Here is a 56,187-nt window from a genome sequence, read left to right on the forward strand (position 1 = left end):
CTGCTGAGGAAACGCCGCCGCAAGGAAGCACGTTTCGCCGCCGACACCAACCACACCATCGCCAGACGCATCGTGACCGAGGCTGCACGCACCGGGCGAGGGATCGCCCTGGAGGATCTCCAGGGGATCCGCGACCGGGTACGGCTCCGCAAGCCCCAGCGGGTCACGCTGCATGCGTGGTCGTTTCACCAGCTCGGCCACTTCATCGCCTACAAGGCGGCCCGTGCCGGTGTCGCCGTGGTCTGGGTGGATCCGGCCTACACCTCGCAAGTCTGCTCGGCCTGCGGGCACGTGGCCAAGAAGAACCGGCCCGACCAGGAAACCTTCGCCTGTACGTCGTGCGGCTTCGCTGAGCACGCCGACGTCAACGCAGCCCGCAACATCGCCGCACGCGGTGAGACGGGCTGGGCAGTGAGTCACGCTGCCTGACGCGGACCAAACCGTCGAAACCACCGACGGCCAGGAGCTGCAAGCTCAGTCCCTTCAGGGCTGAGAAGCTGACTAGAGGCCCTGTCGTGTCCCGCGCGAAGCTCATCCGCGCGCTCTAAGCCGGACGCCGCAGGCCGAGAGTCCACCTCTGCTCGCCGACCTCGATCCCGTTCTCCGTCCCCCGCTCCTCCGACTCCAGCTCGAACCCGGCAGCCTCGTAGATGCGCCGGGCGCCGGCCAGGCAGTCGCGGGTCCACAGCGTGATCCGCTCGTAGCCGCGATCGCGGGCGTGGCGCACGCACTCCTCGACGAGCGCGCGCCCGAGACCGAGGCCCCGGGCGGACGGCTCGACGAGCAGCATCCGCAGCCGCGCGGTCGTGTCGTCCTCGTGCACGCAGAACACGCATCCCGCGCGCTCGCCGCCGATCTCGGCGATCCACCCCGCGTCGCGTGCGGGGTCGTAGTCGGCCACGATCCGGGCCACGAGCCGTTCGAACTCCATGCCCCAGCCCCACTCGGCGCTGTAGAGCTCGCCGTGCCGGTGGACCACCCAGCCCAGGTCGCCCGTCCGCGGCGGCCTGATCAGGTACGGCTCGCGCTCCGCCGGCCCGCCGAGCAGCTCCCGGATCGTCGCCATGCAGGCCACCAGTCGCCGCTGCCGCTCGTCGGGCAGCCCGGCCAGCAGCCGCTCGATCTGCTCGCTGGAGCGCGCGTCGAGCCCGTCGAACGTGGCCGCGCCCGCCTCGGTCAGGCTCACCACCTGCTTGCGCGCGTCGGCGGCCGAACGCTCCCGCGAGATCAGGCCGCCGGCCTCGAACCGGCCCAGGATCCTGCTGAGATAGCCCGCGTCGAGGTCGAGCAGGGCGCGCAGCTCGCCGGTCTCCAGCCGGCCGGCGTGCGCGAGCTCGAACAGCACCCGCACCTCGGTCAGCGAATAGGGCGAGTCGAGCATGCCCGCCTGGAGGATGCCCATCACCTTCGTATAGAACCGGTTGAAGGTTCTGACCTCAGAAACCCTTGCTTTTGTCAACGAAGTCATTGCCTCAGTCAAGCATGGAGGAGCCTTCCTGTGAAGTGCCTGTACATCGGCGGCTACGGCCCCGGCATCGAGACGATCGGCGGCGGGCTGACCCGTCTGGCCTCGCCGTCGTTCCTCGCCGCGCATCCCACGCTGCCGGTGCTGTACGCCGTCGGGGAGCTGGAGCAGGGCTGGATCACCGCGCTCACCACCGAAGGCGGCCTCGCACCGCTGGACGAACGCTCCAGCGACGGCCACAGCCCCTGCCATGTCGCCGTGCATCCCTCGGGCACGCTGCTCGCGGTCGCCAACTACGGTGACGGCACGGCCGGCCTGCACCACCTCGGCCCCGGAGGCGCGTTCACCGGGGAGCCGATCACGCTGCGCCACGAGGGGGCGGGCCCGGTGCCCGACCGGCAGGAGGGCGCGCACGCCCACCAGTGCGTCTTCCACGACGACCTCCTGTACGTCAGCGACCTGGGCACCGACGAGATCCGCCGCTACACGCTCGACGGCACGCCGCTGGAGTCGCTGAGACTCGACCCCGGCACCGGCCCGAGGCACCTGGCCTTCGCCGGCTCGCGCCTCTACGTGGTGGGCGAGCTCGACGGCATCGTCACCCTCATCGACGGCGAGAGCAGGCAGGGCACGCCCGCGTCCAGGCGCGAGGTGGTCAACCAGCCCTCGCACCTCGCCGTGGCGAACGGCCTCGTCTATGTGGCCAACCGCGGCCCTGACACGATCTCGGTGCTGCGGGCCGACGACCTCTCACCCGTCGCCGAGGTCCCGTCGGGCGGCGAGTGGCCGCGGCACTTCGCGATCGACGGCGACCGCCTGTACGTGGCCAACCAGCGATCCGACAGCGTCACGGTGTTCGCGCTGGAGGACGGCGTCCCCGAGCCGACCGGCCAGGCGTACGAGGTCAGGAGCCCGTCCTGCGTGCTCCCCGCCTAGCCGGGACACCGGCCCGGCCGGGCGCGCCCGGCCGCCGGGCCCGCGTCGGGCATGACGTACGCACGGGCCCGGCGGGTGCCCGCTCGTCAGGGGCCGGCACGTCTCCGGTAAGGACTTCGCCAAAGGGGAGGGACGTCCGGGGCCCCGCCCCGATCATGGGTGCTCGTGCGCCCTGTCCTCGCCGTCCTCGCCGCCCTCGTCCTGCTGGCCGCCGGTTGCGGCGCCGTCTCCGCGCCCGACGCCCCCGAGCCCGCCTCGGCGTCCGCGCCCGTGGCCGCCTCCGAGCGGGCCGCGCCCACACGCACGCCGCTCGCGGCGCCCGCCGCGAGCGTGCAGTGGCGCATCACCGAGCGCGGCGGGGAGCACGAGATCGAGGGCTACGCCGACCGGGTCAGCGTGCTGCCGGGGGAGAGGTTCCGGCTGCTCGTCTCCACGACCGCGCCGCGCTTCACCGCGTCGGCGTTCCGGATGGGCGCCCGGCCGGCCCTCGTCTGGCGCTCCGCCCGCACCGACGGCGTACGCCAGCCGTCTCCGAAGGTCGTCGAGGGCATGGTCACCGCAGCCCACTGGGAGCCCTCGCTCACCGTCGACACGACCGGCTGGGCCGAGGGCGCCTACCTGGTGCGCCTGGACGCGTCCACGGGCGGTCAGCGCTACGTCCCGATCACCGTGCGCTCGGCCTCGACCGAGGGCCGGGTAGTGATCGTCAACGCGGTCACCACCTGGCAGGCGTACAACCTGTGGGGCGGACGCAGCCTGTACACCGGGCCCGGCGGCTACCACGACCGGTCGCGCAAGGTCACCTTCGACCGTCCGTACGACGGCTCGGGCGCCCGGCTCTTCCTCGACTTCGAGCAGTCCGCCATCCAGCTGGCGGAGCGGAGCGGGGGGCCGCTGGCCTACCTGACGAGCCTGGACCTGCGCCCCGGCGTGCTGCGTGGCGCCCGGGCGGTGGTGTCGCTGGGCCATGACGAGTACTGGTCGCCGCAGATGCGGCAGGCCGTCACCCGGGCCCGTGACCGGGGCGTGAACCTGGCCTTTCTCGGGGCCAACGCCGTCTACTGGCGGATCGGGCTGTACGGCAGGATGATCATGTGTGACAAGGAGACCCAGTGCCCGCTCTGGCGGCAGTCGGAGCCGGAGAGCGGGCTGGTCGGTCAGATGTACGACTGCTTCCCGGCCGAGGCGACCTACCGGGTGAGCAGGCCGGGCCACTGGATCTTCAAGGGGACCAGGGGAAGGAGTTTCCCCGGGCTCGCGGGCGTCGAGACCGACAAGGTGTCGGCCGGCTCGCCAGACGGCGTCCAGGTGCTGGCCGAGTCGCCGGTCGACTGCGGCGGCCGGGCCACCGTCAGCAACAGCACCTACTACGTCGCCCCCAGCGGCGCCGGGGTGTTCGCCTCCGGCACCATGCGCTGGGTGTGCGGCATGAAGGGTGAGGCGTGCGGCCACGGCGTGACGCGGGCCGCCTCCGTCTTCACCCGCCGCGCGACGCTCAACCTGCTGACCAGGTTCGCCAAGGGCCCGGCCGGTCCGGCCTAGGACTGCTTTCCCCCGGCCCGCACGATGGCGTCGAGCAGTCGCACGACCTCCCGCTCGGCCGGCTCCCTGGTCACGCCGAGCCCGGCGAGGGCCGTGACCGCCGGGTCGTCCTCCATCGCGAGGGCGGCGAGCAGCAGGTGCTCGGTGCCCACGTAGTTGTGGCCGAGCCGCAGCGCCTCGCGGACGGTCAGCTCCAGCACCTTCCTGCCCTGTGCGCTGAACGCCGGCACTCCGGACGGCGGGTCGGCGGCGGGGCCGAGCGTGGGCGCCACCGCCTCCCTGACCTCGTCGAGCGTGACGCCGAGCGCCTCGATGGCCTTGGCGGCGAGCGCCTCGGGCTCGTGCAGCAGGCCGAGGACGAGGTGGCCGACGCCGATGTGGTCGTGCCCGGCCCCGCCGGCCTCCTCCTGGGCCCGCACGATGACGTTGCGCGCCCGCGCGGTGAAGCGGCTGTAGGTGTTGAGCTCCTCGGCCAGCGAGGTGCCCTCCCTGGGCACGAACCGCTTCTGCGCGGCCTGCTTGCTGACCCCCATGCTGCGGCCGATGTCGGTCCAGGAGGCCCCGGAGTGCCTGGCCCGGTCGACGAAATGGCCGATCAGGTGGTCGGCCACCTCGCCGAGGTGCTCGCCCAGCGTCACCGCGTCGGACAGCTCGCTCAGGGGATCGCCGTCGGGGTGGCGGCTCTTGATCGCGTTGATCAGGTCGTCAAGACGAACGGTCTGTTCCATGCGTCAACCATAGGTTGACGATATTGAGCCGTCAACCACTCGTTGACGGTCGGGACTCCCGGGCGCTGTCACCCGGACCGCGCCTCCAACCGGTAGTACACCGTGAGGCGGAACGGAGAGTCGCCCGGTCGGCTCAGTCGTGGGTGGACGCCAGCCGGACGGCCGCCCGCCAGCGCCGGTAACCGGCGTCGTCGCGCTCGCCGGGCTCGAACCGGCGGTCGAGTCGCCAGGTCTTGCGCAGCTCGTCGGCCGAGTCCCACACGCCGGCGCCCAGCCCCGCGAGGAACGCGGCGCCCAGCGCGGTGGTCTCCTGGATCATCGGCCGCTCGACCACCGCGCCGAGCTGGTCGGCCTGCAGTTGCATGAGCAGGTCGTTGGCGCTGGCTCCGCCGTCGGCCTTGAGCACCGGGGCCGATCCGCCGGTCATCACCTCGACCACGTCGCGCACCTCGAACGCGATCGCCTCCAGGGTGGCCCGGACCAGGTGGGCCCTGGTCGTGCCGCGGGTGATGCCGGTGATCAGGCCGCGCGCCTCCGGGTCCCAGTGCGGCGCGCCGAGACCGGTCAGCGCCGGGACGAACACCACGCCCCCGCTGTCGGGCACCGTGCGCGCCAGCGCCTCCGACTCGGGGGCGGTGCCGATCAGGCCCAGCCCGTCGCGCAGCCACTGCACGGCCGCGCCGGTGACGAAGATCGACCCCTCCAGCGCGTACGTCAGCTCGCCCGAGGGCGTCTGCCAGGCGACCGTGGTGAGCAGCCCGGCCGCCGACCGGACGATCTCGCCGCCCGTGTTGGTCAGGATGAACGACCCCGTGCCGTACGTGCACTTGACGTCGCCCACCGCGAAGCAGGTCTGCCCGAACAGCGCCGCCTGCTGGTCGCCGGCGACGCCCGAGATCGGCAGGTCGAGCCCGAGGAAGGCGCCGGGGTCGGTGCGGCCGAGCTCGCCGTAGTTGGGCACGATCTCCGGCAGGGCCGCCTCGGGCACCCCGAACAGCTCGCACAGCTCCGGCTCCCAGCCGCCCGAGGCCAGGCCGTACAGCAGGGTGCGGGAGGCGTTGGACGGGTCGGTCACGTGCCGCGCGCCGCCGGTGAGCCGGGCGATGAGGTAGGAGTCGACGGTGCCGATCACCACGTCGCCGCCGGTGACGCCCGCCCACGCGCGCGGATCGTGCTCGGCCAGCCAGGCCAGCTTGGAGGCGGTGAAGTAGGGGTCGAGCCGCAGCCCGGTCAGCTCCGAGACGCGCGGCTCGTGCCCCTGCTCCCGCAGCCGGCCGCAGATGCCCGCGGTGCGCCGGTCCTGCCAGACGATCGCCCGGCGCGGCGCCGCCAGGGTGCGCCGGTCCCACAGCACCGCGGTCTCCCGCTGGTTGGTGATCCCGACACAGACCGGCGCCGAGGTCGCCCCGCGCAGCGCCACGGCGCAGGCGCTCAGCGCGGCCTGCCAGATCTCCTCGGGGTTGTGCTCCACCCAACCCGGCTCTGGGAAATGCTGGGCGAACTCCTGGTAACCCCTTGACTCGATCCGGCCGTCATCGGTCACCACCAGTGCCGTGACCCCCGTCGTGCCCGCGTCTATCGCCAACACGCTCACGGATTCTCCTCCCGGAAGACGTTTCGCTCGGTACGCTCGCATTTGGTCTAGACCAATGCCCGCACAGGCGGGCACAATGCGATTCTGGTAGTGAAGCTCATCGGGAGGAACCCGTCATGCGTATTGGAGTGCTCACCGGGGGTGGCGACTGCCCCGGCCTCAACGCGGTCATCCGGGCCGTGGTCCGCAAGGGAGTGGGCGCCTACGGCCACGAGTTCGTCGGCTTTCGTGACGGCTGGCGTGGTCCCCTCGAAGGCGAGACCATGCCCCTGGACATCCAGGCCGTCCGTGGCATCCTGCCGCGAGGCGGCACGATCCTGGGCTCGTCGCGCACCAACCCCATGAAGATCGAGGGGGGTGTCGACCGGATCAAGGACAACCTGGCGGCGACGGGTGTCGACGCGCTCATCGCCATCGGCGGCGAGGACACCCTCGGAGTGGCCAAGCAGCTCTACGACCGCGACGTCAGGGTCGTCGGCGTGCCCAAGACGATCGACAACGACCTGTCCGGCACCGACTACACCTTCGGTTTCGACACCGCCGTCAACATCGCGACGGAGGCCATCGACCGCCTGCACACCACGGCCGAGTCCCACCACCGGGCCTTGATCTGTGAGGTGATGGGCCGGCACGCGGGCTGGATAGCGCTGCACGCCGGCATGGCGGGCGGCGCCAACGTCATCCTCATCCCGGAGAAGCCGTTCGACATCGACCGCGTCTGCGAGTACGTCGAGTCCCGCTTCCGCACCCGCTACTCGCCGATCCTCGTGGTCGCCGAGGGGGCGCACCCGATCGAGGGGCAGATGGAGCTGCAGGCCGGCGAGCTCGACGCGTTCGGCCACGTGCGGCTCGGCGGCATCGGCGAGGTGCTGGCCAGGGAGATCGAGAAGCGCACCGGCAAGGAGGCCCGCACCACCGTGCTCGGCCACATCCAGCGCGGCGGCACCCCGACCGCGTTCGACCGGGTGCTGGCCACCAGGTTCGGCCTGCAGGCGATCGACGCGGCCCACGAGGGTGACTTCGGGAAGATGGTCGCGCTGCGCGGCACCGACATCGTGCGAGTCGGCCTCGACGAGGCGACGGCCGAGCTCAAGACGGTGCCCGTGTCGCGCTACGAGGAGGCCGAGGTCTTCTTCGGCTGACTGTAAGCGGCTTGCAAGCGGCGGGCCGTACCTTCTGAGTCAGCGGGGTTACCGCTACAACCCCCCCTCAGGGTACGGCTTGCGCCGCGACGAGTCGGCGGCCCACTACGCGTCGCAAGCCGTACCCAGGAGATAGCTCAACCGCGGGGCGTGCCGAAGAGATTCGCCTGCGGCGCGCCCTCGTCGCCTTTCTCCGTCTCCGTACGGGACAGATACTCCTCCTCGCCGCGCAGTTCGCGTTCCGACGGCGACAGCATGACGGCGAGCAGCAGGCCCACGGTGATCAGGCTGATGCCGACGATCAGTGGCAGCAGGAAGTCGATCCCCTTGGACCCGGCCAGCGGGATCGTCGTCTCGTGCACGTCGACCGCCATGGCGAACATGCCGGTGTAGTGCATGCCCGTCACCGCGATGCCCATGATCAACGCCGCGCCGATCCGCTGGACGGCGCCCGTGACGCGGATGGTGAACCAGAGCGCCACGGTCGCGGCGGCGATCGCGATGAGCACGGAGAGCGTGACGATCAGCGGGTCGTAGCTGACGTGGCCGGACATGTTCATCGCGATCATGCCGAGGTAGTGCATGCCGGCCACGCCGACGCCCGTCAGCAGGCCGCCGCCGAGGAGGTAGGCGACGCGCTCGCCGTGGTAGGAGACGAGGAACAGCCCGGTGCCCACGACCACGACCGCGAGGAACGCCGAGGCGGCGGTGAGCGGCACGTCGTAGCGGATCACCGTGCCGCGTACCCCGAAGCCCATCATGGCGATGAAGTGCATCGTCCAGATGCCCGTGCCGCCGAGCGCGACGGCGGCTCCGACGAGCCAGAATGCTCGCTCCCTGCCCTGGACGAGACGGGCCCGCGAAGCCAGCAGCAGCCCGAGCATGGATCCCACGCTGGACATGGCGTAGGAGAGCACGGGCGTGATGAGCCCGTAGGAGAAATGGTCGATCGGTGACATGGGCCCCCCTCAGCAATTAAGGGAGTATGGGCGGTATGTCGCGGGGAGCGCAACTACCTGTGTCGGGATCGTGACCTAGAGGAAGATGGGACTCCAAGGGAGGGAGCGGGATACATGGGTGGTTCCGTGCCCCACTCCTGAACGGGCGCCGGGGCCGCCGGCAGAGGCCGCTGGACGGGCCCGGTGAGGTGCGCCGGCCGCTGGGTGACGAGCCTGCGCCGCTCCAGCCGGGCGTCCAGCTCGGCGTCCTCGTGCAGTTCCTTCGCCGACGGCGCCAGGATGACCATGAGCAGCATGGTCAGCGTGATGAGGGAGATCACGGTCATCAGGGGCACCAGGAAGTCGAGCGCGTCGGCGCCCGGCAGGACTCCCGGCTCCGCGTGGGGGGTGACGACCATCGCGTACATCCCCGTGTAGTGCATCCCGGCCACGGCCACACCCATGACGAGCGCCGCCCCGGTGATCCAGATCGGCTTCCTGACCCGCAGGGTGAACCAGAGCGCGACGGTCGCGGCCACCACGGCGATCGCCACGGAGGCGGCCACGATCCCGCGGTCGTAGGAGACGTGCGCGGACATGTTCATCGCGTACATGCCCAGGTAGTGCATGCTGGCCACGCCCAGGCCGGTGAGCGCGCCGCCGCCGAGCAGGGCGAGCGGCCGGCCCCCGCCGTAGGAGACGAGGAACAGGCCGGTGCCGACGACCACGATGGCCACGACCACGGAGGCGGCGGTCAGCGGCACGTCGTACCTGATCTGGGTGCCCTCGACCGCGAAGCCCATCATGGCGACGAAGTGCATGACCCAGATGCCCGTGCCGCCGATGGAGACGGCCGCGCCGAGCAGCCAGCGCACCCGCGCGCCGCCTCGGGAGGCGTGCGCCTGGGCGGTCAGCCGCAGGCCGAGCATGCACCCCAGGCATGACATCACGTAGGCGAGCACGGGCGTGAGCGGGCCATGGGTGAAGTGATTCACAACCGACATTCGTCAAAGCTTCCTTGCGATAGGGGTCTCCGTGATCTTGCCAGCCGCCCTGTCCGATTCATATGGATATCTCGACTATCTGTCAATTTTCTCTGTCGGGAAGGTGAAAAGTCCCCCAGCATGACAAAGCGAGTGCGGGGGCGGCGGCGGACTAAACTCCATAGGTCGCGCGTTGCTTCTAACGCCCGTATCCCCGTCTTCCCCCGGAGGTTCAGCCATGACGACGATGTCCGCCCTGGGCGAGCCGTGCGTTCTGCTCAAGCTGGGCGAGATCGTCCTCAAGGGCAAGAACCGTGAGCTGTTCGAGCGCCGCCTGATCAGCAACATCCGCGAAGCGCTCCAGGAGCTCGGACTCAAGGTCGACGTCCGCCGCCGCCACGGAGTCGTCGCGATCTTCCTGCCTCTGGGCGCCACCGTCGAGGAGTCCGAGGCCGTGGCCCAGCGGGTCGCCGACGTGCCCGGGCTGGTCTGGATCCACCCCGCCTGGCGGGTCGCCAAGGACCCCGACTCGGTGCTCAAGGCCGGCATCGAGCTCTTCCGCGACCGCGAGGAGGTCAAACGCGGCGCGGCGTTCGCGGTCCGCTCACGCCGCCGTGACAAGCGCTTCCCGATGCGCTCCAACGAGCTCGACCGGTTCGTCGGCGGGGCCATCAACGACGAGTACGGCCTGCCGGTCGACCTGCGCCACCCCGAGCTGACCCTCTCCATCGAGGTCGACCGCGACGAGGTGTTCGTCTTCACCGGGGGCATCCCCGGCCAGGGCGGGCTCCCCGTCGGCAGCAGCGGCCGGGCCCTGGTGCTCATGTCCGGCGGCATCGACTCGCCGGTGGCGGCCTACCGCATGATGCGGCGCGGCCTGCACGTCGACTTCCTGCACTTCTCGGGCATCCCCTTCACCACGTCCGAGTCGATCTACAAGGCCTACGCGCTGGTCAGGAAGCTCGACCGGTTCCAGGGCAGGTCGAGGCTCTGGGTGGTGCCGTTCGGCAAGGCCCAGCAGTCGATCCGCTCCTCGGGCCAGGACCGGCTCGCGGTGATCGCGCAGCGGCGGCTCATGCTCAAGACGGCCGAGGAGGTCGCCCACCGCATCCGCGCCTCGGCGCTGATCACCGGTGACGCGCTCGGCCAGGTCTCCTCGCAGACCCTGACCAACATCACCGCCCAGGACCACGCGGTCGAGCTGCCGATCCTGCGGCCGCTGATCGGCTGGGACAAGACCGAGATCATGGCCGAGGCGCGGCGCCTCGGCACGCTGGAGATCTCCGAGCTGCCCGACGAGGACTGCTGCAGCCTCCTGGCCCCCAAGCGGGCCGAGACCCGCGCCAAGATCGAGGACCTGAAGCAGATCGAGAAGCGGCTCGACGCCGAGGAGCTGGCCGTCCAGCTGGCCGACTCGATCCAGGAGTACACCCTCTGACACCAGGCCCCCTCCACCCGGCGCCGGATGGAGGGGGCGGACGGCCCGCCGTCAGGCGGGCTGCGCCACCGCGGCCGACTTGCCGAGGAGCGCCGGGAGGTCGCGCATGACCCCCGCCAGCTCCTCCAGGTCGCCGTCGATCAGCGCCTGCGGGCCGTCGCACAGCGCCAGCTCGGGCTGCGGATGCACGTCGATGATCACGCCGTCGGCGCCGACCGCGATGGCCGCCCGGGTCAGCGGCAGCACCAGGTCGCGCCGGCCGCCCGAGTGCGACGGGTCGACGATCACCGGCAGGTGCGACAGGCGCTGGGCGACCGGCACCGCCGAGACGTCGAGGGTGTTGCGGGTGGCGGTCTCGAACGTGCGGATGCCCCGCTCGCAGAGCACGATGTCGAGGTTGCCGCGCTGCGCGATGTACTCGGCGGCCATCAGCCACTCCTCGATGGTGGCGTTCATGCCGCGCTTGAGCATGACCGGCCGGCCCGCCGCGCCGACCGCCTGCAGCAGCGCGAAGTTCTGCGCGTTGCGGGTGCCGACCTGGAGCATGTCGGCGTAGGACGCGACCAGCTCCACGTCCTGCGCGTCGACGACCTCGGTGACGATCGGCAGCCCGGTCTCCTCGCGCACGTCGGCCAGGATGCGCAGCCCCCGCTCGCCCAGCCCCTGGAAGGCGTACGGCGACGTGCGCGGCTTGAACGCTCCGCCGCGCAGCAGCGTCGCCCCCGCAGCCCTGGCCATCAGCGCCGCGTCGAGCGTCTGCCCCGGCGTCTCCACCGCGCACGGCCCCGCGATCAGCGTCACGGTGTCGGGACCGATCGGCACCCCGCCCACGTGCACGGTCGAGCGCTCCGGATGGTTCTCGCGGCTCACCAGTTTGTACGGCGTCGACACGCGCATCACGTCGCGCACCCCGCCCATGCCCCGCAGGCCGGCCGCGTCCAGCTGGGTCACGTCACCCACCAGACCCACGATCGTGCGCCGCACGCCCCTGCTCACGAACGCCTCCACGCCGGCCGCCTGGACGACCGTGACGACCGACTCGATGTCGACCTGGGTGGCCTCCGGGCCCATCACGATAACCATCTGCTCTTTCTCCTCCGGAAACGCGAGAAGGCCCCGGGTCCTTAACGGACCCGGGGCCTTCTGTTCGCCTGTCTGCTGGTCAGCGCAGCGTCAGGTGGCGAACGGACTCGGGTCCGTCGCCATACCAAAACTGGAACGCCTTGCGCATAGCGCCCAAGAATAGCGCACCCAACCCGGGCGCGAACCGGGGGCGGTGCGATGGCAGGATGGCTCACGACCACGAGAGCGTGCGATTGGAGTGATCGTGCAGGAGCCGCGCCTGCCCCCAGGCCAGTACGTCCCGCGCGGCCGTCCCGTGATCCACTACGGCAGGGTCCCCCAGTTCAGGCCCGACAGCTGGGACTTCCGCGTCTTCGGTGCCACCGCCTCCGGCGAGGAGCACCGGTTCGCCTGGGACGACTTCGAACGGCTGCCCCGCGCCGACGTGGTGGCCGACTTCCACTGCGTGACCAAGTTCTCGCTCATGGGCGTCGAGTGGCGCGGGGTGAGCCCCGCCACCATCCTCGACCTCGCGCCACCCGACCCGGGTGTCCGGCACGTGATGATCTGGGCAGAGTACGGCTACAGCGCCAACCTCAGGATGTCCGATTTCACCGCACCCGGCACCCTGTTCGCCATGGAGGTCGACGACAAGCCGATCAGCCTCGACCGCGGCTTCCCGCTGCGGATCGTGGTGCCCCACCTCTACGCGTGGAAGAGCGTCAAGTGGGTGCGCGGCATCGAATATCTGCTGGAGGATCGGCGGGGCTTCTGGGAGGAGCGCGGCTACCACAACGTGGCCGACCCGTGGCGCGAGCAGCGTTACTCCTACCAGGAAGAACCCGGCGAGGGCCCTCCGTAGGGTTTCCGCCCGCACACGGTCCGTGGCCCGCTACGGTTGCCCGCATGCTGACCACCGCATGCGTGGTGCTCTCCTCCTTGACCTTCGTCCTCGGCTACGGCCTTGCCCGGGTTTCGCGGCGCGGCCCCCGGGCGTCCGGCCGCCGGTCCAAGGACGAGGCGACGTTCACCACGCTGCACCTCGCCGCGATGGCCGCCCCGGCACTGCGCACGGGGCTGCACCGCGACTCGGCCCGTCACGCCGTCCGCCACCTGCGCGCCCTGCTCGGCACCCACGCCGTCGCCATCACCTCGACCGACGCGGCGCTGGCCTGGGACGGGCCGTGCACCGACGAGGTGCTCACCTACGCGCGCACGGCACTGGCGGCCGGCCGGGCGCAGGTGTTCGCCGGCGAGCCGTACGGAGCGGTGGTGGCGCCGCTGACCGTGGACGGCACGATCGTCGGAGCGCTGGCCGCGTTCGACGACGAGCTGAGCGCGGGGCTGGTCCGCACCGTCACCGAGGTGGCCGGCTGGGTGTCGGGGCAGCTGGAGCTGGCCGAGCTCGACTCGTCGCGCCGCCGCGCGCTGGAGGCGGAGATGCGGGCGCTGCGGGCCCAGATCTCGCCGCACTTCGTCTACAACGCGCTGACCACGATCGCGTCGTTCATCCGCACCGACCCCGTGCGCGCCCGCGAGCTGCTGCTCGACTTCGCCGACTTCGCCCGCTACGCGCTGCGCCGGGCCCACGACTTCACCACCCTGGCCGACGAGCTCACCTGCGTCGACCGCTACCTGCTGCTGGAACGTGCCAGGTTCGGCGACCGGTTGCGGTTCAGCCTCCAGGTGGCGCCGGAGGTGCTGCCGGTGCCGGTGCCGTTCCTGTGCCTGCAGCCGCTGGTGGAGAACGCCATCAAGCACGGCATGGGCAGCCGGGGCGGCAGCGGCGAGGTGCGCGTCGTGGCGCGTGACGCGGGCCCGGAGGCGCACATCTCGGTCGAGGACGACGGCGCCGGCATGGACCCCGAGCAGGCCCGCCGGATGCTCGACGACGATCCCCGGCGGGAGGGCAACGGCATCGGGCTGGCCAATGTGGACGTGCGGATGCGGCAGATCTACGGCGAGGGCTACGGCCTCGTCGTGGAGACGTCGCTGGGCGCGGGCACGAAGGTGCGGCTGCGCGTACCCAAGACTCAATTTAGCTCTTTGTAGCCGAATCTTTACGCGACGTTGGCATGTCCCTTGTGACCTTGGTGTTCATGCGGCAGCGTAGGACCCATGCTGCGTCTGCTGGCCGTTGACGATGAAGTGCCCGCGCTGGAGGAGTTGGCATATCTCCTGCGCCAGGACGGCCGGGTCGAGCATGTCGCGACCGCCTACGACGGGGTCAAGGCGCTGCAGGACATGGTCCAGATGATCGGCACGGGCGAGCGGCTCGACGGAGTGTTCCTCGACATCCGGATGCCCGGGCTCGACGGGCTCGACCTGGCCAGGCTGGTGGGCGGCTTTCCCAGCCCGCCGCGGCTGGTGTTCGTGACCGCGCACGAGGAGTGCGCGGTGCAGGCGTTCGAGCTGGAGGCGGTCGACTACCTCCTCAAGCCGGTCCGGGCCGAGCGTCTGGCCGAGGCCGTGCGCAGGCTGGAGGCCGCCGCGGCTCCCTCGGCCGAGCCTGGCCGCGACGACGTCATCCCGGTCGAGCTGGGCGGCCGCACGAGGTTCGTGCCGCAGCAGTCCGTCCTGTTCGTCGAGGCCCAGGGCGACTACGTGCGGCTGCACACCGTCGACGGCAGCTATCTCCTGCGCATGTCGCTGGCGGCGCTGGAGCGTCGCTGGGCCGAGGCGGGCTTCATCAGGGTGCACCGCAGCACCCTGGTCTCCGTGCGGCACGTCAACGAGCTCAGGTTCGAGGGCGGGCGGGTGACCCTGACCGTGGGCACCGAGACGCTCCAGGTCAGCCGGAGGCACAGCCGCGAGGTGCGCGAGCTCCTGGTCCGCCAGCACCGCAGCGTCATCTCCTAGAGCCGATTCCGCGCCGCCCGGCGGGCGGGTGTGAAGCGGGTGGCGCCGGGTCCGCGCCCTCGATCCCGGGGCCTTTGCCGTGATGGTCGCGATGTCCCTGGTCACGCCGGGGCGGCCGGTGCGCTGAATCGGGTATCCCTCGTGATCTCCGTGCGTAAGGCGTGCGCGAGCCCCGTAATCGACCGTTCGTCGAATCGGAAGGACCGTTCATCGCGTACACACTCTCCGTATGCCGCTGACTACAGACCGTTCGACGCGCTGTGAGCCAACGGGGTTTCGCCTTCAAGATCGCGACCGTAGTGTTTCGGCATCGGAAGCCACCCGGGGCATCGGGGGACCGGGCCGAAAGGCCCGCGTGATGCTCCGGTTCCACGGTGACCACGCTGGTCACCACGGTTGTCGGGCCCTTGACCGGGGGGTAGGGCCCGCCTGCCGGTTACGTGAAGGGGCGCCCGCAGCGGCCGCGGAGACTCGGCGGCGATCCGGCCTTCCGGGGGCGGTCGGATCGCCGGCGCGGGCGCCCCGACACGACGGCGGATCAGCCGGGCGGGCAGCGGAGCACCCGGACACGACGGGGGATCAGCCCAGCGATCGGCGGAGCACTCCGGCACGACGGTGATCAGCGCCGCCGGGCGGCGGGTCAGCTGTCGCGCAGTGACTTGAGCAGCTCGATGTCGGCGCGGTGCTTCTCGGCCTTGCCCGGCGTCTCGATGCAGATCGGCACTCCCGCCACGGCCGGATGGCGCATCAGCGCGGCGAACGGCGCGGTGCCGATGTGGCCGGCGCCGATGTTCTCGTGGCGGTCCTTCTTGGACCCGCACACGTCCTTGGAGTCGTTGGCGTGGATCAGCTTCAGCCGGCCCGGCGCGATCCGGTGCAGGAGGTCGAAGGTCTCCCGCACGCCGCCCTCGGCCGCCAGATCGTGGCCCGCCGCGAAGGCGTGGCAGGTGTCGAGGCAGACCCCCGCGCGCGGGTGCCAGTCGAGCGCCGCGAGGTAGGGCTCGAGATCCTGGACCGTGGCGCAGAGCATCGCGCCCTGCCCCGCCATCGGCTCCAGCAGCAGGTCGGGACCACCCTCGGGGATCTCGTCGAGCAACGGCAGCAGGTGCTCGCGCACCTGGCGCATGGCGTCGTCACGTGACCCGGTGACCGCCGATCCGGTGTGGACCACCACCCCCTTGGCTCCCGTCTCGACGCCGCGGCGCAGCGTGTGGCGGACCAGCGCGACGGAGCCGGCCAGGGTCGCGGGGGTCGGCGAGCCGAAGTTGGCCAGATAGGGGACGTGGACGAAGGTGTCGACGCCCGACTCGGCCAGCTTGGCGTCCTCGTCGGGCCGGCCGGCGGTGAGGGCCCACGCGCGCGGGTTGGTGACGAACACCTGGATCATCTCGGCGCCGATCTCGGCCATGTACTTCAGGCCGCCCGTCGCGAGGCCGCCGGCGACGAGGACGTGCCCGCCGATGAGAGAGGTCAGGGTCATGGTGGGTGACAGTCTAGGCCGCTCGTGCCGGCGTCCGCGCAGGTGGTGGGCCTGCCCGGGGGCGGCGCTTGGAGCATGACACGAAAAGTCCTGGCCAACCGGTTGCGCAGTTCAGAGTTCTTACGGATGGACCGGGCACGACGGGCATGTGTGTACTTCTGGCATGCCCAACACGCTCACCGGTCTGGCCGCCTTCAACGCCCGCGAACCGGCCGAGGCCGAGCGGGAGCTGCTGACCTGCTGCGCCTCCCGCGTCTTCGCCCGGACGATCGCGGCCGGCCGTCCCTACCGCGACCCGGCCGGCCTGGCCGCCGCCGCGGACGCGGCCGTACACGATCTGACCTGGCCCGAGGTGCTGGAGGCGCTCGGCGCGCACCCGCGCATCGGAGAGCGCGCGGCCGGCGCGGACCGGGAGGCGGCGTGGTCGCGGCAGGAGCAGTCGGGCGTGCGGGACGACCTGCGGGAGGCGCTCGCCGAGGGGAACCGCGCCTACGAGGAGCGTTTCGGTCACGTCTACCTGATCTGCGCCACCGGCCTGTCCGGCGGCCAGATGCTGGACAGGCTGCGGGAGCGGCTGGAGCACGACGACGAGACCGAACGCCGCACGGTCCGCGACGAACTCGCCAAAATCACCCGGCTGCGGCTGGCCAAGCTGCTCGGGGAGGCGCCGTGAGCTTCTCGACCCATGTGCTGGACGCCGTCACCGGCCGCCCCGCCGCCGGCGTCGGCGTACGGCTGGAGCACGACGGGCGGGTCCTGGCCGAGGGCCGCACCGACGACGACGGACGGCTCAAGGGCTGGCAGCCGGGGGCCGGAGTCCACCGGGTCGTCTTCGACACCGGGGCCTACCTCGCCGAGACCTTCTACCCCGAGGTGGTCGTCACCTTCACCGTGACCGACCCGGACCTGCACTATCACGTGCCGTTGCTGCTCAGCCCGTACGCCTACTCCACCTACCGAGGGAGCTAGATGTCGATCATCCTGGGCCCGAACCGCTACGGCAAGGCGGAGACCAGGCTCGTCCGCGTCGTCAGGGACGGCGCGGTGCACCACCTCAAGGACGTCAACGTCAGCTCGTCGCTCTCCGGCGACATGGAGGCCGTCCACCTGACCGGCGACAACGCCGCCGTGCTGCCCACCGACACGCAGAAGAACACCGTGTACGCCTTCGCCGGCAAGCACGGCGTCGGTCAGATCGAGGAGTTCGCGCGGCTGCTGGCCGGGCACTTCGTGGACACGCAGCCGGCGATCCGGCACGCCCGGGTGGAGATCGAGGAGTACTTCTGGGACCGGATCCCCGTCTCCGGGCACTCGTTCGTGCGGGCCGGCGGCGAGGTGCGCACCTGCGTGGTCCACCACGACGGCGACGGCCGCACCACCGTGGTCTCCGGGCTCAGGGACCTCGTGCTGCTCAACACGACCGGGTCGGAGTTCCACGGCTTCGCGGTCGACGAGTACACCACGCTCCAGCCGACCTCCGACCGGGTCCTGGCCACCGCCGTGACCGCCCGGTGGCGGCACGCGAGCGCCCCGGACTCCTTCGGCGAGTCCTACACCGAGGTGCGGCGGTGCCTGCTGGAGGCGTTCGCCGGGACGCACAGCCTGTCACTCCAGCAGACGCTGTACGCCATGGGCAAGCGGGTACTGGACACCTGTGACGGGATCTGCGAGGTCCGGCTGGAGATGCCGAACAAACACCACTTCGCGGTGGACCTGTCGCCGTTCGGGCTGGACAACGCGGGCGAGGTGTTCCACGCGGCCGACCGGCCGTACGGCCTGATCGAGGGCGGCGTGCTGCGCGAGGACGCCCCCGACGCCGGATTCGCCTGGGAGTAGCGATGGACTTCTTGCGCCCCACGACGTGGGAGGAGGCGCTGGCCGCCAAGGCGGACCAGCCCGAGGCGGTGCCCATCCAGGGCGGCACCGACGTGATGGTCGAGATCAACTTCGATGTGCGCCGGCCCGTGGCGCTGCTGGACCTGGGCAACGTGGCCGAGCTGCGGACCTGGACCCTGGCCGACGGCGTCTGCCGGGTCGGCGCCGCGGTGCCGTACACCAGGATCATCGACGAGCTGGGCGAGGCGCTGCCGGGGCTCGCGCAGGCGTCGCGGACGGTGGGCTCGCCGCAGATCCGCAACCGCGGCTCGGTCGGCGGCAACCTGGGCGCGGCCTCGCCCGCGGGCGACAGCCACCCGCCGCTGCTCGCCGCCGGCGCCGTGGTGGAGGTCGCGTCACGCGACGGCGGCGTCAGGATGATCCCCGCCGGCGAGTTCTACCTGGGCGTCAAGCGGTCGGCGCTGCGGCCCGACGAGCTGATCCGGGCCTTCCACCTCAGGCCCGCCACCGGTCCGCAGTACTTCTCCAAGGTCGGCACCCGCAACGCCATGGTCATCGCGGTGTGCTCGTTCGCCGTCGCGCTGCACCCCGGGGAGCGGCGGGTCGGCACCGGTCTCGGCTCGGCCGCGCCCACGCCGCGCAGAGCGGTGGAGGCCGAGGAGTTCCTGGGCCGGGAGCTCGACTGGGACTCCCGGCTCGACCCGGCGCTGCTCGGCCGGTTCGGCGAGCTGTGCGCCGCGGCGGCCGCGCCGATCGACGACGTGCGCGGCACCGCCGCCTACCGCAGGCACGCCATCGCCGTGCTCGCCCGCCGCACGCTCACCTGGGCGTGGAACGACCACCGAGGAAGGAGGGCCGCCTGATGCGCGTCACGTTCACCGTCAACGGCCGCGAGCAGGTCGCCGACGACGTGTGGGAGGGCGAGAGCCTGCTGTACGTGCTCCGCGAGCGGCTTGGGCTGCCCGGCTCGAAGAACGCCTGCGAGCAGGGTGAGTGCGGATCGTGCACGGTCTACCTGGACGGCACGCCGGTCTGCGCCTGCCTGGTCGCCGCCGGGCAGGCCGAGGGCCGCCGGGTGCGCACCGTCGAGGGGCTCGCCGAGGGCGACCGGCTCGACCCGGTGCAGGAGGCGTTCGCCGAGTGCGGGGCCGTGCAGTGCGGCTTCTGCACCCCCGGCCTCGTCGTGCAGGCGCACGACCTCATCGAACGGGTCGGCAAGCCCTCCGACGCCGACATCCGCGAGGCCCTGGCGGGCAACCTGTGCCGCTGCACGGGATACGAGAAGATCCTCGACGCGGTGCGGCTGGCGGCGGCGCGGAAGGCGGCGGCCAGGTGACCGGCGTGGCGGCCGGGGCCGTACTGATCGAGAACGTGTACGTCGCGCCGGTCGCCGGCCCCGAGATCGAGTCCGGATATATCCGGATCGAGGGGGACCGGATCGCCGCCGTCGGCCCGATGACGGACCTGCCCGGCGCCACGGACGGCGCCACGGACGGCGCCACGGACGGCGCCACGGACGGCGCCACGGACGGCGCCACGGACGGCGCCACGGACGGCGCCATGGGCGGCGCCATGGGCGGTGCCACGGGCGGCGCCACGGACCTGACGCGGATCGACGGCACCGGGTGCCTGGCCACGCCCGGACTGGTCAACACCCATCACCATCTCTACCAGTGGGCCTCACAGGGCCTGGCGCAGGACGCGACCCTGTTCGAGTGGCTGGTGGCGTCGTACGAGGTGTGGGCCGCGATGGACGCCGAGGTTGTCAGGGACGCCGCGCTCGCCGGCCTCGGCCATCTGGCGCTGTCCGGCTGCACGACCTCCAGCGACCACCACTACCTGTTCCCCAAGGGCCGGGGCGACCTGTTCGCGGCCGGTGTGGAGGCCGCCCGCGAGCTGGGCATCCGCTTCCACCCGGCGCGCGGCTCGATGGACCGGGGCGCCTCGCGGGGCGGGCTGCCGCCCGATGTCGTGGTCGAGCGCCTCGACGAGATCCTCGCCGCCACGGCCGACGCGATCGACGCCCACCACGACCCGTCGTTCTCCTCGAAGCTGCGGGTGGCGGTCGCGCCCTGCTCGCCGTTCTCGGTCAGCGCCGACCTGATGACCAAGGCCGCCGAACTGGCCCGGGACAAGGGCGTCCGCCTGCACACGCACCTGGCCGAGACGCTGGACGAGGAGAGGCTCTGCCTGGAACAGGCGGGTGTGCGGCCGGTCGACTACATGGAGAAGCTCGGCTGGCTGGGGCCCGACGTGTGGTTCGCGCACACCGTGCACCTGAGCGACTCCGACATCGACCGGTTCGCCGCCACCGGCACCGGCTCGGCGCACTGCCCCAGCTCCAACGGGCGGCTCGGCGCGGGCATCGCCCGGGTGTCGGAGATGCTGCGGCGCGGCGCGAACGTCGGCCTCGGCGTCGACGGCGCCGCCTCCTCCGAGCTGACCACCTTGTCCGGCGAGATGCGGCAGGCGCTGCTCTTCCAGCGGGCGAGGTACGGGCCCACCGCGCTCACCGCCCGGCAGGCGCTGGAGCTGGCCACGCTCGGCGGCGCCCGCAACCTCGGCCGCCAGGACGAGCTCGGCACGCTCGAACCGGGCAAGCTGGCCGACATCGCGCTGTGGCGGGTCGACGAGCCCTTCGCGAGCGCGGTGACCGACCCCGTCTGCGCGCTGGTGTTCGCGACGCGTCAGCCGCCCCTGGCCCGCCTGCTGGCCGGCGGTGAGACGCTGGTCGAGGACGGCGAGCTGCGGACCGTCGCGCATGACGCCGCCGGACGGGCGGGCGCCCGGGCGCACCGCCGCCTGCTGCGCCTGGCCGAAGATCGAGGGGTCGCCACCACCGGGAGGTTCCGATCGTGACCCCGCCGGCCCTGCCGCCGGCTCCGGCGACGTACGGCGCGACCGGCCGGAGACGCCGCGGGCCGGGGTGTGATGATGAAGCGGCAACGGCACGCCCGCTCGCACCCGGGGCGCGCCCGCCCGCTGTCCGCCCGACGCGTGGGAGTACCTAGTGGTTGATCATGTGCTGGTCGCCCCGGACAAGTTCAAGGGGTCGCTGACGGCGGCCGAGGTGGCGGCCAGGGTGGCGGCCGGGCTCGGCGTCCCGGCGGTCGAGCTGCCGGTGGCCGACGGCGGCGACGGCACCGTGGACGCGGTCGTGGCCTGCGGTTTCACCCGGATCACCCGCGAGGTGACGGGGCCCACCGGCCGGCCGGTCCAGGCCGCCTACGCCTGGCACCCCACCGGCCACCCCGCCGGTGACCGGCCCGCCGGATCGGCACCGCCGCCCACGCGCGATGTCGGCCGGCCCTCGGGCGATGTCCGGCCGCCGGAGCGTGACATCCGGTCTCCCGCTCCTGACGTCCGGCCGTCCGCCCGGGATGCCCGGTCTCCTACTCCTGACGCCCGGCCGTCCGCGCGGGAGCCCTGGCCGTCCGCACGGGACGCCCGGCCGACCGCCGTCATCGAGCTCGCCGAGGCGTCCGGTCTGCGGCGGCTGCCGGGGGACCGGGAGCCGCTCACCGCCACCAGCTACGGCACCGGCGAGCTCATCGCCGACGCCGTCGAGCGGGGCGCGCGACGTGTCGTGCTCGGCCTCGGCGGCAGCGCGTGCACCGACGGGGGAGCGGGCATGGTCCAGGCTCTCGGGGCGCGGCTCCTGGACACGGAGGGCAGGGAACTCGGCCCGGGAGGGGCGGCCCTCCGCGAGCTGGACCGCATCGACCTGGCCGCTTTCCCGGACGTCTCCGGTGTGGAGTTCGTGGTGGCGAGCGACGTCGACAACCCGCTTCTGGGCCCCCACGGGGCGGCGGCCGTCTACGGTCCCCAGAAGGGGGCCACCGCGGACGACGTCAGGATCCTGGAGGCCGCCCTCGGCAGGCTGGCCGCCGTCGCCACCCGGACCCACGGCCTCGTCGGCGCGGTCGAGCACGACGGCGCGCCCCGGCCCATGGGCGTCGCCGGAGCCCCGGGAGCCGGGGCCGCCGGCGGGGTCGGCTTCGCCGCCCTCGCCTTCCTGCGTGCCGACATCCGTCCCGGCATCGACTACCTCCTCGACCTGCTGGGCTTCGGTGAGTTCGTCCAGGGCGCCCGGCTGGTGATCGTCGGAGAGGGGTCGCTGGACGAGCAGTCGCTGCGCGGCAAGGCCCCGGTCGGGGTCGCGCAGGCGGCGGCCAAGGCGGGGGTCCCCGTGGTCGCGGTCTGCGGGCGCCGCACCCTGTCCGACGCCGAGCTCCAGGTGGCCGGCATCAAGGCGGCGTACGCGCTCACCGACCTGGAGCCCGACCCGGTCCGCTGCATGGCCGAGGCCGGGCCTCTCCTGGAACGCCTGGCGGCCCGCCTGGCCGCCGACCGCCTGTGACCGGTCCTGACCGTCACCTCCGAGAGGAAGCCATGACCCCGTACGACCTGGTGGTCCGATCGCGGCGGGCCGTGCTGCCCGAGGGAGAGCGCGCCGCGGCGGTGGGCGTGCGGGAGGGGCGGATCGCGGGGCTGCACGAGTACTCCGCGGAGCTGGAGGCGGCCGAGGACGTCGACCTGCGCGGCATCGCGCTGCTGCCCGGCCTGGTCGACACGCACGTGCACGTGAACGAACCGGGCCGTACGCACTGGGAGGGGTTCGCGTCGGCCACCCGCGCGGCGGCGGCGGGCGGGGTCACCACGATCGTCGACATGCCGCTCAACTCGGTCCCGCCCACCGTGGACGTCGCGGCCCTGGAGGCCAAGCTGCGCACCGCCGAGGGACGGTGCCACGTCGACACCGCGTTCTGGGGCGGCGCGGTCCCCGGCAACCTCAAGGACCTCCGGCCGCTGCACGACCGGGGGGTCCGCGGCTTCAAGTGCTTCCTGTCGCCGTCGGGGGTGCCGGAGTTCCCGCCGCTGGACGAGGCGGGGACGAGGCGGGCGCTGGAGGAGGTCGCCGGGTTCGGCGGGCTCCTGGTGGTGCACGCCGAGGACCCGGCGCTGCTGACCGAACCCGGCGGCCCGACGTACCGGGAGTTCCTGGACTCGCGGCCCGGCGCTGCCGAGCGCGGCGCGGTCGAGCGGGTGATCCGGCTGGCCGGGGAGACCGGCGCCCGGGTGCACATCCTGCACGTGTCCAGTGCCGACTGCCTGGAGCCGCTGGCCGCCGCCCGCGCCGACGGGCTGGCGATCACCGCCGAGACCTGCCCCCACTATCTGACGCTGACCGCCGAGCAGGTGCCCGAGGGCGACACCAGCTTCAAGTGCTGCCCGCCGATCCGCTCGGCGGCCAACCGCGACCGGCTCTGGGACGGCCTGGTGAGCGGCGTGCTGAGCTGCGTCGTGTCCGATCACTCGCCCTCGCCCGCCGACCTCAAGGTGCCCGACTTCGCCGCCGCCTGGGGCGGCGTCTCCTCCCTGCAACTGGGCCTGTCCGCCGTCTGGACCGAGGCGTCCCGGCGGGGGTACGGGCTGGACGACGTGGTCCGCTGGATGTCCACGAATCCCGCCGCAATAGCCGAAATTTCGGGGAAAGGCGGGATAAAACCAGGCAATGACGCCGACCTGGTCGCCTTCGACCCCAGAGCCGTCACCCCGGTCGACGCCCACCGCCTGCACCACCGCAACCCCGTCACGCCCTACCACGGCCGCACCCTCAAGGGCGCCGTCCTGACCACCTGGCTGCGCGGCCGGCCCGTGGACGACGAGCCGCACGGAACCCTGCTGCTGGGAGAGCGCTAGATGGCCGGCTTCACCGCACTGCCCGACCTGGCCCTGCGTACGCTCGGCGGCTCGGTCGTGGCCGCCAGCGACGAGTCGTTCGCCGAGAAGGAGAGCCTGATCCGCCCCGGCCGGCCCGGCTTCCAGGCGGCCACGTTCGGCAGCAAGGGGCAGCTGTACGACGGGTGGGAGACCCGCCGCCGCCGCGAGCCGGGCCACGACTGGGCGATCGTCCGGCTCGGCGTGCCCGGCGTGATCCGCGGCGTGCTGATCGACACGGCCTGGTTCACGGGCAACTACCCGCCGTACGCCTCGGTGGAGGGCACGGCGGCCGGCGGCCACCCGTCACCCGCCGAACTCCAGGCCGCCGAGTGGACTGAGCTGGTGCCCAGGTCGGGCCTCAGGGGCGACGCCGAGCACGCCTTCGAGGTGGCCGACGAGCGCCGCTACACGCACGTACGGCTCACCATCCACCCCGACGGCGGCGTCGCCCGGCTGCGCGTGCACGGCGAGGCCCGCCCCGACCTGTCCGTCTACGACGGCCTCGGCCTCGACCTGGCCGCGCTCCAGAACGGCGCCCTGGTCACCGCCTGCTCCGACGACTTCTACTCCTCGCCGAACAACGCCATCGCCCCCGGCCTGGCCCGCCACCAGGCCGAAGGCTGGGAGACCGCGCGCCGGCGCGACGGCGGCAACGACTGGCTGGTCATCCGGCTGGCCGGGCGGGGCCGCGTCCGGCTGGCCGAGATCGACACCACCAACCTGCTGTTCAACGCCCCCGGCGCGGTGTCACTGACCGGCCTCGACGGCGACCGCGAGATCGGCCTGCTGCCGAGGACCCGGCTGCAACCCGACACCCCGCACCGCTTCCGGATCGAGCACACCGACCCGGTCACCCACGTGCGCGTCGACATCCACCCCGACGGCGGTTTGGCCCGGGTGCGGCTGCACGGCCACCTCGCCTGAACCCGCGCACCGGGCCGGGCTCACTGCCAGAGGTAGACCACCGAGCCCGGCGGCCGCTCGCTGTTGGGCATCGGCCGCTGGAACTGCACCACGCCGCCGTTGCCGAGCCTGCGCACCTTGACCTTGAAGCCGAGCTGCTCCAGCTCGGCCTTGGCGTCGCGGACGTTCTTGCCCATCACCTGGGGAACGAGCCGGAACTCCTGGTCGTCACGGCCCTCGTTGTCACCCCGGAACCAGTCCCAGAAGTCGGTCTGGCAGCGCGCCACCGTGATGGTGGCCGCCGAGCCCGGGTCGACCTCCGCGTTGACCTTGGGCGACTGCGCGATGACCGTGCACGGCTCGGCGTCGTCGTCCACCTCGTTGACCTGCACCTGGAACCCCTGCTGCTGCAGGTAGCCGGCGGCCTGGTCCTTGGGCATCCCGCCGACGTCGGGCATGACCAGGCCCGCGCTCACGTAGATGGCGACCTTCGAGTCCTCCTTGACCTTGTCGCCCACCTGCGGCGAGGTGCGGATCACCTTGTTGCGCTCGATCTGCTGGCTGGGCAGCCGCCTGACCGTGCCGACCTGCAGCCCGGCGCGGGCGATGGCGTCGCGGGCGTCGCTCTCGGACATGCCCTCGACCTTGGGCACCAGCACCCGCTTGGGACCGAGCGAGGGCACCAGCGTGATCGTCGCGCCCCCCTCGACCTCCTGCCCGGAGACCGGGGCGGTGCTCAGCACCAGGCCCTCGGCCATCTTCTCGTCGTGCTGGCCCGGCGCCTTGCGCACCTGGAAACCGCGCGCGATCAAGTTGCTCTCGGCCACCGAGACGTTCTTGCCCACCAGGTTGCCGGGCACGGCGACGAGCTTCGTCTGCGAGAAGTACCAGCCGGTCAGCCCGATCGCCACCACCATGACGGCGGCCAGCGCGACCAGGAACCAGTTGGGCCGGAACCCGGCCCGCCGGTGGCCGGTCGGCGGCGCCTGCGCGGGCACCTCGACGCGCGGCTGGATGAGCGTGTGGGCAGGCGCGACCTGCGGCATCGAGTGGGCCCGCGAGTGCGCCCCGGACTGCTGGGAGACGGGCGGGTGGGAGCCGGGCGGGTTGGTCAGGCGGGGCAGCATCCGGTGCGCGTCGACGGCCGCCACCAGCATGGCGGTGGCGTCGGCCGGGCGGTCGGCCGGCTCGCGCGCCGTGGCGTGCGCCACCAGCGTGTCGATCAGCGGCGGCACGTCGGCCACCAGCGACGACGGCGCCGGCACCCGGTCGTGAACGTGCCGGTAGGCCACCGACATCGGCGTCTCGCCGTCGTAGGGCTGCTGCCCGGTCACCAGCTCGAACAGCATGATGCCCGCCGCGTAGACGTCGCTGCGCACATCGGCGCCGCCGGTCATCACCTGCTCGGGCGACATGTAGCCGATCGTGCCGATCATCACGCCGGTGCGGGTCTGGTTGGTCGCCTCGATCGCCCTGGCCAGTCCGAAGTCGACGACCTTGATCCGGCCGTCGTCGGTCAGCAGGACGTTCTCGGGCTTGACGTCGCGGTGGACCATCCCGGCCTGGTGGGCCGCGCCCAGCGCCGCGAGCACCGGGATCATGATCTCCAGTGCCTCGCGGGCGGGCAGCCGCCCCCGGTCGCGCAGGGTGTCGCGGAGCGTCCGGCCCGGGACGTACTCCATCGACAGGTAGACCACGTCACCGTCGGTGCCCTGGTCGAAGACGTGCACCACGTTGGGGTGCGAGAGACTGGCCACCGATTTGGCCTCGCCGATGAACCGCCGCACGAACGCCGGGTCCTCGGCCAGCGAGCGGTGCATGACCTTGAGCGCGACAGTACGGTCCAGCCGGATGTCCAGCGCCAGGTAGACGGTGGCCATGCCGCCCCGCGCGATGCGGGACTCGATCCGATAGCGCCCGTCGAGCAGCCGCCCTACCAGGGGGTCAGCAGTCGTCGTGTCCACCCGGCTGAGTTTACGGGCGATTTGCCACCCGTAGGGCCTGACCACCCGAAACCGATGCCGAGACGTGGCCCTCCTTTACCCCTGTTTCACGGGCCCACCGGCGAGGACGCCTCCGCGTAGCGGCGGCGGGGGATGCGGCCCGCCAGCCGGGCGAGCCGGCCCGCCTCGACGGCGCCCTTCATGGCCGCCGCCATCAGGTCGGGCCGCTGCGCCCGGGTGACCGCGGTGGCGAGCAGCACGGCGTCGCAGCCGAGCTCCATCGCCAGCGCGGCGTCGCTCGCCGTGCCGATGCCCGCGTCGAGGATCACCGGCACCCCGGCCGCCTCGACGATGAGCTCGATGCTGTGCGGGTTGCGGATGCCCAGGCCCGAGCCGATGGGCGCGCCGAGCGGCATCACCGCCGCGCAGCCCGCCTGCTCCAGCCGCCGCGCCAGCGCGGGGTCGTCGCCGATGTACGGCAGCACCGTGAACCCGTCGGCCACCAGCCGCTCCGCCGCGTCGAACGTCTCGATCGGGTCGGGCAGCAGGGTCCGCTCGTCGGCGATGACCTCCAGCTTGACCCAGTCGGTGCCGAGCGCCTCCCTGGCCAGCCGGGCGGTCAGCACCGCGTCGCCCGCCGTGAAGCAGCCCGCCGTGTTGGGCAGCACCTTGATGTCGCGCCGGCGCAGCACGTCGAGCACCGAGCCGCGCGCGGCCGGATCGAGCCGCCGCATCGCGACCGTCGTCAGCCGCGTGCCGGAGGCGACGAGCGCCCGGTCGAGCACCTCGAGCGACGGGGCGCCGCCGGTGCCCATGATGAGCCGCGAGGAGAACTTCTCCCCGGCGATGATCAGGTCATCCACCTTGCACCGCCGTGAGCACCTCGACGCGGTCGCTGTCGCTCAGCGCGGTGGTCTCCCACGTGCCGCGCGTCACCACCTCGTCGTTGACGGCCACCGCCACGCCGGTGGTGGCGCTGGTCAGGATGCGTACGGCCTGCGCCACGGTCGTGCCGTGGGGCAGCTCGCGGGCGCTGCCGTTGATCGTCACCTTCATCGTTCCTCCGTGTGCGCGGTCGCGGCCCCGTCCGGCGTGGCCGGCCGCGGGGGCCGCGCGGCGTCGGTGCTCTCGGTCACTTCTGTGCTGTCGACACCGGTGTCGGCACCGGTGTCTGTGCCGTTGCCGGTGGTGCCGGCGTCGTCGAACCGCGCGGGGGAGCACAGCGCGGCCAGCTCGGTCTCCTCGCCCAGCAGGATGGCCGCCGTCAGCGGCGCCAGCAGCACCCCGCCCCGGTGGTGACCGGTGGCCAGCACGAGCCCCGGGACGGCGCTCGGGCCGATGATCGGGACGTTGTCCGGGGTGCCCGGCCGCAGCCCGGCCACGATGTCGGCCACCTCCAGCTCGGTGACGCCCGGCACCAGCTCCCGGGCGTCGCGCAGCAGCTCGTAGAGCCCGCCGGCGGTCACCCGCGTGTCGAACCCGAGCTCCTCCTGGGTGGCGCCGACCACCAGCTCGCCGTCGCCGCGCGGCACCAGGTAGACGGGGGTCCCGTGCACCGTGCCCCGCACGCACCGGCCGAGCAGCGGCTCGGCGGAGCGCAGCCGCATGATCTGCCCCTTCACCGGACGCACCGGGACGGCGGCCAGCTCGGCGCTCCACGCTCCGGCCGCCAGGACGACCCGCTCGGCCCGGATCTCCGCGGGCGCGCCCGGCGGCTCCAGCCGTACGCCCGCGACCGTGTCACCGTCGCGCAGGAGCTCGCTCACCCGGGCCCGCACCAGGGGGACGCCCCGCCGCTCCAGGGCGGCGAGCAGCGCCGCCGTGACGCGGCGCGGATCGACCCAGGCGTCGCCCGGCGCCAGCAGCCCGCCGCGCACCGACGGCGCCAGCATCGGCTCCAGGCGGCGGCATTCGCGCCCGGTCAGCCGCTCGACCGGCAGCCCCAGCTTCTCCATGTACGCGGCCAGCTCGTCCAGCGCGGCCAGGTCGTCGGCCCCGAACGCCACATCGAGGGTGCCGTCGGCGCGCAGGTCGAGCCCGATCCGGGCGGCCTCGGCCGGGTCGCCGGCCGGCTCGAACCCCGCGTCGGCCGCCAGCTCGGCGGCGAACGACGGCCAGCCGCGCAGCGAGGCCGCGCCCAGCCGGAGCAGCGGCTGCTCGGTGTAGGCGACCTCGCTGACCGGTGCCAGCATGCCCGCCGCCGCGTGCGAGGCGCCCGTGGCGGGGGCCGGATCGACCACGGTCACGTCCTGGCCGGCCCGGCTCAGCCGCCAGGCCACCGAAAGCCCGACGACGCCGCCACCCACGATCAGATCCATTCGCGCTCCCTTCGCCGGCATGATCCGGATCAGGTGTCTTGCGGTCGAAGGCCCGGTGCAGCCTTCCTCTCAGCCCGGTCACGGCCGGACTCCCGCGCGTCATGCGCCTTCCACCCTAAGGCCTCGGCGCGACGGGCCGGCACCGCCCCCGTTATGGTCTTGACCGTGAAGCGTGTCGTGGTGGTGGGAGCGGGCCTGGCGGGACTGCGCAGCGTCGAGGCACTGCGCGCCCGTGGTTTCGGCGGCGGGATCACGCTGGTCGGGCAGGAGCGGCACCGTCCGTACGACCGGCCGCCGCTGTCCAAGGCGGTGCTGCTCGGCGACGTCGACTCCAGCTTCGTCGACTCCGACCTCGCCGAGCTGGAGGTCGACTTCCGGCCCGGCGTGACGGCCACGTCCCTGCGGCCGGGCGTCGTGGTCACCAGCGAGGGCGAGCTCGGCTACGACGGCCTGGTCATCGCCACCGGCGCCGACCCCGTCCGGCTGCCCGGAGACGGGCCCCAGCACGTGCTGCGCACCCTCGACGACGCGCTGGAGCTGCGCGCCCTGCTGACGCCCGACGCCCGCGTGGTCGTCATCGGGGCCGGCTGGATCGGCGCCGAGGTGGCCGGCGCCGCGCGGCGGGCCGGCTGCGCGGTCACCGTGATCGAGGCGGGCGCCGCCCCGCTCGCGCAGGCCGTCGGCGCCGAGATCGGCGCCCGCACCCAGGGCTGGTACGACGGCATCGATCTGCGGCTCGGCACCCTGGTGGGCTCGGTCGACGAGGGCGGCGTACGGCTGGCCGGCGGCGAGTTCGTCCCGGCGGACGTGGTGGTCACCGGCGTCGGCGTCCGCCCGGCGGTCGAGTGGCTCGCCGACGCCGACCTCGACCTGCACAACGGCGTCGTCACCGACGAGCACCTGCGCACCTCGATGCCCGGCGTGGTGGCGGTGGGCGACTGCGCGGCCTGGTGGTCGCGCCGCTTCGGCGCCAGGCTCCGGGTCGAGCACTGGGACACCGCGCTGAGCGCCCCCGACGTCGCCGCGGCGACCCTGCTGGGGCAGGAGGCGGTGTACGACCCGGTGCCCTACTTCTGGTCGGAGCAGTTCGGCCACATGCTGCAGTACGCCGGTCACCACCAGGCCGGGTCCCGCCTGCTCTACCGGGGCGAACCTGGCGGAAAGTGGTCGGCCTGCTGGCTCACCGCCGACGACGCGCTGGCCGCCGTCCTGGCCGTCGACCGGCCCCGCGATCTCGTCCAAGGGCGCCGGATCATCGGCGACGGCCAGCGACTTGATACGGAACGCCTGGTAGATCCCGGTGTCTCTCTACGGGATTGTGTTGTTTGAGCAAGCACGGCATGTGGTAGTTGTGGTTTCGTGACGCTTTCTGTTGCACAGATCGACCGGGAGACCGACCAGCTCGTCGACGAGTGGCTCACTCTTCCTCAAGTGGCCGAGCGCCTCGACCTTTCGATCGGCCGTGCCAAGCAACTTCTCAAGGACCACAAAGTGCTCGGCGTACGCAGGGGAGGAGGCGGGCCACAGGTGCCCGCGGTGTTCCTCGACGGAAAGGACGTGATGAAGGGCCTGCCGGGCACGTTGACCGTGCTCCGCGACGCCGGCTACGACGACGTCGAGGCGCTGCGCTGGCTCTTCACTCCCGACGACTCCCTGCCCGGCTCGCCCGTCCAGGCGATCAAGGCGGGTCGTCATACCGAGGTCAAGCGGCGTGCCCAGGCTCTCGGTTTCTGACGCGCGGCTCTACCTCTGCACCGACGGCCGGCGTGACCGCGGTGACCTGGCCGAGTTCCTCGACGCGGTGCTCGCGGGCGGTGTCGACATCGTTCAGCTGCGCGAGAAGGGCCTGGAGGCGCGCGAGGAGCTCGCGCTGCTCGAGGTCTTCCGCGACGCCTGCGACCGGCACGGCAGGCTGCTGGCGGTCAACGACCGGGCCGACGTGGCCTACGCCGCCCGTGCCGACGTGCTCCACCTGGGGCAGGACGACCTGCCGGTGAGGGTCGCGCGAGAGATACTCGGCGACGACGTCCTCATCGGAAGGTCCACCCACTCCACCGCCGAGGCGTCCGCCGCCGCGGCGCAGGACGGCGTCGACTACTTCTGCTGCGGCCCGATCTGGCCCACGCCGACCAAGCCCGGCCGCCACGCGCCGGGGCCGCCCCTGCTCAGGCACGCGGCCTCACTCGGCACGGACCGGCCGTGGTTCGGCATCGGCGGCATCGACCTGGGCAACCTCGACGAGGTCAGGTCGTACGGGGTCACCCGCGTCGTGGTGGTGCGGGCCATCACCGAGGCCGACGATCCGGGCGCCGCGGCGGCTGAGTTCGCCAAGCGGCTGGCGGCCTGACCGCCCGCGGCGGCCACCCGGCGAAGGCCCCGCGCGACACCGGCCGTGCGCTGCCGCCGCGGACGCCGTTCGGCCGCTCAGGTGCGGCGGGAGGTGGCGGCGACGGCCAGCTCGGCGAGGGCCGCGCGCGCCTCGGCCGTGATCGGCGCCTTCTCCAGGGAGGCGAGCGCCTCGGCGAGGTAGTCGCCGATCAGGTCCTCGCACTCCCGCAGCGCGCCGGTGTCCTCGATGACGCCCCGCAGCGTCGCCACGCCCCGCGCGTCGAGGTCGGGGTCGCCGAGCAGGCGGCGCACCGTCTCGGCCTGCCCGGGGGAGGCGGCCGCCAGGGTGCGGGCCACCAGCATCGTCCGCTTGCCCTCGCGCAGGTCGTCGCCGGCCGGCTTGCCGGTGCGCGCCGGGTCGCCGAACACTCCGAGGATGTCGTCGCGCAGCTGGAACGCGATGCCCACCCGGGTGCCGTACGTCGTGCACAGCTCGTCCATCCAGGGCGCGGCCTCGCCGGCGGCGAGCACCAGGCCGAGCCGGAGCGGCTGCTCGACGGAGTACTTGCCGCTCTTGTAGAGGGCGACCCGCAGGGCCGACTCGAACGTGTTCTCGCCGCCCGCCTGCTCCAGCAGGTCGAGGTACTGGCCGCACATCAGCTCGGTGCGCATGTGGTCGTGCACCGGCTGGGCCGCCGCGAGCGACTCGGGCGGCAGGCCGCTGGTGCGCCACATCTCGCCCGACCAGATCAGCAGCAGGTTGCCCAGCAGGATCGCCGCGCCCTCGCCGAACTGCTCGGCCGAGCCGTGCCAGCCCGACTTCGCGTGCATCGACTGGAAGCGGCGATGGGCGGACGGCATGCCCCTGCGCAGGTCGCTCTTGTCCATCACGTCGTCGTGCACCAGCGCGCTGGCCTGCAGCAACTCCAGTGACGCCGCCGCCGTGAAGATCTCGGGCAGCTCGCCGCCGCCCGCGCCGCGCCAGCCCCAGTAGCAGAACGCGGGGCGCAGCCGCTTGCCGCCCGACAGCAGCTCCTCGGCGGCCAGTCGCAGGGGCTCGAACTCGGGGGCGCCGGTGGCGGGAAGCCGCCGTCCGACGAACTCGCGCAGGGAACGGTCAACCTGCTCACGCAGGACGTCCATGCTCGCGACCTCGGTGCTCATGCCCTTGAGACTAGTGGCCGGGCGGCCGGGCACGGATCTCCAGGCACCGCTGTGACCGCCCGTTCCAGGGTTGTCACGGTAACCTGGGGCCATGGCACTTGGCCGACCCTCCGTCCTGCCCGACCGGGTTCCCACCGTCCGCGAGCTGCTCGCCGCCGGCGGGCGGTCCTTCTCCTTCGAGTTCATGCCACCGAAGACCGACGATGGCGAGCGCCAGCTGTGGCGGGCCATCCGGGAGCTCGAGTCGCTCCGGCCGACCTTCGTCTCGGTGACCTACGGAGCCGGCGGCTCCAACCGTGACCGCACGGTCGAGATCGTGGAGCGGCTCGCCCACGACACCACGCTGACCCCTGTGGCCCATTTCACCGCGGTCAACCACTCGATCAAGGAGCTGCGCCACCTGGTGGGCCGGTTCGCCGACGCCGGGGTGCGCAACATCCTGGCCGTGCGCGGCGACCCGCCCGGCGATCCCACGGGCGAGTGGGTCCGCCACCCCGAGGGCGTGCGCTACGCCGAGGACCTGGTGCGGTTGATCCGCCAGTCCGGTGACTTCTGCGTCGGCGTGGCCGCGTTCCCGTTCAAGCACCCGCGCTCGCCGTCGATCGAGTCCGACACCCAGTACTTCGTGCGCAAGTGCGAGGCCGGGGCCGACTACGCCATCACCCAGATGTTCTTCCAGGCGGACGACTACCTGCGGCTGCGCGACCGGGTGGCGGCCCAGGGGTGTGACACGCCGATCATCCCGTGCATCATGCCCGTGACGCAGATGAGCACGATCGCGCGCTCGGAGCAGCTGTCGGGGGCGCCGTTCCCGCCCGACGTGGCCGCCCGCTTCGAGGCCGTGGCCGACGACCCGGCCGCCGTGCGCCGGCTCGGCATCGACCATGGGGTCGAGCTGTGCCAGCGGCTGCTCGACGAGGGGGCGCCGGGCATCCACTTCATCACGTTCAACCGGTCGAGCGCGTCCCGCGAGGTCTTCAGGCGGCTCTCGCCCGCCGCGGCGATGTCGGCCTGACGCGCGACACGAAGCGCCCGCTCCCGTGAAGGGGGCGGGCGCGCTGTGTGAGCGGGTGCGGGTTTCGGTGGGGGCCGCCACCCGCCCGCAGGGGGACCGGGCGGGTGGCGGTAGGGGACGGGTAGACGCGGGGTAAAGCGTCCATTACCTTGCGTAGCCAATGGTGCCCCCGGTAATGGCCGCCAAACTCACGGGTCAAGGTTTTACCAGCGGCGATGTCAGCGGAGGGGGAGAGGGGCGCCCGCGATCGCGTACTCTTCGTGACCGCCCGGGAAGACGAAACCGGTCAGCAGGTCGACGAACCCCATGCTCCGGTAGAGGTGGCGGGCCACGGTGGGCCGGTCGTGGGTGGAGAGCACGGCCGAGCGCTCCCTGCGTCCGGCGCACAGGGTCGTGACCATCGCGCGGCCGATGCCCTTGCCCTGGTAGTCGGGGTGCACATGGATCTCGGCCAGCTCGAACGCGCTGCCCAGCCAGGCCTCGGCCGCCTCGGGGCCCGACTTCTCCTCCACCGCCCGGTACACCACGTCGTGCCACCACTGGCCGGGGGCGCCGCGGAACCCGTAGGCGAAGCCGACGATGATCGCGGGCGGGGCGCTCCGTCCGCTGCCCGGGGCGCCGCGGGTTCCCGGGCCGCTCGTGGAGAATTCGTGCTCCGACTCTCGCAATTCTGCGAAATAGCACTGAAAATACGGATATGTCCCGTGGTTTCGCATAATGCTGGCGCGGCCGGAGATCTGGTCCGCGGGCGGGCGCATGGCGGCGGTGTAGATGTCGATCACCGTGTCCAGCCGTTCGCCGAACTCGTCAGGCCCCGCGCCGCGAAACTCGATCACTTGTCGCACCCTACTCGACGTCGACGGGGGCTCCGCCGGTGATGCGCAGCAGCTCGTCGTAGCTGGTGGGGAAGACCGTGAGCGGATGTCCGCCGGCCGCCCACACCACCTCGTGCTTGGCCAGCCAGTTGTCCACCAGGGTCCGCACGGGCGCCGGATGGCCGACGGGGGCCACGCCGCCGATCGGCTGGCCCGTCGCCTCGCGGACGAACTCGGGGGTCGCCCGCCGTACGCGCTGGACTCCGGCGGCGCGGGCGACGAGCTCGACGTCGACGCGGTGCGCGCCGCTCGTCAGCACGAGCAGCGGCGCGCCGTCGGCCTCGAAGATGAGGCTGTTGGCGATCGCCCCGACGTCACAACCGAGCTGGGCCGCGGCGGTGGCGGCGGTGGGCGCCTTCTCGGGCAGCACCACGATCTCGCCCGTGGCTGCGCGCTCTCGCAGAGCCGACCGGACCAGAAGACTGTTGGCGGGCAACTTCTCAGACATGCGGACACTCTAAAGCGAGTGATGGCGGCATTACCGCGCCATGGTGGTGGTGTAGTGTCCTTTGCTTTGATTAATACCGAATGAGGGGTGGTTTTGGTGGTGGCACGACGCCTGCCCGGCATGGCTGCCGTCGTTACGGCGAGCGCCCTCGTCCTGGCAGGGCTCGGCGCGTCCAGCGCGCACGCCCGGCCGCTCGCCGCCCCCGTCACGGCTTCCGCCGCTCTCCCGGCGCCCGTCGCGGCCGTGGCGGCGCTGGTCACGGCGCCGCGCAAGACGCTGAAGCTCGGCGCCAAGGGCGAGGAGGTCGTCTGGCTGCAGAAGCGCCTCACCGGGCTCGGCTACCGTCCGGGCAGGGCCGACGGACGCTACGGCGGCGCCACGCTGGCGGCCGTCTGGGCGTTCCAGAAGGTCAACGGCATCACGCCGAGCAGCACCGTGGCCCGGCGCACCTGGGCCGCGCTGGAGCGCCCGAGGGCGCCCAGGGTGCTGGTCGCGAGCGGCCGGCCGACCCGCGCCGAGGTCGACCTGACCAAGCAGATCATGGTCCTGTACGTCGGCGGCGCGCCCCGGCTGATCACCCACATCTCCTCGGGCAGCGGCGTCCCCTACTGCGAGACCGCGGTCTGGCAGGGCAGGAGCCAGCGCTTCTGCGGCTCGGCCCGCACGCCCACGGGCGACTACCGGACCACGTGGCGCGCCTCGGGATGGCACAAGTCCTATCTGGGCCAGCTCTACAACCCGATCTTCTTCAACGGCGGCATCGCGTTCCACGGGGCGCTGTCGGTGCCGCTCCACCCGGCTTCGCACGGGTGTGTCCGGATGCCGATGAACGTGGCCGAGGTGCTGCCCGGGATGCTCGGCAAGGGCGTGCCGGTGCACGTGCGGGGCGGCTTCCGCAGGGCCTAGCGGCCGGTCGGCCGGTCGAGGGAGGCGAGGCCGCGGACGGTGATCTCGGCGGCCTCCAGAGCGGCCTCGGCGGCCCGCTCCGTGGAGCCGTCGTGGTTGAGACTGACCACGGCGGCCAGTTTGGTGGCGCCCACCACCGCGCCCACCGCGGCGGCGGCCTCCATCAGGCCGAGCTGCCCGGGGTAGGCCTCGTGCAGCGCCCGCGTGAGCCGTAGCTGGCTGTCGAACAGCAGGTGCAGGGCACGGGCCTGGAGAGCCGGGACGGTCATGATGAGCCGCATCCGCAGCCGCACGTCCTCCGGCCGGAAGTCCTGGTCGTCGACCGTCCAGGTGACACTGGCGCGCACCATCCGCAGGAGCAGCTCCGACGGCGTCTCGTCCGGTCGTCTGGTCGCGACCAGGGCGAGCCTCTCGGCGAGGCTGCCGTCCGTGTCGTGGAAGAGCACGTCCTCCTTGCTGGCGAAGTAGCTGAAGAACGTGCGGGTCGACACGTCGGCCTCCGTCGCGATCTCCGCCAGGGTGGTGTCCTCGTACCCTTTCTCGCCGAACAGCCGGAGCGCGGCCTCGATCAGCGCGCGGCGCGTGCGCTGCTTCTTGCGCTCCCGAATTCCCACCATGTCGTGAACTGTACTGCACAGAATAATGATTTACATCCGTTGAAACTTTGCATTGGATGTTGTTTTGTGGATGGTGACCCGAAGGGAGCCACCACATGACCGACGTGACGCTGACCACCGCCCGCCAACGCCCGTTCGATCCGCCCGACGAGCTGGCCGAGCTGCGAAAACGGGGCCCGATCCACCGCATGACCTACGCCGACGGTCATCGGGGCTGGCTGGTCACCGGCTACGCGGCGGCCCGGGCGGTGCTCGCCGATCCGCGCTTCAGCAACCGGCCCGAGCACATGCACCCGCCGATCCCGGCCCGGCTGGAGCTCAGCAACGAGTTGCGCGAGCACGAGTTCCGGCTGCCGCCGGGGTTCTTCCTGCGCATGGACGCACCCGAGCACACGCGCTACCGCAGGCTGCTGACGGGGCAGTTCACCGTACGCAGGATGAAGCAGCTGGAGTCCAGGATCGAGGAGATCACCGAGGCGTGCCTGGACCGGATGGAGGCCGCGGGCCGGCCGGTCGACCTGGTCGAGCACTTCGCGCTGCCCATCCCGTCGCTGGTGATCTGCGAGCTGCTCGGGGTGCCGTACGACGAGCGCGGGCGGTTCCAGGACGACTCCAAGGTGCTCTTCGCGCTCGACAGCAGGGCCGAGGACGTCGTCGGCGCGATGACCAGGATCTCCGCCTACCTCTACGGCCTGGTCCAGCGCAAGCGCGCCGAGCCGGCCGACGATCTGCTCAGCGGGCTGGTCGCGGGCGGCGAGCTGAACGACGAGGAGCTGACCGGCGTCGCCTTCCTGCTGCTGGTGGCCGGCCACGAGACCACCGCCAACATGCTGGGCCTCGGCACCTACGCGCTGCTCGCCAACCCCGGCCAGCTCGCCGCCCTGCGCGACGATTCCGGCCTGGTCGACAACGCCGTCGAGGAGCTGCTGCGCTACCTCACGATCATCCACATCGGCCCGGTCAGGACCGCGCTGGAGGACGTCGAGATCGAGGGCACCCTGATCGGGCGGGGCGAGGCGGTCACGCTCAGCCTGCCCGTCGCCAACCGCGACCCGGAGCGCTTCCCCGACCCCGACCGGCTCGACGTCACCCGGCCGGCCGGCGGGCACCTGACGTTCGGCCACGGCATCCACCAGTGTCTCGGCCAGCAGCTGGCCCGGACCGAGATGCGCGTCGGCTACCCGGCGCTGCTGCGCCGCTTTCCCGATCTACGCTTGGCCGTATCACCGGAGGAGGTGCCGATGCGCTCCGACATGAGCATCTACGGCGTGCACCGCCTCCCTGTCACCTGGTAGGTCACCATGAAGATCAAGGCAGACACGACGGTGTGCATCGGCGCGGGCATGTGCGTGCTCACCGCCCCGGAGGTGTTCGACCAGAGCGAGGACGACGGCACGGTCGTGCTGCTCCAGCCGTCGCCTCCGGCCGACCAGGAGGCCGCCGCCCGCCGCGCGGTCGGTCTCTGCCCCTCGGGGGCCCTCTCCGTCGTCCCGTAGGCACGGGGACGCGCCGTTTCGGTATGAGCGCACGTGGGAACAGGTTCATCGAACCTGTGTTCGTGGAACAGGTTGACACAGAGCGTGATCGAAATTATGTTCGACCTAGTGACGTGAGGCTCGCGGCTCACGTCGAGGACCTGGGCGCGGGTCCCGCTTCCCCCAAGCGGGACCCGCGACCAGGCTCCACGGGCGAAGGGCGGGTCCTCGTCGTCGGCGGAGACGAGTGGGCGCGTCCTGGCCGGACGGGGAGAGGGGAAGCTCCTCGTCCGGCCGGCCCGGCGGAAATGTCGGTGGCGTCTGCGATCGTGGGCTTCACCGGCGGCAACGCCGGGCGCCGTCACGACCCCAAGGAGGCGTGCACATGGCACCACGGTCTAGAGACCCGCAGGGTCCCCGGCTGTCGCCCGCGGTCCGGGCGCACCTGACGGATTCACGTTCCTGCCTGGCGGAGGCGGCGGCCGCCCGCACCCCGGCATCCCGATATGTGGCGGCGCACCTGGCGGCCCTGCGCGCCGCGGCGGCGATCCTGGCCGCCCGGCCCCGGCCCATGGAGGGCCGCAGGCGCCGGCTGCGCAGCGCCTGGGAGCTCCTGCCCGAGGCGGAGCCACAGCTGGCCGAGTGGGCGGCCTACTTCTCGGTGACCGCTGCCAAGCGCGCGGCCGCCGAGGCGGGCATGGTGCGTGGCGTCTCGGGCGCCGACGCCGACGAGTTGCTGGCCGAGGCGGAGACCTTCGTCTGCACAGTGGAGGGCATTCTGGGCGTTCCCGCCCAGCCCCAACTTCCCGTCGACGTTCCCCTGGCCGGCTGATCCCGACCAGCGATAGCCCCCGATCGCCGGCCGGAGCGGGCGGTGGGCCCGGCTGAGGCGGCATGACGCCGGTGGAGAGTGGGCCAGGACGGCGCGAAGGGCGCGCCGTCGTCGTGGCGCGCCCCTCGTCCGAAGCTGTGTCAGAAGGACTCGACGGCCCTGCGGGCCTCGGCGTCGAGCACTCCCCAGCTGATGAGCTCCTCAGTCAGCTCGCTGGGCGACTTGTCATAGATCACGGCCAGCGAACGCAGGTCCTCCTGGCGGATCGACAGCACCTTGCCGTTGTAGTCGCCACGCTGACTCTGGATGGTGGCGGCATAGCGGGCGAGGGCGCCCGCCTTCTCCTTCGGCAGTGTGGCCAGTCGCTCCAGGTCGATCACAAGCTTGGGCGTCGGGCCGAGCGGGCTGGGGGCGGCGCCGCCGGGCAGCAGCTCGGAGACGGGCACCCCGTAGAAATCGGCAAGCTCGGCAAGTTTCTGCACCGTGACCGCGCGGTCGCCACGCTCGTACGAGCCCACGACAACGGCTTTCCACCTGCCACGCGACTTTTCCTCGACTCCGTGCAGGGACAGACCCTGCTGGGTGCGGATGGCGCGGAGTCGTGCACCCAGCGACTTTGCGTACTCAGACGGCATCGTGTGGCCCCCCGGCTCTCGTATGTAGCGCTCTCAGTAGATTGTGCTCCTCCGCGGCGTTTGCCGGAGCCACCGGGGGGTCTGGTGCCAGGCTCGGCACCATCGGTAGCCATGGCTCTGGGTTTTCGCCCAGAACGCCGCGCAGTATGGTTACGCACAGTGACGGTAAAGGGGTGGACGCCGAAGGTCAAGCTGATTGGAAAAAAGATGTCGAATCCGATCCGGTGGGATTCGCCTCAAACGCCCCTCTTATCCCGTGGGGGTAACAGTACTTCGTCCCTGTTTCCCGAGCGAACCAGTTGGTTCAAGTGGTTCAAGCCTGCCGGGTGAGCATCATCACCGGGCAGGTCGCGGCCCGGACGATCTTCAGCGAGGTGTCACCGAGGAAGACCCGCCGCAGCGGCCCGCTGCCGCTCGACGCGCAGATGAGCAGTTCCCCGGACGGCCACGACGTCTCCGCGAGGGCCCGGGCCACGGTCCGCCCCTCCAGCACCTCGACCTCCACTCCGACGCGCCGCCGGTGCCCCCGGGCCGCCGCCTCGAGGTCGGCCACCGCCTGGTCGCGCAGCCGCGCCAGCATCTCCTCCTCGATCCTGACTCGCCGGCCGCTCCGGACCACCAGCGTCACCAGCCGCAGCGGCACGCTCAGTGAGAGGGCCACCTTGGCGGCCGCCGTGACCGCCGCGTCCGCGCCCGCGCCGCGCCGGTAGGCGACGGTGAGCCGGTCGAAGGCGGCGGGCGGATCCTCGGCGTAGCCGCGCGGCGCCAGCAGCACCGGCACGGACGAGGAGTGCAGCAACTGGTCGGCGGTGCTGCCGAGCGAGATCCGGCCGCGGGCGCCCTGCGGCGCCGAGCCGATCACGACCACGTCGGCTCCCCGCCCGCGGGCCAGCTCCACCAGCCCGCGTCCGCTGCCCTTGTCGGTCCGCACGACGTAGTCCACGCCGTCACCGGCCAGTTTGCGGGCCTGCGTGAGCGCGGCGGCGGCCTGCTCCTCGAGGTAGGCGCGCCACACGGTCTCCTCGGCCTTGCCCGGCCCGGGGGCCGACCAGGCCGGCGGCTGCACGTACGCCACCGCCAGGCGCGCCCCGGTCTGGCGGGCCAGCAGCATGGCCAGGGTGAGCCCGTCACGTCCCCGCGGCTCGGGGATGAACCCGCTCAGCACGTACTCGAAGATCATCAGCGGACCTCGGTGTTCAGCCGCGAGTAGCGGAATCCGTACAGGAAGTAGCAGGCGAGGCCGAGCAGCATCCAGAGGCCGAACGCGAGCCAGGTGACGCCGGCGAGTCCGGCCATCACGAGCACGCAGAAGATCGCGCCGAGCACCGGCGTGAGAGGGAACAGCGGCGTGCGGAAACTGCGCGGCAGCTCCGGGCTGCGGTAGCGGAGCACGAGCACGCCGATGTTCACGATCGCGAACGCGAACAGCGTGCCGATGCTGGTGGCCTCGGCGAGCTGGCCGAGCGGCACCAGCCCGGCCAGCACGGAGATGAACACCGCGACGATGAGCGTGTTGGCGACCGGCACCTGGTGGCGCGGGTTCACCTTCTGGAACACGCGGGGGATCAGGCCGTCGCGGGACATGGCGAACAGGATCCGGGTCTGGCCGTAGATGACGGTCAGCACCACGCTGGCGATCGCGATGACCGCGCCGAACGAGACGATGAGGCCCGCCCACGTCGAGCCCGTGGCGGCGTCCACGATCTGCGAGAGGCTGCCCTCGGTGCTCTCCGGATCGAACGAGGTCCACGGCATGGCGCCGACGGCGGCCACGGTCACGCCCACGTAGACGACCGTCACGATGACCAGCGACAGGAGGATCGCCAGCGGCAGGTCGCGCCGGGGGTTCTTGGCCTCCTCGCCCGCCGTGGAGGCGGCGTCGAAGCCGATGTAGGAGAAGAACACCTGGGAGGCGGCCGCCGTGATGCCGGCGATGCCGAGAGGCGCGAAGGGCGTGAAGTTCGCGGCCTGGAAGGCGGTGAAGGCCACCACGCAGAAGAACGCCAGCACGCCGATCTTGATCAGCACGAAGACGGCGTTGGCCGTGGCGCTCTCGGAGGCGCCGCCCAGCAGCAGCCAGGTCGCCAGCGCCACGATGAGGATGGCCGTGAGATTGATCACACCGCCGTCCTGGCCGGGGGAGCCGATGATCGCCGCGGGCAGCGTCCAGCCGAACAGGCTCCGCAGGAACGAGTTGAGGTACTGGCCCCAGCCGACGGCCACCGCCGCGACCGACACGGCGTACTCCAGCATCAGGCACCACCCGCAGACCCAGGCGACCAGCTCGCCCAGCGTCGCGTACGCGTAGGAGTAGGACGAGCCGGACACCGGGATCGTGCCGGCCAGCTCCGCGTACGACAGCGCGGAGAACAGCGCCGTGACGGCGGCGAGCAGGAACGACACCACGACCGCCGGACCGGCCTTCGGCACGGCCTGGCCCAGGATGACGAAGATGCCGGTGCCGAGCGTGGCGCCCACGCTGAACAGGGTCAGCTGCCACAGCGACATCGTGCGGCGCAGCTCACCGCCCTCGCCATGGCCGCCCTCCGCCACGATCTGGGCGGTGGGCTTGGTGCGGAAGAGCCGCTGGGCCAGTGTCACGGTGAACCCCTTCCACGCCTAGAGCGTGCTGGTCAGCGGCCACCTGGCGTTGGGCGTGACGATCGTGCCCGCCGTGCCCTCCAGGATCTGCTCCGCCTGGTCGAGCCGGCCGATCGCGGCCATGTCGCCGGTGGTCTCCACGAACCGGCAGACCGCCTCCACCTTCGGACCCATCGAGCCGGCCGGGAACTCCAGGTCGCGCAGCTCGTGCGGCGTGGTGTGGCCGATCTCGCTCTGCCGGGGCGTGCCGAAGTCACGCATCACCCGCGGCACGTCGGTCAGGATCAGGAACGCGTCGCAGTCGAGCGCCTCGGCCAGCATCGAGGCGGTCAGGTCCTTGTCGATGACCGCCTCGACGCCTGACAGGCGGCCGTGCTCGTCGCGGATCACGGGGACGCCCCCGCCGCCCGCGCAGATCACCACGACCTGCTCGCGCAGCATCCGGCGGATCAGCCGGGTCTCCACCACGCGTTGCGGCGCGGGGGAGGGGACGACACGCCGCCAGTACGGGCCGTCGGGCCTGACGGTCCAGCCGTGCTCGGTGGCCAGCTTCTCGGCCTCCACCTGGCCGTAGACCTGGCCGACGAACTTGGTGGGATGCTCGAAGGCCGGATCGACCGCCGAGACGAGGGTCTGGGTGACCATGGCCAGGATCTGCCGGCCGGGCAGGGCGTTCTGCAGGGCCCGCAGCATCCAGTAGCCGATCATGCCCTGGGTCGCGGCGCCGAGCGAGTCGAGGGGGTAGGGGGCGCTCAGGCCGAGGTCGGCGGCGCTCTGCAGCGCCAGCATGCCGACCTGCGGGCCGTTGCCGTGGGTGATGATCAGCTCGTGTTTCTCCGCCAGCCTGGCGAGCGCCTTGGCCGAGAGCGCGACGCGGGCGATCTGGGTTTCGGCGTCAGGCTTCTGCCCGCGCTCCAGCACCGCGTTTCCGCCGAGCGCGACGATGACCCGCATGCGGTCTCCTAGGGTTCGCGAGGTGTGAGGTGGCCGGGCGGCACGGGCCCGGAGGTCATCAGATGCCGTCCCGTTCGAGCGGGCAGCTCATGCAGCGTGGCCCGCCACGGCCCCGGCCGAGCTCGCTGCCCCGGATCGTGATGACCTCGATGCCGTGGTCGCGCAGGTAGTTGTTGGTGGTCGTGTTGCGCTCGTAGGCGACGACCACGCCCGGCTCCACGGCCAGCACGTTGCAGCCGTCGTCCCACTGCTCGCGCTCGGCGGCGCGTACGTCCTGGGTGGGGGTGAGCACGGTGATCTCGTCCAGGCCGAGCGCGTGGGCGATGGCCCGGTGCATGTCCTCGGGGCGGTGGTCGGTGACCTTCAGCTCCTTTTCGGTGTCGCCCGGCTCGATCGTGTAGGAGGGCAGCATGCCGAGCCCCGCGTACTTGGTGAACACGCCGACGTCGACCATGGTCATCACGGTGTCGAGGTGCATGAACGCGCGGGCCTGCGGCATGTGCAGCGCGACGATCCTGCTGGCCGAGCCGGCCTGGAACAGGCGCTGGGCGAGCATCTCGACCGTCTGCGGCTGGGTGCGCTCGCTGATCCCGACGAGCGCCGCGCCGCGGCCGATGACCAGCACGTCGCCGCCCTCCAGCGTGGCCGGCGCGATCGCCTGACCCGGCAGCCAGATCCGGTAGCCGCCCGTCGTGGGCCGGCTGAAGCCGTCGGCGAAGGTGGGGTGGAACTCGTAGACGGCCTCCATGTTGACCGTCTCGCGCATCCGGGCCTTCTTCCTCATGGCGTTGATCGAGACGCCGTCGTAGACCCAGCAGGAGGTGTCGCGGGTGAACAGGTGGTTGGGCAGCGGCGGCAGCACGAAGTCGTCGTCGGCGAGCGTGTGGTAGGCGACCGACTTGGGCTCGCAGCCGGCGGCGAGCAGCTCGCGCTTGGTGATGCCGCCGGTCAGGTACATCTGCAGGGTGGCGGAGTCCATCGCGTCGAGCGTGTTGCGGATGCCGTCGACGGCCAGCGGGCCCATGAAGCGCTCGTCGATGCTCGCGTCGAGGATGTGCTTGCGGGCCTCTGGGATCTCGACGGTCTCGCGCAGAAGGTCGGCCAGCAGGTGGACCTCGACGCCGCGGTCGCGCAGCACCTGCTGGAACTCCTCGTGCTCCTCCATCGCCCGCTGCACCCACAGCACGTCGTCGAACAGGAACGCCTGGGCATTGGTCGGGGTGAGCCGCTTGAGTGCCAGATCGGGCTGGTGCAGGAGTACCCGGCGAAGCGTGCCCACTTCGGAGTCGACGTGGAATGTCATCACTCGTATATCCCCCCAGAACCGGCAAATGCACGCCACTGCCGGGGATGGGGGACGCCGGCCGTCGATCCGTTCGAGCCGCACGTTTCGTGGGGCTGCCGGAGTCGTGCCCTGGTGAGGCGGGGCTGACACGAGGTGTTTTTACCTTTTAACCTGCTTTTGCCAATCGAGAAACGCCGACGCCTCCCGCTGCCGGCCGAGGCGGCGCCGGTCCTGTTGTGGCTGGTAGCCCCTGGTACTGTGTGTCCCGACCAGACCCTTTAAGACCCGTCCTGTGAGGCGGGAAAGGTGGTGAGTTTACCCATGTCCGAATCCAGGGCCGTGCTCGAAGGCCCGGACATCCATCGGGCGCTGACCCGCATCGCGCACGAGATCCTCGAACGCACGAAGGGCGCGGACGAAGTCGTCCTCCTCGGCATCCCCACCCGCGGCGCCACCCTGGCCCGCCGGCTCGGTGACCGCATCGAGCGGTTCGAAGGCGTCAAGATCCCCGTCGGCTCGATCGACATCACGATGTACCGTGACGACCTCCGGCTCCGCCCCGCCCGCCCGCTCGGCCGCACCGAGCTGCCGCCCGACGGCATCGACGGCAAGACCGTCGTCCTGGTCGACGACGTCCTCTACTCCGGCCGCACCGTCCGGGCCGCGCTCGACGCGCTCAACGACCTCGGCCGCCCGACCGCCGTGCAACTCGCCACCCTGGTCGACCGGGGTCACCGCGAGCTGCCCATCCGCGCCGACTACGTCGGCAAGAACCTCCCGACCGCCAAGAGCGAGAAGGTCAAGGTCTACCTCCAGGAGATCGACGGCCGCGACGCCGTCCTGCTCATGAAGGAGGGCGGCCGGTGAACCGTCACCTCATCTCCGCCGGAGACCTCTCCAGGGACGACGCCCTGCTCATCCTCGACACCGCCGAGGAGCTGGCCAGGGTCTCGGAACGTTCCATCAAGAAGCTGCCCACCCTGCGCGGACGCACGGTGGTCAACCTGTTCTTCGAGGACTCCACCCGCACCCGCATCTCCTTCGAGGCGGCGGCCAAGCGGCTGTCGGCCGACGTGATCAACTTCTCCGCCAAGGGCTCCAGCGTCTCCAAGGGCGAGTCGCTCAAGGACACCGCGCTGACCCTGGAGGCCATGGGGGCCGACGCCGTCGTCATCCGCCACAGCGCTTCCGGGGCCCCGCACCGGCTGGCCAACTGGGTGCACGGCAGTGTCGTCAACGCCGGAGACGGCACCCACGAGCACCCCACCCAGGCGCTGCTCGACGCCTTCTCGATGCGCCGCCGGCTCGGCGGGCTCGACGGACGCCGCGTCACCGTCGTCGGAGACGTGCTGCACAGCCGGGTCGCCCGGTCCAACGTGCTGCTGCTGCACACGCTCGGCGCCCAGGTGACGCTGGTGGCCCCGCCGACCCTGCTGCCCGTCTCGGTCGACACCTGGCCGTGCGAGGTGTCCTACGACCTCGACGCGGTGCTGCCCAAGTCCGACGTGGTGATGATGCTGCGGGTGCAGAAGGAACGGATGAACGCCGCCTTCTTCCCGAGCGAGCGCGAATACTCACGCCGCTACGGCCTCGACCGCGACCGCTTCGCCAGGATGCCCGACGACGCCATCGTCATGCACCCCGGCCCGATGAACCGCGGCATGGAGATCGCCGCCGAGGTGGCCGACTCCGCGCGCTCGACGATCGTCGAGCAGGTCGCCAACGGCGTGACCATCCGCATGGCCGTCCTGTACCTGCTCCTCGGGGGAGAGATCGCACAGTGAGCGAGCACACCGAACACACCGGTGGCGAAGGAGACGCGTTGATCATCCGTGATGTCAGGATCCTCGGCGCGGAGCCCACCGACCTGCGCGTCGAGAACGGCCTGATCGCGGAGATCGGCCCGCAGCCGCCCGGCGGCCGGTCCGTCGACGGCGGCGGCGCGGTCGCCCTGCCCGGCCTCGTCGACCTCCACACGCACCTGCGCGAGCCCGGCCGCGAGGACGCCGAGACCGTGCAGACCGGCACCCAGTCCGCCGCCCGCGGCGGCTACACCGCCGTGCACGCCATGGCCAACACCTCACCCGTCGCCGACACCGCCGGCGTGGTCGAGCAGGTGTGGCGGCTCGGCCTCGAGTTCGGCCACTGCGACGTGCAGCCGGTCGGCGCGGTCACCGTCGGCCTGGAGGGCAGGCAGCTCGCCGAGCTCGGCGCGATGGCCGACTCCGCCGCCCGGGTCCGGGTCTTCTCCGACGACGGCAGGTGCGTCGACGACGCGGTGCTCATGCGCCGCGCCCTGGAGTACGTCAAGGCGTTCGACGGCGTCGTCGCCCAGCACGCCCAGGAGCCCCGGCTCACCGAGGGCGCGCAGATGAACGAAGGCGTCGTCTCCGGCCGGCTCGGGCTGACCGGCTGGCCCGCGGTCGCCGAGGAGGCGATCATCGCCCGCGACTGCCTGCTCGCCGCGCACGTCGGCTCCCGGCTGCACATCTGCCACGTCTCCACGGCCGGCTCGGTCGAGATCATCCGCTGGGCCAAGTCCAAGGGCTGGAACATCACCGCCGAGGTCACCCCGCACCACCTGCTGCTCACCGACGATCTCGTCGAGCACTCCCCGGCCGGCGCCTACAACCCGATCTACAAGGTCAACCCGCCGCTGCGCACCCGCGCCGACGTCGAGGCCGTGCGCGCGGCGCTGGCCGACGGCACGATCGACATCGTCGCCACCGACCACGCGCCCCACCCGGTCGAGGACAAGGAGACCGAGTGGTCGGCCGCCGCCATGGGCATGGTCGGCCTGGAGACCGCGCTCAGCGTCGTGCAGGAGGCCATGGTGGACACCGGGCTGCTCGACTGGGCGGGCGTCGCCCAGCGCATGTCGGTCGTGCCCGCCCGGATCGGCCGCCTGGCCGGCCACGGCCGGCCGATCGAGCCCGGAGCCCCGGCCAACCTCACCCTCTACGATCCGGCCGCCCGCACCCTGGTCGACCCCGCCGCCTTCGCCTCCAAGAGCCGCAACACCCCCTACGAGGGGATGACGCTGCCCGGGCGGGTAGTGGCGACGTTCCTGCGCGGCAAGCCCACAGTCCTCGAAGGGAAGCTCACGTGACCGACGCGCTGCTCGTACTCGAAGACGGGCGGGTCTTCCACGGCACCCCCTACGGCGCGGAGGGTGAGACGTTCGGCGAGATGGTCTTCAACACCGGCATGACCGGCTACCAGGAGACCCTCACCGACCCGTCCTACCACCGCCAGATCGTCGCGATGACGGCCCCGCACATCGGCAACACCGGCGTCAACGACGAGGATGCCGAGTCGCGCCGCGTCTGGGTGGCCGGCTATGTGGTGCGCGAGCCGTCGCGCGTGGTCTCCAGCTGGCGGGCCACCGGCTCGCTCGGCGACTATCTCCAGGAGCAGGGCGTCGTCGGCATCGCCATCCCAGGCACCCGCGCCCTCACCCGCCACCTGCGCGAGCGCGGCGCCATGCGCGCCGGCATCTTCACGGCTCCCACCGAGCCGGTCGAGCACTTGGTCGAGCGCGTCCGCCGGGCGCCCCGCATGGAGGGCGCCGACCTGGCCGCCGAGGTGGCCACCACCGAGCCCTACGTGGTGCCGGCCATCGGCGCCAGGCGGTTCACGGTGGCGGCCGTCGACCTCGGCATCAAGGGGATGACCCCGCACCGGATGGCCGAGCGCGGCTGCGAGGTGCACGTGCTGCCCGCCACCGCGACCTTCGACCAGATCATGGCCGTCGGGCCCGACGGCGTGTTCTTCTCCAACGGGCCGGGCGACCCGGCCACCGCCGACGTCTCGGCGCTGCGCGGCGTGCTGGAGGCCCGGGTGCCGTTCTTCGGCATCTGCTTCGGCAACCAGCTCTTCGGCCGCGCGCTCGGGCTGTCCACCTACAAGCTGCGCTACGGCCACCGCGGGGTCAACCAGCCGGTCCAGGACGTACGCACCGGCAAGGTGGAGATCTCGGCCCACAACCACGGGTTCGCCGTCCAGGCGCCGCTCGACGGGCCGTTCGACACGCCCTTCGGTCAGGCCGAGGTGAGCCACGTCAACCTCAACGACCGCTGCGTCGAGGGCCTGCGCCTGCTCGACGGGCGGGCGTTCAGCGTGCAATACCATCCCGAAGCCGCCGCCGGCCCCCATGACGCGGCCTATCTCTTCGACGAGTTCTGCGAGGTCATGACCCGTGCCCAAGCGTGAGGACATACGGTCCGTCCTGGTGATCGGCTCCGGGCCGATCGTCATCGGGCAGGCGTGCGAGTTCGACTACTCCGGCACCCAGGCCTGCCGCGTGCTGCGCGACGAGGGCTTCCGGGTGATCCTGGTCAACAGCAACCCGGCGACGATCATGACGGATCCCGAGTTCGCCGACGCCACCTACGTCGAGCCGATCACCCCCGAGTTCGTCGAGAAGATCATCGCCAAGGAGCGGCCCGACGCGCTGCTGCCGACGCTGGGCGGCCAGACCGCGCTCAACACCGCGGTCGCGCTGCATGAGTCGGGCGTGCTGGAGCGCTACGAGGTCGAGCTGATCGGCGCCGACTTCGACGCCATCCAGGCGGGCGAGAACCGCGAGCGGTTCAAGGAGATCGTCGCCAAGGTGGCTCGTGACCACGGGCTCAACGCCGAGTCGGCTCGCTCGGTCGTCTGCCACACGATGGCCGAGTGCCTGGCCGCCGCCGGCGAGCTGGGCTACCCGCTGGTCGTGCGGCCCTCGTTCACGATGGGCGGCGTGGGCTCCGGGTTCGCCTACGACGAGTCCGATCTGCGGCGCATCGCCGGCGCCGGGCTCGACGCCTCGCCGACCACCGAGGTGCTCCTGGAGGAGTCCATCCTCGGCTGGAAGGAGTACGAACTCGAGGTCATGCGCGACAGAGTGGACAACGTGGTCATCGTCTGCTCCATCGAGAACATCGACCCGATGGGGGTCCACACCGGCGACAGCGTCACCGTCGCCCCCGCGCTGACCCTGACCGACCGCGAATACCAGAACATGCGCGACGTCGCGATCGCCGTCATCCGCGAGGTCGGCGTCGACACCGGCGGCTGCAACATCCAGTTCGCGGTCGACCCGCGCACCGGCCGCATGATCGTCATCGAGATGAACCCGCGGGTGTCGCGCTCGTCGGCCCTGGCGTCCAAGGCGACGGGGTTCCCGATCGCCAAGATCGCCGCCAAGCTGGCCATCGGCTACACCCTCGACGAGATCCCCAACGACATCACCCGCGAGACGCCCGCGTCCTTCGAGCCCACGCTCGACTACATCGTGGTCAAGGTGCCGCGGTTCGCGTTCGAGAAGTTTAAGGGCGCCGACCAGACCCTCACCACCCACATGAAGTCGGTGGGCGAGGCCATGGCCATCGGCCGCTCCTTCCCGGAGGCGCTGCAGAAGGCGCTGCGGTCGCTGGAGAAGAAGGACTCGTCGTTCAGCTGGGCGGGCGAGGTCTCCGGCAAGGCCGAGCTGCTCGACGCCTGCCGCACCCCGCACGACGGGCGGCTGCGCACCATGCAGCAGGCCATCAGGGCGGGGGCCGACACGCGCGAGCTGTTCGAGGCCACCAGCGTCGACCCGTGGTTCCTCGACCAGCTGCTGCTGCTCGACGAGGAGGCCCGCAAGCTCGCCGAAGCCCCCGAGCTGACCGCCGAGGCGCTCCAGCGGGCCAAGCGCCACGGCTTCAGCGACGCGCAGATCGGCGAGATCCGCGGCATCGACGAGGCCCGGGTCCGCGACCTGCGGCACGCGCTGGGGCTGCGCCCCGTCTACAACACGGTCGACACCTGCGCCGCCGAGTTCGCCGCGCGGACCCCCTACCTCTACTCCGCCTACGACGAGGAGAGCGAGGTGCCCTTCGGCGAGCGGCCGAAGGTGATCATCCTCGGCTCCGGGCCCAACCGCATCGGGCAGGGCATCGAGTTCGACTACGCGTGCGTGCACGCCTCGTTCGAGCTGTCCAGGGCCGGGTTCGAGACCGTCATGGTCAACTGCAACCCCGAGACGGTCTCCACCGACTACGACACCTCCGACCGGCTCTACTTCGAGCCGCTCACCCTGGAGGACGTCCTGGAGGTGGTGCACGCCGAGCAGCAGACCGGGCCCGTCGCGGGCGTGATCGTGCAGCTGGGCGGGCAGACGCCGCTCGGGTTGGCCCAGGAGCTGAAGGACGCGGGCGTGCCCGTGGTGGGCACCTCGCCCGAGTCCATCCACCTGGCCGAGGAGCGCGGCGCCTTCGGCCGGGTGCTGGCCGAGGCCGGGCTGCCGGCGCCCAAGCACGGCACCGCGACCACGGTCGCCGAGGCGCTGGCGGTGGCCGACGAGATCGGCTACCCGGTGCTGGTGCGCCCCTCCTACGTGCTGGGCGGGGCCGGCATGGCCATCGTCTACGACGACGAGACCCTGACCCGCTACATGGCGGCCCAGGAGGGCGGCCACCCGGTGCTGGTCGACAAGTTCCTCGACGAGGCCGTGGAGATCGACGTCGACGCCCTCTACGACGGCTCCGAGCTCTACCTGGGCGGCGTCATGGAGCACATCGAGGAGGCCGGCATCCACTCCGGCGACTCGGCGTGCGCGCTGCCGCCCATCACGCTCGGCAGCCACGACATCAAGCGCATCCGCGCCGCCACCGAGGCCATCGCCAGCGGTGTCGGCGTGCGCGGCCTGCTGAACGTCCAGTACGCCATGTCGGCCGGCGTCCTCTACGTGCTGGAGGCCAACCCGAGGGCCAGCCGCACCGTGCCGTTCGTGTCCAAGGCGACCGGCGCCCCGCTGGCCAAGGCGGCGGCCCGGGTGATGCTGGGCAGCTCGATCGCCTCGCTGCGCGAGGAGGGCATGCTGCCCGCGTCCGGCGACGGGGGCACGCTGCCGATGGAGGCGTCGATCGCGGTCAAGGAGGCGGTGCTGCCGTTCAACCGGTTCCGCGGCGTCGACATCGTGCTCGGCCCGGAGATGCGCTCGACCGGCGAGGTCATGGGCATCGACGAGTTCTTCGGCATCGCCTACGCCAAGTCCCAGGCCGGCGCCTACGGCGAGTTGCCCACCAAGGGGCGGGCGTTCGTGTCCGTGGCCAACCGCGACAAGCGTGCGATGATCTTCCCGGTGCGGGCGCTGGCCGACCTCGGTTTCGAGATCCTGGCCACCGAGGGCACGGCCGAGGTGCTGCGCCGCAACGGTGTCCATGCCAAGATCGTGCGCAAGCACAGCGAGGGACCCGGACCAGGAGGTGAGCCGACGAGCGTGCAAGCCATCCTGGACGGTGAGGTCGACCTGATCGTCAACACGCCGTTCGGCGGCCCGGGTCAGTCCGGCCCGCGGCTCGACGGTTACGACATCCGCACCGCCGCGGTGCTGCGCGGCATCCCGTGCATCACGACGGTCGCGGGACTGGCGGCGGCCGCCGCGGGCATCCAGGCCATCGTGCGGGGCGATGTCGGCGTACGGTCCCTCCAGGAGCACGCGAAGGCGCTTCGGGGATAGCTCCCACGGGAGGTGAACGAGACTGGCCGGCACACCTGTGCAGGTGACGGGCACGGTGCTGACGACGCGCCGGGTCGACGCCTACCATGCGCTGACGGTGGTGGCGCCCGGCATCGCCGAGCGCTACCGCCCCGGTCATTTCGTGTCCGTCGCGGTCGGCGGGGCGCACACGTCGATGGTGACCCGCCGGGCGCTCACCGTCCACGACGTCAAGTCCGACTACGGTGGCACGGTGGAGCTCGTCTTCACCGTGCGCGGGCCCGGCACCGCCTGGCTCGCCGAGCGCCGTGCCCGCGACACCCTCGACCTGGTGGGGCCGCTCGGGCGGCCGTTCCCGCTGCCGCGTGATCCCGTCCACTGCGTGCTGGTCGGCGCCGAGTACGGCTCGGCGGTGCTGTTCCCGGTGGCCGACGCGCTGTTGGAGCGAGGCTGCCGGGTCGACTTCGTGCTCGGCGGGGCCGGCGCCGACCGGGTGTTCGGCGCGATGCGGGCCCGGCGGATGGCCGCCACCACGACGCTCACCACCGAGGACGGTTCCCTGGGGCTGCGCGGCAGGGTGACCGACGCGCTGCCGTCGGTGATCGCCGACACCCGGGCCGACGCCGTCTACGCGTGCGGGCCGATGGAGACCCTGCGGGCGGTCACGGCCGTGGCGATCGAGTTCGACATTCCGGTGCAGGTGGCGGTGGAGGAGTCGATGGCGTGCGGCATCGGCGTGTGCATGACGTGCGTGCTCCCGGTCATCGGCGACGACGGGGTGACCAGGATGCTGCGCGCCTGCGCCGAGGGGCCGGTGTTCCGGGGGGAGCGGGTGCGGTTCGAGGACGTGGGAACGATCCCGTTCGACGCTCTCGGCGCGCCCGGGGGCGGTGCTCGCCATGCGGGCTGAATGGTGACCTGACATGTCCGTAGATATGCGTACATTCCTGGCGCACGTGGAGCTGGCGAACCCGATCACCACGGCGGCCGGATGCGCGGCCTCCGGCCGCGAGCTCGCCCAGTTCTTCGACCTGCACCGGCTGGGAGCGCTCGCCACCCGGTCGATCACCATGGCCCCGCGGGCCGGGCGGCCGACCCCGCGCATGGCCGAGACGCCGTCCGGCATGCTCAACGCCGTCGGCCTCCAGGGCCCCGGCATCGACGCCTTCCTCGAACGTGAGCTGCCCTGGCTGGCCCAGCGCGGCATCCGCATCATCGTCTCGATCGGCGGCGGCACCGTCGCCGAATACTCCGAGCTGGCCCGCAGGCTCGCCGACGCGCCCGGGGTGACGGCGCTCGAGGTCAACCTGTCGTGCCCCAACATGGAGGACCGCGGCCGGGTCTTCGCCCGCGAGGGCGGCGCCGCCGCCGAGGTCATCGCCGCCGTGCGGTCCATCATGCGCTACGACGTGCCGGTCGTGGCCAAGCTCGCGCCCGACGTGGCCGACATCGTCGCCGTGGCCCGCGCCTGCGCCGACGCGGGCGCCGACGCGCTGTCGATGATCAACAACCCGCTCGGCATGGCCATCGACACCGAGGCGCTGCGGCCCTCGCTCGCCGCCGTGACCGGCGGACTGTCCGGCCCGGCCATCCTGCCGCTGGCCGTACGGTGTGTCTGGCAGGTGCACGCGGCGCTCCCGGGAGTGCCGCTGATCGGTGTCGGCGGCGTGATGACCGGCAGAGACGCCTTCCAGCTCATCCTGGCGGGCGCCTGCGCGGTCGGGGTGGGCACGGCCCTGTTCCACGACCCCTACGCGTGCCTGCGGATCGAGCGCGAGCTCGAGGACCTGCTGCGGGCCCGCGGTTTCCAGCGGCTGGCCGACGCCGTCGGCCTGGCCCACCGTCCACCGGGCGGCGCCCCCCGGCACCTGCTCGTCGACACCGAGGAGAGCTCCCCTTGACGCCCGCACCCATCGCCGTCGCCCTCGACGCCCCCGACCTGGAGACCGCCGCCAGGTGGGCCGCCCTGGTGACGCCCCACGTCAGCACCGTGAAGGTGGGCCTGGAGCTCTATCTGCGCTACGGCCCCGACGTGATCGCCTCCGTCCGGGGGGCCAGCGGCGTCAGCGTCTTCCTCGACCTCAAGCTGCACGACATCCCCAACACGGTGGCCGGCGCGGCCCGCGCCGTCTCCCGGCTGCGGCCCGCCATCCTCACCGTGCACGCCACGGGCGGCCCCGCGATGATCAGGGCGGCCGTGGACGCCGCGCCCCACACCCAGATCGCCGCCGTCACGGTGCTGACCTCACTCAGCGAGGCCGACCTGGGCAGCATCGGCCTGACCGGCCCGGCCGACGACGCGGTGCGCCGCCTGGCCGCCATGGCGGTCGACGCGGGCGCGACAGCCCTGGTCTGCAGCCCCAACGAGGTCGCGGCGGTGCGCTCGGAGGTCGGTCCGGGCATCACCCTGATCACGCCGGGGGTGCGGCCCGCGGGCACCGACACTCAGGACCAGGCCCGGGTCGCCACCCCCGAACAGGCCCTCGCCGACGGGGCCGACCTGCTGGTGATCGGCCGCCCCATCACCGCCTCGCCGGACCCCGGGGCCACGGCCGCCGCCGTGGCCGCCGCCCTCAGGCGCACCGCGACGCCTTCCTGACGGCACGTGCCGCTCGCCGTACAAGATCGAATGATGTCACAACCGGGGCGATCCCGCGACGTGCGAGCCCGCCGGGACGGGGTTTGGGACACAGGTCGGCGCGTGGTTTCGGACAGGGGCGGGAAGCTGGAATGTGATCTTCGTCCACGTTGGCGCCTCCCGGGAGGGCTCGGGGACGAACCGGGAAGTGAGGACGTTTTGCTCAGCAGACTGTAGTTTTCTCCGTACGGAGAGCGACGAAGTAGATTTTGTCGCGAGAGAAACTGCTCTTGACGTTGCTTAGGGGGCAATGACCAGCTAGTTTCCCTTCCCGTCCGAGTACATCGACAGAAATTCGAGGTGACCCGGCGTGGCTCTTCCTCCCCTGACCCCTGAGCAGCGCGCCGCAGCCCTGGAGAAGGCTGCCAAGGCCCGTAAAGAGCGTGCCGAGGTCAAGAACCGGCTCAAGCATGGCGCGGTTTCTCTGGCTGAGGTGCTCAAGGATGGGCAGACCGACGACGTCATCGGCAAGATGAAGGTGTCGGCCTTGTTGGAGTCGCTCCCCGGCGTGGGCAAGGTCCGCGCCAAGCAGCTCATGGAGCGGCTCGCCATCGCCGAGTCCCGCCGCGTGCGGGGTCTCGGCGCGAACCAGAGGGCATCCCTCGAGCGCGAGTTCGGTGGCAACGAGAGCTAATCTCGGTTCCACACGAACACGCGGGTTCAACGGGGGGTAGGAAGTGACCGACAGGTCCAGGTCCGGCGGTGCAAGGGCCGATGAGGCAGTCGGATCAGGAGCGCAGGTCGGCGACTTCCTCCCCTCGGGTGACAGACGACTGACGGTCCTGTCGGGGCCGTCCGGCGTAGGCAAGTCCACGGTCGTCGCCGAGCTCCGGCGGGCACACCCCGGGGTGTGGCTGTCGGTCTCGGTGACCACCAGGCGACCCCGGCCCGGCGAGGTGCACGGGGTCCACTACTTCTTCGTCGACGGCGAGGAGTTCGACCGGCTGGTCGAGTCGGGCGAGCTGCTCGAATGGGCCGAGTTCGCCGGCAACCGCTACGGCACGCCCCGGCGCGCCGTCCTGGAGCGGGTCGCCGCCGGAGTGCCCACGCTGCTGGAGATCGACCTGGAGGGCGCCAGGCAGGTGCGGCGCAGCATGCCCGAGGCCCTGCTGGTGTTCCTGGCCCCGCCGAGCTGGCAGGAGCTGGAGAAGCGGCTGCGCGGCCGCGGCACCGAGCCCGAGGAGGTCATCGCCCGCCGGCTCGAGGCCGGGCGGATCGAGATGGCGGCCGAGAAGGAGTTCGATCTCACCCTGGTCAACACGGATGTGAAAGACGTGTGCCGCCGGCTGATAGCCTTGATGACTGACCCTCTGGGGGTCACGACAACCACCAACCGAGAGGTCTGACAATCGTGGCAGGCATTGCCCCGGTCGCTGAGGGGATCACCAACCCGCCGATCGACGCGCTGCTCGACATCGTCGACAGCAAATACTCCCTGGTGATCATGGGCGCCAAGCGGGCCCGCCAGATCAACGCCTACTACTCCCAGCTCGGCGAGGGCCTGCTCGAGTACGTCGGGCCGCTGGTCGAGACGCACGCCCAGGAGAAGCCGCTCTCGATCGCGCTGCGCGAGGTGTCCGAGGGGCTGCTCAACGCCGAGCCCATCGAAGGCGCGGTCTGACCGCTTCGATGAAGGTCGTCCTGGGCGTCACCGGGGGCATCGCCGCCTACAAGGCGTGTGAGCTCCTGCGCCTGTTCACCGAGTCCGGGCATCAGGTGCGGGTCGTCCCGACCCGTGACGCCCTGCGGTTCGTGGGCGAGCCCACCTGGGCCGCCCTGTCGGGCCAGCCCGTGGCGGCCGACGTGTGGGACGACGTGCACGAGGTGCCCCACGTGCGGATCGGCCAGGGCGCCGACCTCGTGGTCGTGGCGCCCTCGACCGCCGACATGCTGGCCAAGGCGGCCCACGGCCTGGCCGGCGACCTGCTCACCAACACGCTGCTGACCGCGCGCTGCCCGGTGGTGTTCGCGCCCGCGATGCACACCGAGATGTGGCAGCACCCCGCCACCCGCGCCAATGTCGCGACCCTGCGAGAGCGCGGCGCCGTGGTGATCGAC

57 protein-coding genes and 1 riboswitch (1 of these 58 cut by a window edge) are annotated in these 56,187 nt (G+C 71.9%); of the genes, 37 read left to right on the forward strand and 20 right to left on the reverse strand.

The annotated features are described in order from the left end of the window. On the forward strand, window positions 1-429 hold a 429-nt coding region (locus IEY82_RS39640; protein WP_229697777.1), incomplete at its 5' end, for an RNA-guided endonuclease InsQ/TnpB family protein. Between the two features lie 115 nt (window positions 430-544). On the opposite strand, the gene IEY82_RS35480 is transcribed toward IEY82_RS39640, so the two are convergent. Continuing rightward, entirely contained in the window at window positions 545-1,402 is an 858-nt protein-coding gene (locus tag IEY82_RS35480; RefSeq protein WP_225264279.1) for a bifunctional helix-turn-helix transcriptional regulator/GNAT family N-acetyltransferase, read from the reverse strand. A 96-nt stretch (window positions 1,403-1,498) separates the two neighbouring features. Between IEY82_RS35480 and IEY82_RS35485 the strand changes: the two genes are divergently transcribed. Further along, the gene (locus IEY82_RS35485) at window positions 1,499-2,401 is read left to right on the forward strand and encodes a lactonase family protein (RefSeq protein WP_189128668.1); all 903 of its coding nucleotides are present in this window, start codon (window positions 1,499-1,501) and stop codon (window positions 2,399-2,401) included. 165 nt (window positions 2,402-2,566) lie between these two features. Further along, window positions 2,567-3,943 (forward strand): N,N-dimethylformamidase beta subunit family domain-containing protein, encoded by a 1,377-nt coding sequence (locus IEY82_RS35490; RefSeq protein ID WP_189128669.1) that lies wholly within the window; start codon window positions 2,567-2,569, stop codon window positions 3,941-3,943. Here the strand turns inward: IEY82_RS35490 and IEY82_RS35495 are convergent. Together IEY82_RS35495 and IEY82_RS35500 are read right to left on the reverse strand one after the other, a co-directional pair. Beyond that, complete coding sequence (locus IEY82_RS35495) at window positions 3,940-4,671, reverse strand: Clp protease N-terminal domain-containing protein (RefSeq protein WP_189128670.1); 732 nt, start codon at window positions 4,669-4,671, stop codon at window positions 3,940-3,942. The two genes, IEY82_RS35490 and IEY82_RS35495, sit on opposite strands and share 4 nt — an antisense overlap. A gap of 133 nt (window positions 4,672-4,804) precedes the next feature. After that, complete coding sequence (locus IEY82_RS35500; protein WP_189128671.1) at window positions 4,805-6,265, reverse strand: FGGY family carbohydrate kinase; 1,461 nt, start codon at window positions 6,263-6,265, stop codon at window positions 4,805-4,807. A 116-nt stretch (window positions 6,266-6,381) separates the two neighbouring features. Between IEY82_RS35500 and IEY82_RS35505 the strand changes: the two genes are divergently transcribed. Then, on the forward strand, window positions 6,382-7,407 hold the full coding sequence (locus tag IEY82_RS35505) for a 6-phosphofructokinase (RefSeq protein WP_189128672.1): 1,026 nt from the start codon (window positions 6,382-6,384) through the stop codon (window positions 7,405-7,407). 137 nt (window positions 7,408-7,544) lie between these two features. Here IEY82_RS35505 and IEY82_RS35510 read toward each other — a convergent pair whose 3' ends face one another. After that, window positions 7,545-8,366 (reverse strand): MHYT domain-containing protein, encoded by an 822-nt coding sequence (locus IEY82_RS35510; RefSeq protein WP_189128673.1) that lies wholly within the window; start codon window positions 8,364-8,366, stop codon window positions 7,545-7,547. A 53-nt stretch (window positions 8,367-8,419) separates the two neighbouring features. Continuing rightward, window positions 8,420-9,349, reverse strand: coding sequence for an MHYT domain-containing protein (locus tag IEY82_RS35515; RefSeq protein ID WP_189128674.1), 930 nt, complete (start codon window positions 9,347-9,349; stop codon window positions 8,420-8,422). A 217-nt stretch (window positions 9,350-9,566) separates the two neighbouring features. On the opposite strand from IEY82_RS35515, the gene thiI reads away from it, so the two are divergent. Beyond that, window positions 9,567-10,766, forward strand: coding sequence for a tRNA uracil 4-sulfurtransferase ThiI (gene thiI, locus IEY82_RS35520; RefSeq protein WP_189128675.1), 1,200 nt, complete (start codon window positions 9,567-9,569; stop codon window positions 10,764-10,766). A gap of 51 nt (window positions 10,767-10,817) precedes the next feature. On the opposite strand, the gene aroF is transcribed toward thiI, so the two are convergent. Continuing rightward, window positions 10,818-11,849, reverse strand: coding sequence for a 3-deoxy-7-phosphoheptulonate synthase (gene aroF, locus IEY82_RS35525; RefSeq protein WP_189128676.1), 1,032 nt, complete (start codon window positions 11,847-11,849; stop codon window positions 10,818-10,820). 244 nt (window positions 11,850-12,093) lie between these two features. Here aroF and IEY82_RS35530 point away from each other — a divergent pair, with 244 nt between their 5' ends. The 3 genes from IEY82_RS35530 to IEY82_RS35540 all read left to right on the forward strand — a co-directional run bounded on the left by IEY82_RS35530 (window position 12,094) and on the right by IEY82_RS35540 (window position 14,687). Then, a complete protein-coding gene (locus IEY82_RS35530; RefSeq protein ID WP_225264281.1) occupies window positions 12,094-12,690 on the forward strand; it encodes a molybdopterin-dependent oxidoreductase in 597 nt (198 codons plus the stop codon). Window positions 12,691-12,734: 44 nt separating this feature from the next. Next, entirely contained in the window at window positions 12,735-13,880 is a 1,146-nt protein-coding gene (locus IEY82_RS35535) for a sensor histidine kinase (protein WP_189128677.1), read from the forward strand. A 66-nt stretch (window positions 13,881-13,946) separates the two neighbouring features. Next, a complete protein-coding gene (locus IEY82_RS35540; RefSeq protein ID WP_189128678.1) occupies window positions 13,947-14,687 on the forward strand; it encodes a LytR/AlgR family response regulator transcription factor in 741 nt (246 codons plus the stop codon). Between the two features lie 640 nt (window positions 14,688-15,327). On the opposite strand, the gene IEY82_RS35545 is transcribed toward IEY82_RS35540, so the two are convergent. After that, window positions 15,328-16,167, reverse strand: coding sequence for a deoxyribonuclease IV (locus IEY82_RS35545; protein WP_189128679.1), 840 nt, complete (start codon window positions 16,165-16,167; stop codon window positions 15,328-15,330). Between the two features lie 163 nt (window positions 16,168-16,330). Between IEY82_RS35545 and uraD the strand changes: the two genes are divergently transcribed. The 9 genes from uraD (at window position 16,331) to alc (ending at window position 24,651) form a co-directional block, all read left to right on the forward strand. Then, window positions 16,331-16,840, forward strand: coding sequence for a 2-oxo-4-hydroxy-4-carboxy-5-ureidoimidazoline decarboxylase (gene uraD / locus IEY82_RS35550; RefSeq protein ID WP_189128680.1), 510 nt, complete (start codon window positions 16,331-16,333; stop codon window positions 16,838-16,840). After that, on the forward strand, window positions 16,837-17,136 hold the full coding sequence (gene uraH / locus IEY82_RS35555) for a hydroxyisourate hydrolase (protein WP_189128681.1): 300 nt from the start codon (window positions 16,837-16,839) through the stop codon (window positions 17,134-17,136). Before uraD ends, uraH begins: the two co-directional genes overlap by 4 nt. Next, window positions 17,137-18,003, forward strand: coding sequence for a factor-independent urate hydroxylase (pucL, locus tag IEY82_RS35560; RefSeq protein WP_189128682.1), 867 nt, complete (start codon window positions 17,137-17,139; stop codon window positions 18,001-18,003). It begins immediately after the preceding gene. 2 nt (window positions 18,004-18,005) lie between these two features. Further along, window positions 18,006-18,866, forward strand: a complete 861-nt coding sequence (locus IEY82_RS35565; RefSeq protein ID WP_189128683.1) for an FAD binding domain-containing protein — start codon at window positions 18,006-18,008, stop codon at window positions 18,864-18,866. Beyond that, on the forward strand, window positions 18,866-19,339 hold the full coding sequence (locus tag IEY82_RS35570; protein WP_189128684.1) for a (2Fe-2S)-binding protein: 474 nt from the start codon (window positions 18,866-18,868) through the stop codon (window positions 19,337-19,339). The genes IEY82_RS35565 and IEY82_RS35570 overlap by 1 nt, the downstream gene beginning before the upstream one ends. 5 nt (window positions 19,340-19,344) lie before the next feature. Beyond that, window positions 19,345-20,862, forward strand: a complete 1,518-nt coding sequence (locus tag IEY82_RS35575) for an 8-oxoguanine deaminase (RefSeq protein WP_373291477.1) — start codon at window positions 19,345-19,347, stop codon at window positions 20,860-20,862. Between the two features lie 151 nt (window positions 20,863-21,013). Further along, entirely contained in the window at window positions 21,014-22,363 is a 1,350-nt protein-coding gene (locus tag IEY82_RS35580; RefSeq protein ID WP_225264283.1) for a glycerate kinase, read from the forward strand. A 32-nt stretch (window positions 22,364-22,395) separates the two neighbouring features. Then, entirely contained in the window at window positions 22,396-23,706 is a 1,311-nt protein-coding gene (allB, locus tag IEY82_RS35585) for an allantoinase AllB (protein ID WP_189128685.1), read from the forward strand. Then, on the forward strand, window positions 23,707-24,651 hold the full coding sequence (alc, locus tag IEY82_RS35590) for an allantoicase (RefSeq protein ID WP_189128686.1): 945 nt from the start codon (window positions 23,707-23,709) through the stop codon (window positions 24,649-24,651). A gap of 20 nt (window positions 24,652-24,671) precedes the next feature. On the opposite strand, the gene pknB is transcribed toward alc, so the two are convergent. The 4 genes from pknB to thiO form a co-directional block, all read right to left on the reverse strand. Further along, complete coding sequence (pknB, locus tag IEY82_RS35595; protein ID WP_225264285.1) at window positions 24,672-26,594, reverse strand: Stk1 family PASTA domain-containing Ser/Thr kinase; 1,923 nt, start codon at window positions 26,592-26,594, stop codon at window positions 24,672-24,674. 86 nt (window positions 26,595-26,680) lie between these two features. Beyond that, complete coding sequence (locus tag IEY82_RS35600; RefSeq protein WP_189128687.1) at window positions 26,681-27,436, reverse strand: thiazole synthase; 756 nt, start codon at window positions 27,434-27,436, stop codon at window positions 26,681-26,683. Continuing rightward, window positions 27,429-27,629, reverse strand: coding sequence for a sulfur carrier protein ThiS (gene thiS / locus IEY82_RS35605; RefSeq protein ID WP_189128688.1), 201 nt, complete (start codon window positions 27,627-27,629; stop codon window positions 27,429-27,431). Before thiS ends, IEY82_RS35600 begins: the two co-directional genes overlap by 8 nt. Then, window positions 27,626-28,891 carry a glycine oxidase ThiO gene (gene thiO, locus IEY82_RS35610; RefSeq protein ID WP_189128689.1) on the reverse strand — a complete coding sequence of 422 codons (1,266 nt, stop codon included), beginning with the start codon at window positions 28,889-28,891 and terminating at the stop codon, window positions 27,626-27,628. Before thiO ends, thiS begins: the two co-directional genes overlap by 4 nt. Further along, a riboswitch (TPP riboswitch) is annotated at window positions 28,881-28,997 on the reverse strand. Its footprint overlaps the gene before it by 11 nt. Before the next feature lie 59 nt (window positions 28,998-29,056). Between thiO and IEY82_RS35615 the strand changes: the two genes are divergently transcribed. Genes IEY82_RS35615 through thiE form a run of 3 tightly spaced genes read left to right on the forward strand, consistent with a single transcriptional unit; the run spans window position 29,057 to window position 31,238 of the window. Beyond that, a complete protein-coding gene (locus IEY82_RS35615; RefSeq protein ID WP_225264288.1) occupies window positions 29,057-30,220 on the forward strand; it encodes an NAD(P)/FAD-dependent oxidoreductase in 1,164 nt (387 codons plus the stop codon). Window positions 30,221-30,250: 30 nt separating this feature from the next. Beyond that, window positions 30,251-30,625 (forward strand): Rv2175c family DNA-binding protein, encoded by a 375-nt coding sequence (locus tag IEY82_RS35620; RefSeq protein WP_189128691.1) that lies wholly within the window; start codon window positions 30,251-30,253, stop codon window positions 30,623-30,625. Next, on the forward strand, window positions 30,603-31,238 hold the full coding sequence (gene thiE / locus IEY82_RS35625) for a thiamine phosphate synthase (protein WP_189128692.1): 636 nt from the start codon (window positions 30,603-30,605) through the stop codon (window positions 31,236-31,238). Before IEY82_RS35620 ends, thiE begins: the two co-directional genes overlap by 23 nt. A gap of 77 nt (window positions 31,239-31,315) precedes the next feature. On the opposite strand, the gene IEY82_RS35630 is transcribed toward thiE, so the two are convergent. After that, on the reverse strand, window positions 31,316-32,383 hold the full coding sequence (locus tag IEY82_RS35630; protein ID WP_189128693.1) for a polyprenyl synthetase family protein: 1,068 nt from the start codon (window positions 32,381-32,383) through the stop codon (window positions 31,316-31,318). 91 nt (window positions 32,384-32,474) lie between these two features. On the opposite strand from IEY82_RS35630, the gene metF reads away from it, so the two are divergent. Beyond that, window positions 32,475-33,398, forward strand: a complete 924-nt coding sequence (gene metF / locus IEY82_RS35635) for a methylenetetrahydrofolate reductase [NAD(P)H] (protein ID WP_189128694.1) — start codon at window positions 32,475-32,477, stop codon at window positions 33,396-33,398. 218 nt (window positions 33,399-33,616) lie between these two features. Here metF and IEY82_RS35640 read toward each other — a convergent pair whose 3' ends face one another. Together IEY82_RS35640 and IEY82_RS35645 are read right to left on the reverse strand one after the other, a co-directional pair. Then, a complete protein-coding gene (locus IEY82_RS35640) occupies window positions 33,617-34,234 on the reverse strand; it encodes a GNAT family N-acetyltransferase (RefSeq protein ID WP_225264291.1) in 618 nt (205 codons plus the stop codon). 10 nt (window positions 34,235-34,244) lie between these two features. Next, window positions 34,245-34,721, reverse strand: coding sequence for a YbaK/EbsC family protein (locus IEY82_RS35645; protein ID WP_189128695.1), 477 nt, complete (start codon window positions 34,719-34,721; stop codon window positions 34,245-34,247). Between the two features lie 120 nt (window positions 34,722-34,841). Between IEY82_RS35645 and IEY82_RS35650 the strand changes: the two genes are divergently transcribed. Then, window positions 34,842-35,627: a L,D-transpeptidase family protein gene (locus IEY82_RS35650; RefSeq protein WP_189128696.1), complete on the forward strand. Its 786-nt coding sequence runs from the start codon at window positions 34,842-34,844 to the stop codon at window positions 35,625-35,627. On the opposite strand, the gene IEY82_RS35655 is transcribed toward IEY82_RS35650, so the two are convergent. Beyond that, window positions 35,624-36,244 carry a TetR/AcrR family transcriptional regulator gene (locus IEY82_RS35655; protein ID WP_189128697.1) on the reverse strand — a complete coding sequence of 207 codons (621 nt, stop codon included), beginning with the start codon at window positions 36,242-36,244 and terminating at the stop codon, window positions 35,624-35,626. The two genes, IEY82_RS35650 and IEY82_RS35655, sit on opposite strands and share 4 nt — an antisense overlap. Before the next feature lie 95 nt (window positions 36,245-36,339). Between IEY82_RS35655 and IEY82_RS35660 the strand changes: the two genes are divergently transcribed. The 3 genes from IEY82_RS35660 (at window position 36,340) to IEY82_RS35670 (ending at window position 38,551) form a co-directional block, all read left to right on the forward strand. Beyond that, window positions 36,340-37,539, forward strand: a complete 1,200-nt coding sequence (locus IEY82_RS35660; protein WP_189128698.1) for a cytochrome P450 — start codon at window positions 36,340-36,342, stop codon at window positions 37,537-37,539. A 6-nt stretch (window positions 37,540-37,545) separates the two neighbouring features. Further along, window positions 37,546-37,740, forward strand: a complete 195-nt coding sequence (locus tag IEY82_RS35665; RefSeq protein ID WP_189128699.1) for a ferredoxin — start codon at window positions 37,546-37,548, stop codon at window positions 37,738-37,740. Window positions 37,741-38,104: 364 nt separating this feature from the next. Then, the gene (locus IEY82_RS35670) at window positions 38,105-38,551 is read left to right on the forward strand and encodes an SAV_6107 family HEPN domain-containing protein (protein WP_189128700.1); all 447 of its coding nucleotides are present in this window, start codon (window positions 38,105-38,107) and stop codon (window positions 38,549-38,551) included. A gap of 140 nt (window positions 38,552-38,691) precedes the next feature. On the opposite strand, the gene bldD is transcribed toward IEY82_RS35670, so the two are convergent. From bldD to IEY82_RS35695, 5 genes are all read right to left on the reverse strand, one after another. Continuing rightward, window positions 38,692-39,186, reverse strand: a complete 495-nt coding sequence (gene bldD, locus IEY82_RS35675; RefSeq protein ID WP_026214021.1) for a transcriptional regulator BldD — start codon at window positions 39,184-39,186, stop codon at window positions 38,692-38,694. Window positions 39,187-39,499: 313 nt separating this feature from the next. Next, window positions 39,500-40,366: a universal stress protein gene (locus IEY82_RS35680; RefSeq protein ID WP_189128701.1), complete on the reverse strand. Its 867-nt coding sequence runs from the start codon at window positions 40,364-40,366 to the stop codon at window positions 39,500-39,502. Then, entirely contained in the window at window positions 40,366-41,787 is a 1,422-nt protein-coding gene (locus tag IEY82_RS35685) for an amino acid permease (protein WP_189128702.1), read from the reverse strand. The genes IEY82_RS35680 and IEY82_RS35685 overlap by 1 nt, the downstream gene beginning before the upstream one ends. 18 nt (window positions 41,788-41,805) lie before the next feature. Then, a complete protein-coding gene (arcC, locus tag IEY82_RS35690) occupies window positions 41,806-42,741 on the reverse strand; it encodes a carbamate kinase (protein WP_189128703.1) in 936 nt (311 codons plus the stop codon). A 58-nt stretch (window positions 42,742-42,799) separates the two neighbouring features. Next, window positions 42,800-44,044, reverse strand: a complete 1,245-nt coding sequence (locus IEY82_RS35695) for an arginine deiminase (RefSeq protein WP_189128720.1) — start codon at window positions 44,042-44,044, stop codon at window positions 42,800-42,802. Window positions 44,045-44,347: 303 nt separating this feature from the next. On the opposite strand from IEY82_RS35695, the gene pyrR reads away from it, so the two are divergent. From pyrR to coaBC, 12 genes are all read left to right on the forward strand, one after another. After that, window positions 44,348-44,893 (forward strand): bifunctional pyr operon transcriptional regulator/uracil phosphoribosyltransferase PyrR, encoded by a 546-nt coding sequence (pyrR, locus tag IEY82_RS35700; protein ID WP_189128704.1) that lies wholly within the window; start codon window positions 44,348-44,350, stop codon window positions 44,891-44,893. Beyond that, the gene (locus tag IEY82_RS35705) at window positions 44,890-45,810 is read left to right on the forward strand and encodes an aspartate carbamoyltransferase catalytic subunit (RefSeq protein ID WP_189128705.1); all 921 of its coding nucleotides are present in this window, start codon (window positions 44,890-44,892) and stop codon (window positions 45,808-45,810) included. Before pyrR ends, IEY82_RS35705 begins: the two co-directional genes overlap by 4 nt. A 38-nt stretch (window positions 45,811-45,848) precedes the next feature. Continuing rightward, window positions 45,849-47,135, forward strand: coding sequence for a dihydroorotase (locus IEY82_RS35710; protein WP_189128706.1), 1,287 nt, complete (start codon window positions 45,849-45,851; stop codon window positions 47,133-47,135). Continuing rightward, the gene (carA, locus tag IEY82_RS35715) at window positions 47,132-48,238 is read left to right on the forward strand and encodes a glutamine-hydrolyzing carbamoyl-phosphate synthase small subunit (protein WP_189128707.1); all 1,107 of its coding nucleotides are present in this window, start codon (window positions 47,132-47,134) and stop codon (window positions 48,236-48,238) included. Before IEY82_RS35710 ends, carA begins: the two co-directional genes overlap by 4 nt. Further along, window positions 48,225-51,512, forward strand: a complete 3,288-nt coding sequence (gene carB, locus IEY82_RS35720) for a carbamoyl-phosphate synthase large subunit (RefSeq protein WP_189128708.1) — start codon at window positions 48,225-48,227, stop codon at window positions 51,510-51,512. Before carA ends, carB begins: the two co-directional genes overlap by 14 nt. Window positions 51,513-51,549: 37 nt before the next feature. Continuing rightward, window positions 51,550-52,401, forward strand: a complete 852-nt coding sequence (locus IEY82_RS35725; protein WP_189128709.1) for a dihydroorotate dehydrogenase electron transfer subunit — start codon at window positions 51,550-51,552, stop codon at window positions 52,399-52,401. Window positions 52,402-52,414: 13 nt separating this feature from the next. Then, a complete protein-coding gene (locus tag IEY82_RS35730) occupies window positions 52,415-53,392 on the forward strand; it encodes a dihydroorotate dehydrogenase (protein ID WP_189128710.1) in 978 nt (325 codons plus the stop codon). Next, window positions 53,389-54,090: an orotidine-5'-phosphate decarboxylase gene (pyrF, locus tag IEY82_RS35735; protein ID WP_189128711.1), complete on the forward strand. Its 702-nt coding sequence runs from the start codon at window positions 53,389-53,391 to the stop codon at window positions 54,088-54,090. Before IEY82_RS35730 ends, pyrF begins: the two co-directional genes overlap by 4 nt. 349 nt (window positions 54,091-54,439) lie before the next feature. Beyond that, window positions 54,440-54,763, forward strand: coding sequence for an integration host factor, actinobacterial type (gene mihF / locus IEY82_RS35740; protein WP_020541698.1), 324 nt, complete (start codon window positions 54,440-54,442; stop codon window positions 54,761-54,763). A 139-nt stretch (window positions 54,764-54,902) separates the two neighbouring features. After that, a complete protein-coding gene (gene gmk / locus IEY82_RS35745) occupies window positions 54,903-55,475 on the forward strand; it encodes a guanylate kinase (protein WP_225264293.1) in 573 nt (190 codons plus the stop codon). Between the two features lie 5 nt (window positions 55,476-55,480). Further along, entirely contained in the window at window positions 55,481-55,750 is a 270-nt protein-coding gene (rpoZ, locus tag IEY82_RS35750) for a DNA-directed RNA polymerase subunit omega (RefSeq protein WP_101783051.1), read from the forward strand. Between the two features lie 8 nt (window positions 55,751-55,758). Continuing rightward, on the forward strand, window positions 55,759-56,187 hold the beginning of the coding sequence (gene coaBC, locus IEY82_RS35755) for a bifunctional phosphopantothenoylcysteine decarboxylase/phosphopantothenate--cysteine ligase CoaBC (protein WP_189128713.1). 777 nt of this gene lie beyond the right edge of the window; 429 of the gene's 1,206 nt are visible here — the first part of the coding sequence; it begins with the start codon at window positions 55,759-55,761; the stop codon falls past the right edge of the window.

The organism is Nonomuraea cavernae, from assembly GCF_014646355.1.
Taxonomy (GTDB): domain Bacteria; phylum Actinomycetota; class Actinomycetes; order Streptosporangiales; family Streptosporangiaceae; genus Nonomuraea; species Nonomuraea cavernae.

Excerpts from the sequence above, each read along its gene's own strand:
- IEY82_RS35665 (WP_189128699.1), top strand. The coding sequence starts at position 37,546 with ATGAAGATCAAGGCAGACACGACGGTGTGCATCGGCGCGGGCATGTGC.
- IEY82_RS35540 (WP_189128678.1), top strand. The coding sequence starts at position 13,947 with ATGCTGCGTCTGCTGGCCGTTGACGATGAAGTGCCCGCGCTGGAGGAG.
- IEY82_RS35565 (WP_189128683.1), top strand. The coding sequence starts at position 18,006 with ATGGACTTCTTGCGCCCCACGACGTGGGAGGAGGCGCTGGCCGCCAAG.
- pucL (WP_189128682.1), top strand. The coding sequence starts at position 17,137 with ATGTCGATCATCCTGGGCCCGAACCGCTACGGCAAGGCGGAGACCAGG.
- IEY82_RS35655 (WP_189128697.1), bottom strand. The coding sequence starts at position 36,244 with ATGGTGGGAATTCGGGAGCGCAAGAAGCAGCGCACGCGCCGCGCGCTG.
- IEY82_RS35510 (WP_189128673.1), bottom strand. The coding sequence starts at position 8,366 with ATGTCACCGATCGACCATTTCTCCTACGGGCTCATCACGCCCGTGCTC.
- IEY82_RS35535 (WP_189128677.1), top strand. The coding sequence starts at position 12,735 with ATGCTGACCACCGCATGCGTGGTGCTCTCCTCCTTGACCTTCGTCCTC.
- IEY82_RS35680 (WP_189128701.1), bottom strand. The coding sequence starts at position 40,366 with ATGATCTTCGAGTACGTGCTGAGCGGGTTCATCCCCGAGCCGCGGGGA.
- IEY82_RS35670 (WP_189128700.1), top strand. The coding sequence starts at position 38,105 with ATGGCACCACGGTCTAGAGACCCGCAGGGTCCCCGGCTGTCGCCCGCG.
- pyrR (WP_189128704.1), top strand. The coding sequence starts at position 44,348 with ATGTCCGAATCCAGGGCCGTGCTCGAAGGCCCGGACATCCATCGGGCG.
- arcC (WP_189128703.1), bottom strand. The coding sequence starts at position 42,741 with ATGCGGGTCATCGTCGCGCTCGGCGGAAACGCGGTGCTGGAGCGCGGG.
- IEY82_RS35630 (WP_189128693.1), bottom strand. The coding sequence starts at position 32,383 with ATGAGCACCGAGGTCGCGAGCATGGACGTCCTGCGTGAGCAGGTTGAC.
- IEY82_RS35515 (WP_189128674.1), bottom strand. The coding sequence starts at position 9,349 with ATGTCGGTTGTGAATCACTTCACCCATGGCCCGCTCACGCCCGTGCTC.
- thiI (WP_189128675.1), top strand. The coding sequence starts at position 9,567 with ATGACGACGATGTCCGCCCTGGGCGAGCCGTGCGTTCTGCTCAAGCTG.
- IEY82_RS35695 (WP_189128720.1), bottom strand. The coding sequence starts at position 44,044 with ATGACATTCCACGTCGACTCCGAAGTGGGCACGCTTCGCCGGGTACTC.
- IEY82_RS35480 (WP_225264279.1), bottom strand. The coding sequence starts at position 1,402 with ATGGGCATCCTCCAGGCGGGCATGCTCGACTCGCCCTATTCGCTGACC.
- IEY82_RS35645 (WP_189128695.1), bottom strand. The coding sequence starts at position 34,721 with ATGTCTGAGAAGTTGCCCGCCAACAGTCTTCTGGTCCGGTCGGCTCTG.
- IEY82_RS35545 (WP_189128679.1), bottom strand. The coding sequence starts at position 16,167 with ATGACCCTGACCTCTCTCATCGGCGGGCACGTCCTCGTCGCCGGCGGC.
- uraD (WP_189128680.1), top strand. The coding sequence starts at position 16,331 with ATGCCCAACACGCTCACCGGTCTGGCCGCCTTCAACGCCCGCGAACCG.
- IEY82_RS35570 (WP_189128684.1), top strand. The coding sequence starts at position 18,866 with ATGCGCGTCACGTTCACCGTCAACGGCCGCGAGCAGGTCGCCGACGAC.
- thiO (WP_189128689.1), bottom strand. The coding sequence starts at position 28,891 with ATGGATCTGATCGTGGGTGGCGGCGTCGTCGGGCTTTCGGTGGCCTGG.
- IEY82_RS35505 (WP_189128672.1), top strand. The coding sequence starts at position 6,382 with ATGCGTATTGGAGTGCTCACCGGGGGTGGCGACTGCCCCGGCCTCAAC.
- IEY82_RS35650 (WP_189128696.1), top strand. The coding sequence starts at position 34,842 with ATGGCTGCCGTCGTTACGGCGAGCGCCCTCGTCCTGGCAGGGCTCGGC.
- alc (WP_189128686.1), top strand. The coding sequence starts at position 23,707 with ATGGCCGGCTTCACCGCACTGCCCGACCTGGCCCTGCGTACGCTCGGC.
- IEY82_RS35730 (WP_189128710.1), top strand. The coding sequence starts at position 52,415 with ATGTCCGTAGATATGCGTACATTCCTGGCGCACGTGGAGCTGGCGAAC.
- IEY82_RS35495 (WP_189128670.1), bottom strand. The coding sequence starts at position 4,671 with ATGGAACAGACCGTTCGTCTTGACGACCTGATCAACGCGATCAAGAGC.
- metF (WP_189128694.1), top strand. The coding sequence starts at position 32,475 with ATGGCACTTGGCCGACCCTCCGTCCTGCCCGACCGGGTTCCCACCGTC.
- IEY82_RS35660 (WP_189128698.1), top strand. The coding sequence starts at position 36,340 with ATGACCGACGTGACGCTGACCACCGCCCGCCAACGCCCGTTCGATCCG.
- thiS (WP_189128688.1), bottom strand. The coding sequence starts at position 27,629 with ATGAAGGTGACGATCAACGGCAGCGCCCGCGAGCTGCCCCACGGCACG.
- allB (WP_189128685.1), top strand. The coding sequence starts at position 22,396 with ATGACCCCGTACGACCTGGTGGTCCGATCGCGGCGGGCCGTGCTGCCC.
- aroF (WP_189128676.1), bottom strand. The coding sequence starts at position 11,849 with ATGGTTATCGTGATGGGCCCGGAGGCCACCCAGGTCGACATCGAGTCG.
- bldD (WP_026214021.1), bottom strand. The coding sequence starts at position 39,186 with ATGCCGTCTGAGTACGCAAAGTCGCTGGGTGCACGACTCCGCGCCATC.